The 56,456-nt window shown below is 68.1% G+C and carries 52 protein-coding genes and 1 pseudogene (1 of these 53 cut by a window edge); 27 read left to right on the top strand and 26 right to left on the bottom strand.

Annotation, left to right across the window (positions count from 1 at the left end):
* Nucleotides 1-212 precede the first annotated feature (212 nt).
* Nucleotides 213-1,598, top strand: a complete 1,386-nt coding sequence (locus tag ABZ909_RS36845) for an IS1380 family transposase (protein ID WP_357009515.1) — start codon at nucleotides 213-215, stop codon at nucleotides 1,596-1,598.
* Here ABZ909_RS36845 and ABZ909_RS36840 read toward each other — a convergent pair.
* From ABZ909_RS36840 to ABZ909_RS36825, 4 genes are all read right to left on the bottom strand, one after another.
* Nucleotides 1,527-2,312, bottom strand: coding sequence for a helix-turn-helix domain-containing protein (locus ABZ909_RS36840; protein WP_357009535.1), 786 nt, complete (start codon nucleotides 2,310-2,312; stop codon nucleotides 1,527-1,529). The genes ABZ909_RS36845 and ABZ909_RS36840 overlap by 72 nt on opposite strands.
* A gap of 89 nt (nucleotides 2,313-2,401) precedes the next feature.
* On the bottom strand, nucleotides 2,402-3,199 hold the full coding sequence (locus ABZ909_RS36835) for a TnsA-like heteromeric transposase endonuclease subunit (RefSeq protein ID WP_357009512.1): 798 nt from the start codon (nucleotides 3,197-3,199) through the stop codon (nucleotides 2,402-2,404).
* 126 nt (nucleotides 3,200-3,325) lie between these two features.
* On the bottom strand, nucleotides 3,326-4,741 hold the full coding sequence (locus tag ABZ909_RS36830; RefSeq protein ID WP_357009510.1) for an NlpC/P60 family protein: 1,416 nt from the start codon (nucleotides 4,739-4,741) through the stop codon (nucleotides 3,326-3,328).
* 309 nt (nucleotides 4,742-5,050) lie between these two features.
* Nucleotides 5,051-5,593, bottom strand: a complete 543-nt coding sequence (locus tag ABZ909_RS36825) for a DUF6676 family protein (protein WP_357009507.1) — start codon at nucleotides 5,591-5,593, stop codon at nucleotides 5,051-5,053.
* 249 nt (nucleotides 5,594-5,842) lie between these two features.
* Between ABZ909_RS36825 and acnA the strand changes: the two genes are divergently transcribed.
* Together acnA and ABZ909_RS36815 are read left to right on the top strand one after the other, a co-directional pair.
* Complete coding sequence (gene acnA, locus ABZ909_RS36820) at nucleotides 5,843-8,635, top strand: aconitate hydratase AcnA (RefSeq protein ID WP_357009505.1); 2,793 nt, start codon at nucleotides 5,843-5,845, stop codon at nucleotides 8,633-8,635.
* A gap of 202 nt (nucleotides 8,636-8,837) precedes the next feature.
* Entirely contained in the window at nucleotides 8,838-9,404 is a 567-nt protein-coding gene (locus ABZ909_RS36815; RefSeq protein ID WP_357009503.1) for a helix-turn-helix domain-containing protein, read from the top strand.
* A 43-nt stretch (nucleotides 9,405-9,447) separates the two neighbouring features.
* Here the strand turns inward: ABZ909_RS36815 and ABZ909_RS36810 are convergent, their stop codons facing one another.
* The gene (locus ABZ909_RS36810) at nucleotides 9,448-9,771 is read right to left on the bottom strand and encodes a hypothetical protein (RefSeq protein WP_357009501.1); all 324 of its coding nucleotides are present in this window, start codon (nucleotides 9,769-9,771) and stop codon (nucleotides 9,448-9,450) included.
* Between the two features lie 86 nt (nucleotides 9,772-9,857).
* On the opposite strand from ABZ909_RS36810, the gene ABZ909_RS36805 reads away from it, so the two are divergent.
* Entirely contained in the window at nucleotides 9,858-10,436 is a 579-nt protein-coding gene (locus ABZ909_RS36805) for a TetR family transcriptional regulator (protein ID WP_357009499.1), read from the top strand.
* 42 nt (nucleotides 10,437-10,478) lie between these two features.
* On the opposite strand, the pseudogene ABZ909_RS36800 reads toward ABZ909_RS36805, so the two are convergent.
* A pseudogene (locus ABZ909_RS36800) lies at nucleotides 10,479-10,669 on the bottom strand (SfnB family sulfur acquisition oxidoreductase); the annotation flags it as partial.
* Nucleotides 10,670-10,686: 17 nt separating this feature from the next.
* Nucleotides 10,687-11,193 (bottom strand): MarR family transcriptional regulator, encoded by a 507-nt coding sequence (locus tag ABZ909_RS36795; RefSeq protein WP_357009496.1) that lies wholly within the window; start codon nucleotides 11,191-11,193, stop codon nucleotides 10,687-10,689.
* A 71-nt stretch (nucleotides 11,194-11,264) separates the two neighbouring features.
* On the opposite strand from ABZ909_RS36795, the gene ABZ909_RS36790 reads away from it, so the two are divergent.
* The 4 genes from ABZ909_RS36790 to ABZ909_RS36775 all read left to right on the top strand — a co-directional run bounded on the left by ABZ909_RS36790 (nucleotide 11,265) and on the right by ABZ909_RS36775 (nucleotide 14,137).
* Complete coding sequence (locus ABZ909_RS36790; protein WP_357009493.1) at nucleotides 11,265-11,762, top strand: cupin domain-containing protein; 498 nt, start codon at nucleotides 11,265-11,267, stop codon at nucleotides 11,760-11,762.
* Between the two features lie 330 nt (nucleotides 11,763-12,092).
* Nucleotides 12,093-12,509: an acyl-CoA thioesterase gene (locus tag ABZ909_RS36785; RefSeq protein ID WP_357009490.1), complete on the top strand. Its 417-nt coding sequence runs from the start codon at nucleotides 12,093-12,095 to the stop codon at nucleotides 12,507-12,509.
* A 192-nt stretch (nucleotides 12,510-12,701) separates the two neighbouring features.
* Entirely contained in the window at nucleotides 12,702-13,166 is a 465-nt protein-coding gene (locus ABZ909_RS36780) for a hypothetical protein (RefSeq protein ID WP_357009485.1), read from the top strand.
* An 11-nt stretch (nucleotides 13,167-13,177) separates the two neighbouring features.
* Nucleotides 13,178-14,137, top strand: a complete 960-nt coding sequence (locus tag ABZ909_RS36775) for an MvdC/MvdD family ATP grasp protein (protein WP_357009482.1) — start codon at nucleotides 13,178-13,180, stop codon at nucleotides 14,135-14,137.
* A 156-nt stretch (nucleotides 14,138-14,293) separates the two neighbouring features.
* Here ABZ909_RS36775 and ABZ909_RS36770 read toward each other — a convergent pair whose 3' ends face one another.
* Nucleotides 14,294-14,539, bottom strand: a complete 246-nt coding sequence (locus ABZ909_RS36770) for a helix-turn-helix domain-containing protein (protein ID WP_033087059.1) — start codon at nucleotides 14,537-14,539, stop codon at nucleotides 14,294-14,296.
* A gap of 130 nt (nucleotides 14,540-14,669) precedes the next feature.
* Complete coding sequence (locus ABZ909_RS36765; RefSeq protein ID WP_357009478.1) at nucleotides 14,670-16,301, bottom strand: ABC-F family ATP-binding cassette domain-containing protein; 1,632 nt, start codon at nucleotides 16,299-16,301, stop codon at nucleotides 14,670-14,672.
* A gap of 308 nt (nucleotides 16,302-16,609) precedes the next feature.
* On the opposite strand from ABZ909_RS36765, the gene ABZ909_RS36760 reads away from it, so the two are divergent.
* Nucleotides 16,610-16,978, top strand: a complete 369-nt coding sequence (locus ABZ909_RS36760; protein WP_357009475.1) for a DUF732 domain-containing protein — start codon at nucleotides 16,610-16,612, stop codon at nucleotides 16,976-16,978.
* A 373-nt stretch (nucleotides 16,979-17,351) separates the two neighbouring features.
* The gene (locus ABZ909_RS36755) at nucleotides 17,352-17,978 is read left to right on the top strand and encodes a hypothetical protein (protein WP_357009472.1); all 627 of its coding nucleotides are present in this window, start codon (nucleotides 17,352-17,354) and stop codon (nucleotides 17,976-17,978) included.
* Between the two features lie 236 nt (nucleotides 17,979-18,214).
* Here ABZ909_RS36755 and ABZ909_RS36750 read toward each other — a convergent pair whose 3' ends face one another.
* A complete protein-coding gene (locus ABZ909_RS36750; protein WP_357009469.1) occupies nucleotides 18,215-19,519 on the bottom strand; it encodes a carotenoid oxygenase family protein in 1,305 nt (434 codons plus the stop codon).
* Between the two features lie 119 nt (nucleotides 19,520-19,638).
* Between ABZ909_RS36750 and ABZ909_RS36745 the strand changes: the two genes are divergently transcribed.
* A complete protein-coding gene (locus ABZ909_RS36745) occupies nucleotides 19,639-20,163 on the top strand; it encodes a PadR family transcriptional regulator (RefSeq protein ID WP_357009466.1) in 525 nt (174 codons plus the stop codon).
* A gap of 10 nt (nucleotides 20,164-20,173) precedes the next feature.
* Here the strand turns inward: ABZ909_RS36745 and ABZ909_RS36740 are convergent, their stop codons facing one another.
* The gene (locus tag ABZ909_RS36740; RefSeq protein WP_357009463.1) at nucleotides 20,174-21,199 is read right to left on the bottom strand and encodes an alpha/beta hydrolase family protein; all 1,026 of its coding nucleotides are present in this window, start codon (nucleotides 21,197-21,199) and stop codon (nucleotides 20,174-20,176) included.
* Here ABZ909_RS36740 and ABZ909_RS36735 point away from each other — a divergent pair.
* Nucleotides 21,198-21,461 (top strand): hypothetical protein, encoded by a 264-nt coding sequence (locus ABZ909_RS36735; RefSeq protein WP_357009460.1) that lies wholly within the window; start codon nucleotides 21,198-21,200, stop codon nucleotides 21,459-21,461. The genes ABZ909_RS36740 and ABZ909_RS36735 overlap by 2 nt on opposite strands.
* A gap of 51 nt (nucleotides 21,462-21,512) precedes the next feature.
* Here ABZ909_RS36735 and ABZ909_RS36730 read toward each other — a convergent pair whose 3' ends face one another.
* Nucleotides 21,513-21,920: a hypothetical protein gene (locus tag ABZ909_RS36730; protein WP_357009457.1), complete on the bottom strand. Its 408-nt coding sequence runs from the start codon at nucleotides 21,918-21,920 to the stop codon at nucleotides 21,513-21,515.
* A gap of 267 nt (nucleotides 21,921-22,187) precedes the next feature.
* Between ABZ909_RS36730 and ABZ909_RS36725 the strand changes: the two genes are divergently transcribed.
* Nucleotides 22,188-23,606 carry an amidase gene (locus ABZ909_RS36725; RefSeq protein ID WP_357009454.1) on the top strand — a complete coding sequence of 473 codons (1,419 nt, stop codon included), beginning with the start codon at nucleotides 22,188-22,190 and terminating at the stop codon, nucleotides 23,604-23,606.
* 70 nt (nucleotides 23,607-23,676) lie between these two features.
* On the opposite strand, the gene ABZ909_RS36720 is transcribed toward ABZ909_RS36725, so the two are convergent.
* The 3 genes from ABZ909_RS36720 to ABZ909_RS36710 all read right to left on the bottom strand — a co-directional run bounded on the left by ABZ909_RS36720 (nucleotide 23,677) and on the right by ABZ909_RS36710 (nucleotide 27,806).
* Nucleotides 23,677-24,906, bottom strand: coding sequence for a cytochrome P450 (locus tag ABZ909_RS36720; protein WP_357009451.1), 1,230 nt, complete (start codon nucleotides 24,904-24,906; stop codon nucleotides 23,677-23,679).
* Between the two features lie 10 nt (nucleotides 24,907-24,916).
* Nucleotides 24,917-26,131, bottom strand: coding sequence for a cytochrome P450 (locus tag ABZ909_RS36715; RefSeq protein ID WP_357009449.1), 1,215 nt, complete (start codon nucleotides 26,129-26,131; stop codon nucleotides 24,917-24,919).
* 178 nt (nucleotides 26,132-26,309) lie between these two features.
* Entirely contained in the window at nucleotides 26,310-27,806 is a 1,497-nt protein-coding gene (locus ABZ909_RS36710; protein WP_357009446.1) for a serine/threonine-protein kinase, read from the bottom strand.
* Between the two features lie 252 nt (nucleotides 27,807-28,058).
* Between ABZ909_RS36710 and ABZ909_RS36705 the strand changes: the two genes are divergently transcribed.
* Entirely contained in the window at nucleotides 28,059-28,502 is a 444-nt protein-coding gene (locus tag ABZ909_RS36705) for a hypothetical protein (RefSeq protein WP_357009443.1), read from the top strand.
* Between the two features lie 8 nt (nucleotides 28,503-28,510).
* Here the strand turns inward: ABZ909_RS36705 and ABZ909_RS36700 are convergent, their stop codons facing one another.
* On the bottom strand, nucleotides 28,511-29,230 hold the full coding sequence (locus tag ABZ909_RS36700) for an FCD domain-containing protein (RefSeq protein WP_357009440.1): 720 nt from the start codon (nucleotides 29,228-29,230) through the stop codon (nucleotides 28,511-28,513).
* A 141-nt stretch (nucleotides 29,231-29,371) separates the two neighbouring features.
* Here ABZ909_RS36700 and ABZ909_RS36695 point away from each other — a divergent pair, with 141 nt between their 5' ends.
* The 7 genes from ABZ909_RS36695 (at nucleotide 29,372) to ABZ909_RS36665 (ending at nucleotide 39,858) form a co-directional block, all read left to right on the top strand.
* The gene (locus ABZ909_RS36695) at nucleotides 29,372-30,781 is read left to right on the top strand and encodes a gluconate:H+ symporter (protein ID WP_357009437.1); all 1,410 of its coding nucleotides are present in this window, start codon (nucleotides 29,372-29,374) and stop codon (nucleotides 30,779-30,781) included.
* A gap of 8 nt (nucleotides 30,782-30,789) precedes the next feature.
* Complete coding sequence (locus ABZ909_RS36690) at nucleotides 30,790-31,326, top strand: gluconokinase (RefSeq protein WP_357009434.1); 537 nt, start codon at nucleotides 30,790-30,792, stop codon at nucleotides 31,324-31,326.
* Nucleotides 31,327-31,373: 47 nt separating this feature from the next.
* Nucleotides 31,374-32,318 carry a PHB depolymerase family esterase gene (locus ABZ909_RS36685; protein WP_357009431.1) on the top strand — a complete coding sequence of 315 codons (945 nt, stop codon included), beginning with the start codon at nucleotides 31,374-31,376 and terminating at the stop codon, nucleotides 32,316-32,318.
* A 141-nt stretch (nucleotides 32,319-32,459) separates the two neighbouring features.
* A complete protein-coding gene (locus ABZ909_RS36680; protein ID WP_357009428.1) occupies nucleotides 32,460-36,359 on the top strand; it encodes a Pls/PosA family non-ribosomal peptide synthetase in 3,900 nt (1,299 codons plus the stop codon).
* A complete protein-coding gene (locus ABZ909_RS36675; RefSeq protein ID WP_357009425.1) occupies nucleotides 36,359-37,714 on the top strand; it encodes a M1 family metallopeptidase in 1,356 nt (451 codons plus the stop codon). Before ABZ909_RS36680 ends, ABZ909_RS36675 begins: the two co-directional genes overlap by 1 nt.
* A gap of 128 nt (nucleotides 37,715-37,842) precedes the next feature.
* Nucleotides 37,843-39,483, top strand: coding sequence for a DEAD/DEAH box helicase (locus tag ABZ909_RS36670; RefSeq protein WP_357009423.1), 1,641 nt, complete (start codon nucleotides 37,843-37,845; stop codon nucleotides 39,481-39,483).
* A 210-nt stretch (nucleotides 39,484-39,693) separates the two neighbouring features.
* On the top strand, nucleotides 39,694-39,858 hold the full coding sequence (locus tag ABZ909_RS36665) for a hypothetical protein (protein ID WP_357009420.1): 165 nt from the start codon (nucleotides 39,694-39,696) through the stop codon (nucleotides 39,856-39,858).
* Between the two features lie 3 nt (nucleotides 39,859-39,861).
* On the opposite strand, the gene ABZ909_RS36660 is transcribed toward ABZ909_RS36665, so the two are convergent.
* Nucleotides 39,862-40,719, bottom strand: coding sequence for a phytanoyl-CoA dioxygenase family protein (locus tag ABZ909_RS36660; RefSeq protein ID WP_357009417.1), 858 nt, complete (start codon nucleotides 40,717-40,719; stop codon nucleotides 39,862-39,864).
* A 42-nt stretch (nucleotides 40,720-40,761) separates the two neighbouring features.
* Here ABZ909_RS36660 and ABZ909_RS36655 point away from each other — a divergent pair, with 42 nt between their 5' ends.
* Nucleotides 40,762-41,340, top strand: a complete 579-nt coding sequence (locus ABZ909_RS36655; RefSeq protein ID WP_357009414.1) for a TetR/AcrR family transcriptional regulator — start codon at nucleotides 40,762-40,764, stop codon at nucleotides 41,338-41,340.
* A gap of 50 nt (nucleotides 41,341-41,390) precedes the next feature.
* Nucleotides 41,391-41,792 (top strand): nuclear transport factor 2 family protein, encoded by a 402-nt coding sequence (locus tag ABZ909_RS36650; RefSeq protein WP_357009412.1) that lies wholly within the window; start codon nucleotides 41,391-41,393, stop codon nucleotides 41,790-41,792.
* 408 nt (nucleotides 41,793-42,200) lie between these two features.
* Here the strand turns inward: ABZ909_RS36650 and ABZ909_RS36645 are convergent, their stop codons facing one another.
* Nucleotides 42,201-42,920, bottom strand: coding sequence for a MerR family transcriptional regulator (locus ABZ909_RS36645; RefSeq protein ID WP_357009532.1), 720 nt, complete (start codon nucleotides 42,918-42,920; stop codon nucleotides 42,201-42,203).
* Nucleotides 42,921-43,032: 112 nt separating this feature from the next.
* Between ABZ909_RS36645 and ABZ909_RS36640 the strand changes: the two genes are divergently transcribed.
* Nucleotides 43,033-44,232 (top strand): erythromycin esterase family protein, encoded by a 1,200-nt coding sequence (locus ABZ909_RS36640; protein ID WP_357009408.1) that lies wholly within the window; start codon nucleotides 43,033-43,035, stop codon nucleotides 44,230-44,232.
* Nucleotides 44,233-44,366: 134 nt separating this feature from the next.
* Here the strand turns inward: ABZ909_RS36640 and ABZ909_RS36635 are convergent, their stop codons facing one another.
* From ABZ909_RS36635 to ABZ909_RS36620, 4 genes are all read right to left on the bottom strand, one after another.
* On the bottom strand, nucleotides 44,367-45,473 hold the full coding sequence (locus ABZ909_RS36635) for a PLP-dependent cysteine synthase family protein (protein WP_357009530.1): 1,107 nt from the start codon (nucleotides 45,471-45,473) through the stop codon (nucleotides 44,367-44,369).
* A gap of 197 nt (nucleotides 45,474-45,670) precedes the next feature.
* On the bottom strand, nucleotides 45,671-46,630 hold the full coding sequence (locus ABZ909_RS36630) for a LysR family transcriptional regulator (RefSeq protein WP_357009405.1): 960 nt from the start codon (nucleotides 46,628-46,630) through the stop codon (nucleotides 45,671-45,673).
* A gap of 48 nt (nucleotides 46,631-46,678) precedes the next feature.
* A complete protein-coding gene (locus tag ABZ909_RS36625) occupies nucleotides 46,679-47,338 on the bottom strand; it encodes an arsenate reductase ArsC (protein ID WP_357009402.1) in 660 nt (219 codons plus the stop codon).
* A 260-nt stretch (nucleotides 47,339-47,598) separates the two neighbouring features.
* Nucleotides 47,599-49,809, bottom strand: coding sequence for a hypothetical protein (locus ABZ909_RS36620; RefSeq protein ID WP_357009400.1), 2,211 nt, complete (start codon nucleotides 49,807-49,809; stop codon nucleotides 47,599-47,601).
* 203 nt (nucleotides 49,810-50,012) lie between these two features.
* On the opposite strand from ABZ909_RS36620, the gene ABZ909_RS36615 reads away from it, so the two are divergent.
* Complete coding sequence (locus ABZ909_RS36615; protein WP_357009397.1) at nucleotides 50,013-50,501, top strand: MarR family transcriptional regulator; 489 nt, start codon at nucleotides 50,013-50,015, stop codon at nucleotides 50,499-50,501.
* Here ABZ909_RS36615 and ABZ909_RS36610 read toward each other — a convergent pair.
* Complete coding sequence (locus ABZ909_RS36610; RefSeq protein ID WP_357009394.1) at nucleotides 50,489-50,761, bottom strand: hypothetical protein; 273 nt, start codon at nucleotides 50,759-50,761, stop codon at nucleotides 50,489-50,491. The two genes, ABZ909_RS36615 and ABZ909_RS36610, sit on opposite strands and share 13 nt — an antisense overlap.
* Nucleotides 50,762-50,886: 125 nt before the next feature.
* Between ABZ909_RS36610 and ABZ909_RS36605 the strand changes: the two genes are divergently transcribed.
* Nucleotides 50,887-52,503 (top strand): metallophosphoesterase family protein, encoded by a 1,617-nt coding sequence (locus ABZ909_RS36605; RefSeq protein ID WP_357009392.1) that lies wholly within the window; start codon nucleotides 50,887-50,889, stop codon nucleotides 52,501-52,503.
* Between the two features lie 70 nt (nucleotides 52,504-52,573).
* Here ABZ909_RS36605 and ABZ909_RS36600 read toward each other — a convergent pair whose 3' ends face one another.
* Nucleotides 52,574-53,554, bottom strand: coding sequence for an AraC family transcriptional regulator (locus tag ABZ909_RS36600; RefSeq protein WP_357009389.1), 981 nt, complete (start codon nucleotides 53,552-53,554; stop codon nucleotides 52,574-52,576).
* A 1,209-nt stretch (nucleotides 53,555-54,763) separates the two neighbouring features.
* The gene (locus ABZ909_RS36595) at nucleotides 54,764-54,949 is read right to left on the bottom strand and encodes a hypothetical protein (RefSeq protein ID WP_357009387.1); all 186 of its coding nucleotides are present in this window, start codon (nucleotides 54,947-54,949) and stop codon (nucleotides 54,764-54,766) included.
* A gap of 201 nt (nucleotides 54,950-55,150) precedes the next feature.
* Between ABZ909_RS36595 and ABZ909_RS36590 the strand changes: the two genes are divergently transcribed.
* Nucleotides 55,151-56,179 (top strand): hypothetical protein, encoded by a 1,029-nt coding sequence (locus ABZ909_RS36590; protein WP_357009383.1) that lies wholly within the window; start codon nucleotides 55,151-55,153, stop codon nucleotides 56,177-56,179.
* A gap of 15 nt (nucleotides 56,180-56,194) precedes the next feature.
* On the opposite strand, the gene ABZ909_RS36585 is transcribed toward ABZ909_RS36590, so the two are convergent.
* On the bottom strand, nucleotides 56,195-56,456 hold the 3' portion of the coding sequence (locus ABZ909_RS36585; protein WP_357009527.1) for a response regulator transcription factor. The gene runs 455 nt beyond the window's last position; only the last 262 of its 717 coding nucleotides appear in the window; its start codon lies beyond the right edge, outside the window; the stop codon is at nucleotides 56,195-56,197.

Raw genomic sequence — 56,456 nt, 5'->3', positions numbered from 1 at the left:
ACTCACTTCCTCGGGTTCCTCACACTGGCCGCGGCGCTCACCTGCTACAAGAAGCTCGCGAAAGCGAAACCACCCATGTGAGACACGGTCTTAGCCTGGATCCACCGATGGGCTTGGGCTCGTTGGTGGTGTTTGAATGAAAAAGTGTCCTTCGAGCTGGGATGATTGCTGTTGTCTAGGCAACAATCGCGCAGTTCAGAAGGACACTTCGGGTGCAAGTTTCGCACAGGTTCGCCGTGGAGTCGGCGGTGTTCGACGATGACAATCTTGTGTCGCTGGCCGGGCTGGTGCCGGTGATGCGGTTGGCCGAGCAGACAGGGCTGGTCGAGGCGCTGGCGGAGAAGGTGTCGATCACCGCGCCGCGGATCAAGTCGGGGGCGGTGAACCCGGCGCCGAAGCTGGCCACGTTGATCGCGGGGATGTGTTCGGGCGCGGACAGTATCGACGATGTCGGGGTGCTGCGCAGCGGCGGGATGAAGACGTTGTTCGATGGCGTGTATGCGCCCTCGACGATCGGAACCTTGTTGCGGGAGTTCACCTTCGGACACGCCCGCCAGCTCGAGGCGGTGCTGCGCACGCATTTGGCTCAGCTGTGTGAACGGGTGGAGCTGCTGCCGGGCGCCGCGGTACGGGCGTTCGTCGATATCGACTCGTTGCTGCGCCCGGTGTATGGGTATGCCAAGCAGGGCGCCTCCTACGGACACACCAAGATCGCGGGTAAACGCATTCTCCGCAAAGGACTTTCACCGCTGGTGACCACGATCAGCACTGATCACGCGGCGCCGGTGATTGCCGGGATGCGGTTGCGGGCCGGCAGGGCCGGTTCGGGCAAGGGCGCGGGCCGGATGGTCGCCCAGGCTGTCGCCACCGCGCGGGCGGCCGGGGTCACCGGTGAGGTCCTGGTCCGTGGCGATTCGGCCTACGGAACCCGCTCGGTCGTCGGTGCGTGCCGTCGCGCGGGTGTCGGTTTCTCGCTGGCGTTGACGAAGAACCGTGCCGTGGAGCGGGCGATCGCAGCGATCGGCGAGGATGCGTGGACGCCGGTGAGATATCCAGGCGCGGTCCGCGATCCCGATACCGGCGAGTGGATCTCCGATGCCGAAGTCGCCGAAATCCCTTACACCGCTTTCGCTTCCAAGCCTGACGCGGTCACCGCCCGGCTGATCGTGCGTCGTGTCCGCGACGCAGCCCGCCAGGACGAATTGTTCCCGGTCTGGCGGTATCATCCGTTTTTCACCGACTCGGCCGAGCTCACTGTCGACGCCGATATCACCCACCGCCGCCACGCTGTCATCGAGACCGTGTTCGCCGACCTCATCGACGGACCCCTCGCGCACATGCCGTCGGGACGTTTCGGCGCGAATTCCGCCTGGGTGTTGTGCGCGGCGATCGCGCACAACCTGCTGCGCGCCGCCGGCGCACTCGCCGGCCCTGTCCTGGGCAAGGCTCGCGGCGCCACCCTGCGCCGCAAGATCATCGCTGTTCCCGCCCGTTTCGCCCGCCCGCAGCGCAAGCCCGTGCTGCACCTACCCGCCTACTGGCCCTGGGCCACTGCCTGGCAACGACTCTGGCGGGCCACCACCATCTCGATCACCTGAACAGCCCTCCTCACTCCTACGACCAGGAACAACAGTGGAAAAGCTGGGCAGACCAGCGGCTACCTCACGCTTGAAAAACCGGTTGTCTGCGCGCCGCAGGCGCGCAGACAACCGACAGACCCTGTCGGTGGATCCAGGCTTAGCCAACTCCTCCAACCAGCGATACTCCGTCGCTCTCGACGGACTCGCCACGACTCCAGGCCCGAATGCCGCGTCGAGCCGCTGACGTACTCGAAGAAACACCGCCGACCGCGTTGGAGTCGACGCAGTCACCGACGCTTCAAGCTCCGCGCGAACCGCAGCAACCCAACGTGCATCCACCTGCTCACCACGGTGACGTCGATGACGGAGATCGGCAAGTCCCGCCTCCCCAGAATCTCGGTAGGCCGCCAACCATCGCTTGATTGTGCGCTCCGATACCGACAGCTCTTCGGCTTTGGCACGGCACCGCGCTCCCAATGACAGCGTGGGCGAGTAGGCAGGCTGAGGTTCCCCGTCCACTCCAGCCTGCGCGTACCCGGAGCGATAGCCGGTCAACACCTCCCGAATATGCCCGGCGCGTTCGGTCAGCTGTCTACGTTCGTCCTTCGTCAACTGCTTCAGCGTCAGCGCCGGGTCTTCATCCTGCAGCGGTGGTGCCGACAGGCCCCGGGCCCGCTCGATGAAATCCGCCAGCGCGATACTCTTATATTCGCCGTCGGCGCAGACCACCATCACCTTACGATGATCGAAGTCCAGGATCCTCGCCGCGTTCCCGTCGAGCAATACTGTCGCCCCGGTCATTATCGATAGCGAACGCTCGTTCACTGCCTCGTCTCCTCCGACGCGGATTGGTTCACCGAGACCATCGTGCCGCGACTCAGGACTTTCGACAGATCCGCTAACAGCCATCCTCGCCATAGCAGATGGAGGATCACCGGGCGGATCAGCAGGGTCCGCTCAACGTGGGCCAGTTGATTTTCCAGGTGACTCATAGGTATTGGTGCTTGCGCTGCACGGAGCACAAACGGAACCAGATCTGCGTTCAGCGTGGTTGACCGCCGATACCCGGCAAGGAAACGCAAGTTGGCCAACCTGATCGGATCGTCGCCACTCCAGATTTCGTAGGTGAGACCGAACTTGTCACACAAGTTACGTGTCCACTCAAGTAGCGCGACTATCTCTGGCTTTGCCAGCTCCTCAACGGATTTCACGTCGATCAGCGTCAACCCAGCATCGGCCTGCTCGAGCAGGATGTCAGGAACGTGTCGGTGGCGCACACCCGAATCATCGAACCCCTGCAAACGAAACGGCTGAGATGCGATCTTCACTACACTCGGATTCTGGTCCGCCACAAGGATTCTCATCATCTCCAAGCGGCTTTCGTAGGCCACATGGGCAAGCATGGTCGCCGACCAATACCAACCCGAGTAGTGCTTCCGCCCCTTCCATGATCGAAACTCGCGCACCGGACGGCCACTCAGAACATCATCAAACGGCAAGCGGCGCAGGGTCGTATCCACAAACGATCCATCGCCGCGTCGATAACGGACAGCGACGTCAGATCCACGACTCGATCCGGTCAGGCCAACCCCCTGGTTGCCATGACCCTCAACGGCCATAGCTCAAGGATGACACAAACAGAGTTGACCCGTCCACCAAATTCTCACGAAGATGTCACTGGTGCCAAGCCAATGACAACTACTGAGAATTGTGCCAACTATGTTGAGAATTTAGAGTGCTGCCCGTCAGGAGACGATGCGGACGGCGTAGGGCATGATGCCGTCTTCGCGGACGGCGGCGATGCGGACGACCTCGCCGGATTGGGGGGCCTCGATCATTTTGTTGTTGCCGAGGTAGAGGGCTACGTGCTCGCTGCCGCCGGGGCCCCAGAAGAGCATGTCGCCGCGGGCGCGCTCGGCGACGGGAACCCTTGTGCCCATGGTGTATTGGTAGCCGGAGTAGTGGGGTAGGGAGACGCCGATGCCGGCGAAGGCGTAGATCATCAGGCCGGAGCAGTCGAAGCCGGTCTTGTTGTAGTCGCCGTAACTGTCGGCGGTGCCGCCGTCGCGGATACCGAGGGTGGGGCCGTCCTCGTCGCCGCCGCCCCAAGCGTAGGCGACGCCCAGCTGGGACATGGCACGGTCGACGACGGTCTCGATGAGCTGAGAGCTGGAGCCTGGAGGCCGGCCGGGCTGGATGGAGCGCTTCGGTGGCGGTGAGGTGTCCTGCACGATGTGCGGGTGATGGCCCTTGCCGACCTGACTGGCGCGATCGGCGGCGGCGCGGTCGGCGGCGACACGGGCGGCGGCGGCCGCGGCGGCGGCGCGGGCCGCGGCCTCCTCGGCCTTGCGCTGCTGGTCCCAGGCGAGGAAGGTGTCGCGCTGGCTCTGCAGGCCCGCCACATTGGCGCGGGCCGCGTCCAGCCGCTGCTGGGCCGAATCACGCTGCCCGACAAGGTCGTTGCGGCGGATGCTCTGCTGGTCGAGTTCGGCCTGGGCGGCCGTGACCGCGTTCTGGGCTTCGGCCTTCTTGGCGTCGGCGGCGGCCGCGGCGGCGTCGGCGGCCTGCTGGGCCTGTTTGGCGGCGGAGGTCTTGTTGGCCTGGTCGACCTGGGCGTGGCGCAGGCTGTCGACCACCTGCCGCTGGTTCTTGGAGGCGATGGTCAGCACCTGTGCGCGGTTGAGCGCGATCTCGGGGCTGGGCGCGGCCAGATAGTTGACCAGTGAGGTGGAGCCGGGGCGCATGTAGACCTGGGCGACGTACCTGTCGAAATCCCCGTGCGCGGTATCGACTTTCGCGCCGGCGTCGGCCAGGTCCTGCTGGCACTGGGTGACGGCGCGGGCGGCGGTGTCGGCGTCGTCGCGGGCCATCTGCAGATCCACCAGGGCCTTGTTGACGGCCTCGCGGCGACCGGCGACCGCGTCGTCGAGTTGCTGCAGCTGCTGTTCGGCGACGGCCATCTGATTGATGAGGGCGCCGACCTCGCCGACGCCCGCGTCGACCTGGGCACCCGCGGCATCGAGGTCACTGTCGCTGGGGTTGGGGGGCGGCGGTGGTACCGCCTGCCCGCTGGCCATGGGCAATGCCAGCACGATGAGCGCTACGAGCAACTCCGTAGCGACCCGCACCGAGCGTCCGAGTCGCTTCGCCGGTCGTCGCATCGCACCTCCCAGGAGTCCCATCCGGCACAATGTCCCCAACCGTGCCATCGCGAAACCGTACGGCACGTCAAGGATCCCGCCGCTCAGGCACGCCACAATCACATGCATGGAATTCACTGGTAGCCAAGAAGTTGCAGGTAGGCCCCATAATCACCATGCGTCACAACACATGACACTCGATACGTTTTCGGCGTGTCACCGACGAGCCGGACCTTCCACTACGCCGGCCCACCGCATCCAGGCATGAAAAAAGGGGCCCGGGACGCACCCGAACCCCGAACGGAGACACCGCCTCCCAGCGCGAACGCGCTACCCGACCGGCGCCGGCGCACCCGCCGCACGCTGCCCGCGCCGCACCTTCACCGCGTACAACCCGCCGATCGTCGCGATCAGCACACCCAGGATGACCAGCGTGATCACCGTCCACGAAACCGTCTCCGGCTGCTCGAGCCGATCCACGAAGACTCGCGCGGCCTCGGTGGTGTGGTCGGGGCCGCGGTACTTGGCCCTGTCCTCGGCCCACTCCAGGTGCCCACGGGTGAACTGGTCGCTGTAGGTGCCCACCCAGTCGTCACTGAAGACCACCACGGTGCCGTGGTCGATCTTGCCGACCTCGTTGGCCAGATCGCGCAGGTCCGCCTCGATCCCCGGATTGCCCTGCACCACAATGATGTCGAGCCGAATGCCGTGCTCACGCGCATCGGCGGCGATAGCGGCGAGGGCCTCGTGGTCGCGTCCGGTGGGGGCGGCGACATGGTCATCGGCGAGATCGGCGATGATGGCATTCAGGTCGGTGTTCGGCGGCAGTTCCGCCTTCGAGGGCGTGAAAACCGAGGAGTGCGGAGCGGTCACGAAACGCAGGGTACGGGACGGCTTGTCATATCACCTCACCGCGCCACGCGAGTCACCTCACCGATCGCGCGAATTCACCTCTCGCGCTGGGCGGAATCCCGGGCCCGACGGCCCGATAACCCGCCCCCCGATGTGCTCACAGGACAAGCGTACTGTTAATGTCGGAAAACGGACGAGGCCCGCGCCTCGACGAGCCATCGGCACAGCCCCGCCGGTGGCCCTCCCATTCACAGACGAGTGGAGCTGAACGTGACGAGTATCGATACCTTCGGCGCCAAGGGCACCCTCGAGGTCGGAAGCAACTCGTATGAGATCTTCCGTCTCTCGGCCGTGCCCGGCACCGAGAAGCTGCCCTACGCCCTGAAGGTCCTCGCGGAGAACCTCCTTCGCACCGAGGACGGCGCGAACATCACCGCCGACCACATCCGCGCCATCGCCAACTGGGATCCGTCGGCCGAGCCCGACACCGAGATCCAGTTCACGCCCGCCCGCGTGATCATGCAGGACTTCACCGGTGTCCCCTGTGTGGTCGACCTGGCCACCATGCGTGAGGCCGTCACCGCCCTCGGTGGCGACCCGAACAAGGTCAACCCGCTCTCCCCCGCCGATATGGTCATCGACCACTCGGTCATCCTCGACGTGTTCGGCCGCGCCGACGCCCTCGAGCGCAACGTCGATCTCGAGTACGAGCGCAACTCCGAGCGCTACCAGTTCCTGCGCTGGGGCCAGGGCGCCTTCGACGACTTCCGCGTCGTCCCGCCGGGCATGGGCATCGTGCACCAGGTCAACATCGAGTACCTGGCCCCCACCGTCATGGTCCGCAACGGCCAGGCCTACCCCGACACCTGCGTCGGCACCGACTCGCACACCACCATGGTCAACGGCCTGGGCGTGCTGGGCTGGGGCGTCGGCGGTATCGAGGCCGAGGCCGCCATGCTGGGCCAGCCGGTCTCCATGCTGATCCCGCGGGTCGTCGGCTTCAAGCTGACCGGTGAGATCAAGCCGGGCGTGACCGCCACCGACGTCGTGCTCACCGTCACCGACATGCTGCGCAAGCACGGTGTGGTCGGCAAGTTCGTCGAGTTCTACGGTGCCGGTGTGGCCGAGGTGCCGCTGGCCAACCGCGCCACCCTGGGCAACATGAGCCCCGAATTCGGCTCCACCGCCGCGATCTTCCCGATCGACGAGGAGACCATCAACTACCTGCGCCTGACCGGCCGCACCGACGAGCAGCTCGCGCTCGTCGAGGCGTACGCCAAGGAGCAGGGCATGTGGCACGACGCCGCCAACGAGCCCGCGTACTCGGAATACCTGGAGCTGGACCTGGGCACCGTGGTGCCGTCCATCGCCGGCCCGAAGCGCCCGCAGGACCGGATCCTGTTGTCGGAGAGCAAGACCGCCTTCCGCAAGGACATCCGCAGCTACACCAACGACCCGGTTCCGCACACCGCGCTGGACGAGGCCCTCGAGGAGTCCTTCCCGGCCAGCGATCCGGTCGCCTCCGGCACCGCCACCGACGAGATCGCTGTCCCGAACGCCGCCAACGGCAATGCCGGACGTCCGTCCAAGCCGGTCAAGGTCTCGGATCCGGAGCGCGGTGAGTTCGTGCTGGATCACGGCGCCGTCGTGGTCGCGGGCATCACCTCCTGCACCAACACCTCGAACCCGTCGGTCATGATCGGTGCCGCGCTGCTGGCCCGCAACGCGGTCGAGAAGGGCCTCGCGTCCAAGCCGTGGGTCAAGACCAACATGGCTCCGGGCTCGCAGGTCGTCGCCGACTACTACGAGAAGGCCGGCCTGTGGCCGTACCTGGAGAAGCTGGGCTTCTACGTGGGTGGCTTCGGCTGCACCACCTGCATCGGTAACACCGGCCCGCTGCCGGAGCAGATCTCGGCCGCGATCAACGACAACGACCTCTCGGTCACCGCCGTGCTGTCGGGTAACCGCAACTTCGAGGGTCGTATCTCCCCCGACGTGAAGATGAACTACCTGGCCTCCCCGCCGCTGGTCATCGCGTACGCGCTCGCGGGCACCATGGACTTCGACTTCGAGACCGACGCCCTGGGCAAGGACAACGAGGGCAACGACGTCTTCCTGAAGGACATCTGGCCGGCCCCGCAGGAGATCGACGACACCATCAAGTCGGCGATCAACAAGGAGATGTTCACCAAGTCCTACGCGACCGTCTTCAAGGGCGACGAGCGCTGGCAGGGGCTGAACACCCCCGAGGGCGACACCTTCGCGTGGGACGACAAGTCGACCTACGTCCGCAAGGCGCCGTACTTCGACGGCATGGAGATGGAGCCGGCCCCGGTCGAGGACATCAAGGGTGCGCGTGTGCTGGCGCTGCTGGGCGACTCGGTCACCACCGACCACATCTCCCCCGCCGGTCCGATCAAGCCGGGCACCCCGGCCGCGCAGTACCTCGACGCCAATGGCGTTGCGCGCAAGGACTACAACTCGCTGGGCTCGCGTCGTGGTAACCACGAGGTGATGATCCGCGGCACCTTCGCCAACATCCGGCTGCGCAACCAGCTGCTGGACGACGTCTCGGGTGGCTACACCCGCGACTTCACCCAGGACGGCGGCCCGCAGGCCTTCATCTACGACGCCTCGCAGAACTACCAGGCCGCGGGCATCCCGCTGGTCGTGCTGGGCGGCAAGGAGTACGGCTCGGGTTCCTCGCGTGACTGGGCCGCCAAGGGCACCCGTCTGCTGGGCGTCAAGGCCGTCATCACCGAGTCGTTCGAGCGCATCCACCGCTCGAACCTGATCGGCATGGGCGTTGTGCCGCTGCAGTTCCCGGCCGGCGAGTCCGCCGCGTCGCTGGGCCTGAACGGCACCGAGGTCTTCGACATCGAGGGCATCACCAAGCTGAACGAGGGTGTGACTCCGAAGACCATGAAGGTGACCGCCACCAAGGAGAACGGCGAGAAGGTCGTCTTCGACGCGGTCGTCCGCATCGACACCCCCGGTGAGGCGGACTACTACCGCAACGGCGGCATCCTGCAGTACGTGCTGCGCAACATGATTCGCGGCTAGTCACCGCGATACCGTCTCGGTTTCGAAGGGCTGTTTCGAAACCGAGACGTGGTGGCAGGTGGTGGATCTCGCGATCTTCGCAGGTCCACCGCCCGCCGCGCGGCCCGCTCCCGGGCCGCTTCGCTCGTCGCTCGTGCGGGTTCTTCGAATTGGTCGCAAGATCGACTGAGGAGAACCCGCACAACACGTTTCGGAGGAGCCAGTGCCCAAGGTCAGTGACGACCACCTCGCCGCCCGGCGCAGCCAGATTCTCGACGGAGCCCGCCGCTGCTTCGCCGAGTTCGGCTACGAGGGCGCCACCGTGCGTCGACTGGAGGAAGCGACCGGTCTGTCGCGGGGCGCGATCTTCCACCACTTCCGCGACAAGGACGCCCTGTTCCTGGCCCTGGCCCAAGAGGACGCCGGCCGCATGGCCGAGGTCGCGGCCAATCAGGGTCTGATCCAGGTCATGCGCGATATGCTCGCCCGCCCAGAAGATTTCGACTGGCTGGGCACCCGCCTGGAGATCGCCCGCCGCCTGCGCAACGACCCCGAATTCCGGGCCAACTGGGAAGAACGCTCCGAAGAGCTCACCGCCGCCACCGTCGCCCGCCTCGAACGCCGCAAGGCCGCCGGCGCCCTGCGCGACGATGTCCCCACCGAAGTCCTCCTCGGCTACCTGGACCTGGTCCTCGACGGCCTCATCGCCCGCATCGCCTCCGGCCACGCCAACGACAACCTCGAAGCCGTCCTGGACCTGGTGGAAGCCTCGGTTCGCCGCAGGCAGTGACGAACCCGTTGATCGCCGGGCGCTGAGATCATCCCTCGGTGGGTTATGCCGCGACCTGGCGGGGCGGATTGGGCAGGCCCAGTACTTCATTCAGGCGATAGGCACCACCGCGGCCGTGGAAGACGGCCATGACGAGCGCTCCGGCGCAGATGCCGAGGACGTCCGGCCAGGGGTGTGCGAACAGGTCCGCCGCATAGATCAGCAGGCCGGTGAGGATGAGTCCGAGCCAGCCGGCGAGGGCGTTCCGCAGGGGCGAGTTGCCCAGGACATTCGGGAACTCTTCGCCGACGAGACCTTTGATGAAGTGCGGGAGGGCATTCGCGCCCATGACTCCGGCGAGTGCGGACAGTAGAACCGTGTACCACATGGGGCACCTCTCCAGTTTCAGTCAACAATGGTAGACCGAAAGTACGCTCGCGGGGAGAATCGAGTCAACATCCGTAGACTGAACAAATGGATCCCGTCACCACTCGCGCACAGCAACGTCGGAATACCGAGGACCGGATCCTGGCGGCCGCGGCGCGGCTGTTCGCCGAATCGGGCTACGACCGCACCACTATTCGCGCCGTGGCGGCCGCGGCGGAAACCGATCCCGCGCTGGTGATGCGGTACTTCGGGTCGAAGGAGAATTTGTTCGCACAGGTCGCGGTGGTGGGGAACGCGGAGGCGATCGCGGGAACGCCCGAGCAGGCCGCCGAACTGCTGCTGAATGCACTCGCGGCCAAGCTCACCGAGGAACCGGTGAACGCGCTGGCGGCGATTCGGTCCATGCTCACCCATCCGGACGCCACCGGCGAGGTGCGTGCGGCCATGGCCGCGCAACAGCGCCAGACCGCCGGGCACCTCGCCGCGGACGAGGCCGAGTTGCGCGCCGGGCTGCTCGGCGCGCTCACCGTCGGCGTGGTGATCGGGCGCCATCTGTTGCATCTGGACGGGCTGAGTGACGCACCGCCGGAACGGATTACCGCACTGCTGCGCGCCGCGTTCCACGACATCGCCCACGGCCGCGCCCAGCCCGATCCCCTCGCCTGACCAGCCACTCTGGGGCGCGTCCGGAACCCGGCCCGGTCAGGATCACTGCAGCAGTGGCGCCGTGTCGTGCAGGAGCGCTCGGCCGAGGTGCTGATACTTCCATCGCGCCGGATCATGGAGGGTGTGGTCCGGGCATTGCGCCAGAAATGGTGGAGGTTGAGTTCGGCTGCGGCACCGCGGGTTCCCCCGACCTCGAACACCGACGCGGAGACCTCGTTCGCGTCGCGCTCGGCCCGCAGCGGCGCCCGGGTCAGCCCTCGCGTTCGAGCTCGGTCAGCAGGCGCCGGGTGATGCGATCGAGGTGTACGCGCTCCTGCGCGGAAAGCACGGAGAGGATCCGGGTTTCGTTCTCGAAATGCTCGGTGACGACGATGTCGATGAGGTGCAGGCCGCGATCGGTGAGCGCGACCTTGATCGCGCGCCGGTCGCCCGGGTCGGCGATCCGCCGGACCAGTCCCGCCTTCTCGAGCCGGTCCAGGCGGCCGGTCATCCCGGCCCGCGACATCATGAGGGTGTCCGCGAGGCCGGAGGGATTGAGCTCGTAGGGCTCGCCCGAACGTCGCAGTGTCGCAAGCACATCGAACTCGCCGCGCTGCAATCCGTGTGCCGTGAACACGGATTCGATTCGATCGGCCGCGACCACCGCGAGCCGGCCCAGCCGCCCGATGATTGCCATGGCCTCGCCGTCCAGATCCGGCCGCTCCCGCCGCCACTGCTGCTGGATCACGTCCACGGCGTCGGTCTTCTTCTCACCCATGGACAGCACTCTATTCGATACCATATAGTTCTGTAGCGAATTATCTTCCACCGAATCACCTGGAGTTCGACATGACCACCGCTTCCCGCCCCGCCGCCATCCGCCAGCCGCAGGACGCCGAGATCATCGGCGGCGAGCCCGTCTCGGTGCGGCTGCTCATCGACTCCAATGAGGCGGGCGGGTCGGTGAGCACCGTCGAGGTCACCATGACCCGTGGCGCCGACGGGGCGATGCCGCACTACCACACCCTGTCCGACGAGCTGTTCTACGTGGCCGACGGCGAACTCCAGGTCCTGGCCGGGGACAAGGTCGTGACCGTCGGCGCGGGCGGCGCGATCGTCGTCCCCAAGTTCATGCCGCACGCCTTCGGCGCGGCCCCCGACAGCCCGGCCCGCATCCTCATCGCCCTCATGCCCGGCGTCGAACGCCACGGCTACTTCCGTTTCCTGGAGCGGCTCGCGCACGGCGAGGCCACCCCGGCCGATATCGAAGCCGCCCAGCAGGAGTACGACAACCACTTCATCGACGCACCGCAGTGGTGGGCCGAGCGCAACGCCAACCGCGCTTGATCCGCACTCACCCTCGATACCGTGAAACCCGCACTGCCGCCGGGGAATCCGCCGAACCGAACCGGTGATCGCGCGATTCCGCGGCGGGCCGCGCGGCACACCGGCTACACCGGTCGGTTCCCGGCGCACGGCCACGATCCCGAGCTCGCATTCCGGGCCACCATGACCGATCCGCCCGTCGGCACCGGCACCGACGGTGGGACGGCAACCTGCCGCTATACGCGAGAGCACCGTCCTGACCCCCCAGTAGCCCGGTGGTCGCCGGCGGGGTGTGCCACAGACCACCGGAAACGCGGAATGATCATTGCCGCGAGCCGAGTTGGTAGGTGCATGGCATTCTCTGTCCCCATCACCGTCCGCGGGTACGAACTCGATATCAATGGGCACCTGAATCAGGCCGTTTATCTGCAGTACGCCGAGCACGCGCGCTGGGAGCTGCTGCGGGCGGGCGGGCTGCCGGGCGAGAAGATGGTGGCCGCGGGGATCGGGCCGGTGGTGCTGGAACAGACGGTCAAATACCTGCGCGAACTGCATCTTGGCGACGAGGTCGCGGTGAGCTGCGAATTCGAATGGACCGGCGGCAAGATCTTCCGGATGCGCCAGCAGATTGTGAAACTCGACGGCACGGTGTCGGCGGAGATCGATGTCGTCTCCGGCATTCTCGATCTCGCCGCCCGCAAACTGGTTGTGGATCCCGGCGCGGCCCTGCGGGCGGTGGCCGACTCGCCGGACATCCTCGGTCTCTGATCGGGCGCCGCCCACACCGGCCGGTCGCGGATTCTCAGCGAAAATCTTTCGGCGGGAGCAGTTTCCGAAACCCCGCCGGAGTTTGCCGGAGTAGCTGAAATCTTTCGTTGCGGACCGAATTCGGTACCTCGCGGGATATGATTCAGATCACGCTCGGCCCCGCAGCAAATCCCGAGCAGATCGGAGTTCCGCATGACCGGCGCCCTGCACCGAACAATATCGGCGATCCTCGCCAGCACCTCGCCACCGCTACCCGGCTATCTTGTCGCAGCCACCGAGCGAAGTATCAGCCTGCGGATCGGCGACGGCACCACCTGGACCTTCCATCGGGCCGATGTCCTCGACATCGCCCGGTGGGATGCTGCGACAGCGCAGGGCAGCTGTGAGGGCCGCCCGGTGCTGGTGCGCGTACGGTCCGGCGCCACTGCCGATTTCACGCAGCGCCGTCGTGTCGAGGTCACCGATCGTCCCCTCACCCTGTCGCCGGACCACAGTCCCGCGCGGGGCGACGACGAACTGCGCGAGCTCACCGAAATCTGGGCCCGCGGACTGGATCTCACGACTCGTCCCGGTGCCGGCGGGGCCACCATGACCTGCTGCCAGACCCGGTCGCATCTCGGCAGCGACGACGGCATCGCCTGCGACAGCCTGGACTGACGGAAGCGCGCATGGCCGCCCGCACCATGGGATCGGTGCTCATCGTCACCGAGGCCGAGGACCTCCACGGCGACGCCCTCGCCGCCACCCTGCGCAAACACCACGGGCACAACCCGATTCGCCTCGATATGCGTGACTTCCCGCGCGAGAACGGCACTTTCCGGCTCGGCGGAGACGGCTCCTACCGCAGCCTGTCGCACATCCTCGGGCTCGACGATGTCACCTCGGTATGGTGGCGCCGGCCCCACCCCTGCGCTGTACCGGCCGGTCTGTCCGAGGAGGACGACACCTACCGCCGCGCCGAATGCGACGGATTCCTCCAGGGACTGCTTTGGTCGATCCCGGCCCTGTGGGTCAACGACCCCGGGGCCGACCGCACCGCGAGCCGCAAAGTCGTGCAGCTGGAGACGGCCTACCGCGCCGGCGTCGCGGTCCCGGAGACCCTCGTCACCAATGATCCCGACGAGGCGCGCGCCTTCATCGAATCCCGGCCCGGGCCAGTGGTTTACAAGCGCACCGGCACCGGGCGCGGCGCGTTCACCGAGACCCGGCTGTTCGCCCCGGCGGATTTCGACCGGCTGGCCACGATCCGCAACTCCCCCACCATCTTTCAGGACTACATCCAGGCCGAGAGCGATCTGCGCATCGTCTGGGTGGACGGCATCGAGTGGGTGGTGCGCATCGACTCGCAATCCGGTGTGGGACGGGTGGATTCACGCCTGGACACGTCGGTGGCCTTCACCGCCGATCGCCTGCCCGCCTCGGTGAGCAAATCGCTCACCACGCTCATGGGCGCGCTGGGACTGGCCTTCGGCGTGCTCGACCTGCGGGTGGGTCTCGACGGCGAGTTCTACTTCCTGGAGGTGAACCCCCAGGGGCAGTTTGCCTATCTCGAAATCAAGACCGGTCTGCCGATTTTCCAGAGCCTCGCAAACCTACTGGTCCTCGGCGACGGGACGGTGATCCGCTAGCGGCCGCACGCCATCGCGAATCGTCGAACATCGCACCGCATCGCCCGAATTCGCACGGTATCGCCCGAATTCGCCGCTGGCCGTCCGAAATCGCAAGTCGTCGACCGGCTTTCGCCGGTCGAGAACCCGCAATCCACTCCCGGAAGGGGAAAGACGCTACTTGCCGGCCTTGGCGGCCTTGCGGCGGTTCGCACCGCCCCGGCTGCGGAGTTGCACATGCGACTCCACGAGCACGTTGTGGATGAAGCCGTACGACCGCCCGGTCTCCCGGGCCAGGGACCGGATGCTGGCTCCGGCCTCGTACTGCTTCTTCAACTGGGATTGCAGGCGATCGCGGGATTTCCCGGTGACGCGCGTGCCTTTACCCAATACGGCTTTACCCTGTGCGGGCCTGTCACTCATGGCTTCCTCCGAGTCGCCGTGGGCGCCTCATTCCAGGTTAGAGACTCGGATGCCTGTGATCAACGAAACGCTGTGATGTGAGTCACCGACTTTCGCCGACCACGTGTTTTTCCGTGCGGGAGGCGCATTCTCACGCCAGCTGGATCAGTTCCAGGTAGTCCTGCGACCAGTGATCCTCGGTGCCGTCGGGGAGCATGATGACCCGCTCGGGGTTGAGCGCTTCGGCCGCACCCGGGTCGTGGGTCACCAGCACGACCGCGCCCGCGTAACTGCGCAGCGCGTCGAGGACCTGTTCACGCGAGACGGGGTCCAGGTTGTTCGTAGGTTCGTCCAGCAGAAGGACATTCGCGGCCGAGGAGACCAGACCGGCCAGTGCCAGACGGGTCTTCTCACCACCGGACAGGGTGCCGGCGGGCTGCTCGAGCTGCGGCCCGGAGAACATGAACGCGCCCAGCAGACCGCGCAGATCCTGTTCGCCCGCATCGGGTGCGGCATGGCGGATGTTCTCCCAGACCGTGGCCTGATCGTCCAGAGTGTCGTGCTCCTGGGCAAAATATCCGACCTTCAAGCCGCGTCCGGGCTCGATCTGCCCGGCAGTCAGGGTCTCCACCCCGGCCAGCAGCCGGAGCATGGTGGTCTTGCCCGCACCGTTGAGGCCGAGGATCACCACCCGGCTGCCACGGTCGATGGCCAGGTTCACGCCGGTGAAGATCTCCAGCGACCCGTAGAGCTTGGTCAGGTTCGTGGCCATCAGTGGCGTCTTGCCACAGGGCGCCGGTTCGGGGAACTTGATGCGCGCCACCTTGTCGGCCACCCGGATCTCGTCGGCCTCGGCCAGCATGCGCTCGGCGCGCTTGACCATCTGGTGTGCCGCAGCGGCTTTGGTGGCCTTCGCGCCGAGCTTGGCGGCCTGCTGCTTGAGCGCCGACGCCTTCTTCTCGGCATTCGCGCGCTCACGGACGCGCCGCTGCTCGTCGGTGGCGCGGGCGTCGAGGTACTTCTTCCAGCCCATGCTGTAGATGTCGGCCTCGCCGCGCACGGCGTCGAGGAACCACACCTTGTTGACCACGTCGCCGAGCAGCTCGACATCGTGGGAGATGACGATGAGGCCCCCGTCGTGATTCTGCAGGAAGCTGCGCAGCCAGGTGATGGAGTCGGCGTCGAGGTGGTTGGTGGGCTCGTCCAGCAGCAGCGTGGTGTCGGACTTGCCGCCGCTGCCGTCGGAGGCGCTGAACAGGATGCGTGCCAACTCGATTCGGCGGCGCTGACCACCGGAGAGGGTGCGCAGCTGCTGGTTCAGCACCCGGTCGGGCAGGCCCAGGCTGTGGCAGATGCGGGCGGCCTCGCTCTCGGCCACGTAGCCGCCGAGGGCAGAGAAGCGCTCCTCGAGCCGGCCGTACTTGCGGATGGCCTTCTCGCGTTCGGCGTCGTCGGCGACCTCGGCCATGAGCGCCTGCTGCTTCTCCATATCGCGCAGCAGGGCGTCGAGCCCGCGCGCCGACAGCACGCGATCCTTGGCGAGCACATCGAGGTTGCCCTCGCGCGGATCCTGGGGCAAATAGCCGATTTCGCCAGAACGGATGACCTTGCCCGCGTAGGGTTCGCCCTCACCGGCGAGAATGCGCAGAGTGGTGGTCTTCCCGGCACCATTGCGCCCCACCAGCCCGATCCGATCCCCGGCCTGCACCCGCAGTGCCGACCCCGGCGCCGTCAGCAGGGTGCGGACTCCGGCCCGGACCTCCAGGTCGGTCGCGGTGATCACAAGCGTCTCCTCAGGTACAGGCGGTTGCCGGTAGTTAACTGGACGAGTGTGCGCCATCGCGGCACACAAGAACCACCGATTTTACCGGGGCCAGCTGCCTGGGACCGAATCGAGCACATCTCTCGCTACCGGAGGCCGGGCGCCGGGTAACGGCGGTCACACTCCCGGCGGCCCGCCACGCCCGAAACCGGCGATCAGGAGTGCGGTCGGACATGGGTCCGACCCGGGAGCCGGTCGGCGCGTGGCGGGCAATCCCGACGGGTGCCGCTCGCGAGGCACATCGCCAGGCGGGACAGCGGGTGCGCGCCGTGGCGAATATCGCCGTCCTGAATGCCGTGTTCGGCGGATCGTCCACATCGTCCTCGACGTCGGGGCTCACCACCGAAGCACAGTTCCTGCACGATGCCGCGGCTGCCAAGGTCATTTCGAACGACCCGAATGTGAAGATGGACGTGAACCTCCAGGCAGGTTCCGAATCAACCGCCGCGATTTACCCACTGGCGACCGGTGTCTGCACCGACCTGAACAATGGCGCGAACAAGGCCGACGAGGCCAATGATCTCTATCGGCAAGCGCTGGACGAATCCACGACCACGGGCATTCACCTCTCGCACGACGATGCGGCCAAATTGGTCGGCCTGGCAATAAAGGACATCTGCCCGACGGCCGGAAAATAGTACGGACACACCGGCCGGTTCTTGAATGCTGCGATCTCGGTGGCTGAAGGTGACGGCCGGATCGTCACCGATCCACTGCCACATCGGGATGGCGCCCGGGAGTTCGGCATTGCCGGCGAATGCGGCGGCGTCGAGCTGCTCGGCGTCGAGGCAGATCGGGCACACGTAATAGCGGCCGCCCGCTCGCACAGCTCGGCCGGTCGCGGGCAGCCGTCACACGCGACACCGACCGCGGTGCCCGCGAGCGCGAACCGGACCGCCGCCTTGGTCAAGAGACCGATCGCGGCACCGGCAATTCCGGCTTACATGTTGACATTTGACGTTGATTTGTCACACACTCGCCAGGCTCAACGGTGACGAGGAGGGTTCGGCGATGACCGATCACGCGCGGGCCGCGCTCGAGCTGTTGCGTGACAGCAGTCAGTTCAAGTGGTACGTGATTCCGCTGCTGCTGGTCGTCATCTACGTCTATGCGACCGAGGTCGAACGACGGAATTGGAATGTGCTGTTCGCGGGGCTGGCCCTGTGGGGCATGGACTGGTTCAACGAGATCTGGAACTCGCTGGTCTTCCACGCCACCGGGCGGGCGCCGGTGTGGGGCGCGACCGGGCCCACGGCGTATCAGATCCTCATCGGCCTCAATATCGAGATCTGCTTCATGTTCGCCATCATGGGTGTCGCCGCGGCGAAGATGCTGCCGCCCAAGGAAGTTCGCATCCTGGGCGTGCCCAACCGGCCGGTCCTGATCGCGGCGAACTCTGCGGCCGCGGTCGGCGTGGAGGTGCTGCTGAACAAGGCGGGTGTGCTGACCTGGGATTGGTCCTGGTGGCACGCGGGCTTCCCGTATCTCATCTGGCTGTTCGGATACGTGCCGTTCTTCGTCGCCTGCTTCTACGTCCACGACCTGAAGACGGTGCGGGCGAAAGCCATTGCCGTAGGTGCGATTCTGGGGATCGACGTACTCGCCCTGATCGTCTTCGGCTCGCTCGGATGGTTGTGATGCTCGAACCCGCAGTGCGGCGAGGCGTGCTCGCCACAGCCGCAGGACTCGCATTCCCGATGGCTCCCCCCGCAGATCGCGTCCCCGAACGGTCGACGGCACCGTCGAGATCCCGGACACCCTCGCCGCGCTCTCGGATCGATACGCCGATCCGCGTCACCAGAGCGCCCGAGGTTGTCCTCCAGCGGGCCGGGCCGGGAACCGGCAGGAGGCGGTGGCTCGGCTGCTCCCGCGTCTCAGTGGTCGGGCAGCCAGTTGCCGTGGAAGCCGTACGGGATGCGGCGGGGCAGGTGGATGGCGGCGACCGGTGAGGCCGCCGGGTCGGTGGCGTCGAGGATGACCAGATCGCTGCGATCCTCGGCGGAGTCGTAGACGTAGGTCATGAGATAGCCTGCGCCGCCAGGGGTTTCGTCGGCCGGGGCGAAGGCGGCCTCGGCGGGGAGGCGGCCGGGGCCGAAGGTGTGGGCGGTGCTCGAGCCGGTGTGGAGGTCGTAGCGCAGCAGCGCGCCGGTGCCGCCGTCGGAGACCGACACGTGGCCGTGGCGGGCATTCAGGCCCGCGAGGCGGTCGTCGATGCGCGGGAACTCGGCGACGCGGTCGTCGAGTTGCTCCTCGCGGACCGCCCCGGTGGCGAGGTCGATGGTCCAGCGCCACAGTGTCGCGCCCTCGTCGAAGTCGCGGGATTCGGTGCGCCACATGCTCGGATAGCGCATGGCGTGCAGCACGATCCGGCCGTCCTCCTCGTGCGCGTTGAGGGTGTGGAAGACGTAGCAGGGTTCGATGGCGAACCAGCGCACGTCACCGTGCGGGTCGTCGCGGCGCAGCACGCCGAGGCGCGCCTGGTAGTCGTCGTTCCAACGGAACGGCATGCCGGTACCGGCCATGGCGGTCGGCAGATCGAAAACCACCGGCAGGTCCATGAATACGACGTGGTTCGCGGTGAGCGCGAAGTCGTGGTGCATGGTCGCGGCCGGGACATCGATCCCGCGGCTGACGTCGAGCGTGCCGGCCGCGTCGGCGCGATGATAGGTCAGGTAGGGCTCGGCGAAGTCGTAGCCGAAGAAGTGCAACTCCCCCGTGACCGGGCAGGTCTTCGGGTGCGCGGTCATGGCGGTGGTGAGCTTGCCGTCGAAATCGTGCGGTCCCAGAGTGTCCAGATCGCAGGTCAATTCGTAGGGAAACGAGGATTCCACGAGCGCGAACGTGCGTCCGGCGTGCCGGATGACGTGCGTATTCGCCACGCCCGCAGTGAAATCCCGCCGGCCCTGCGCGTCCATGCCCCGGACCCCGTCGGTGAAGGTGCTGGTGCGTACCCACCGATTGCGATAGGACACCGCGCGCCCGCCTTCGATCCGCACGCCGTGCACCATGCCGTCACCGAGGAACCAGTGTTTGGAGGCCGCCGCGTGCGGGTTGGGACCGTTGCGCAGGTACCAGCCGGTGAGTTCCTCGGGAATCGTTCCGGTGCAGGGTAGGTCGTGGGTGGTGAGCTCGTCGGCGACGGGTGCGTAGTTGCCGGAGAGGTGGGGAGGTGTGGTCATGTTCGATACCTGCCTGCCAGAGGAGCGGAGCTCCTCGATGTCGCGACATTCCAGTTCTGACATGTCCAAGCCTGAGCCTCCAGGCTCGACATGTCAATACTGGAATGTAAGATGTGGGCATGAGTCTCCGGTACGCCCTGCTCGGGCTGCTGTCCGACGGTCCCGCCAGCGGCTACGACCTGCTGCGGACCTTCAAGCACTCGCTGGCCAATGTCTGGCCCGCGACGCAGAGCCAGATCTATACCGAGCTCACCAAACTCGCCGACACCGGACTCATCGCCGTCAGCGACGAAGGACCGCGCGGCCGCAAGGAATACACCATCACCGACCCCGGGCTCGACGACCTGCGCACCTGGCTCACGACCACCCAGCCGAAACAAGTGACGCGCAATGACACGCTGTTGCGCGTGTTCTTCCTCGGCATCCTGCCGCCCGGGCAGGCCCGCGCCTATCTGGCGGGCATCGCGGAACGCGCCGAACATGCCCACGCCGAACTGGGCGAACTCGAGCAGAACATCGACTGGACCGACAGTAACCTGTCGCATTACGGCCACCTCGCGCTGGAATACGGCGCCCGGGCCACCGCCATGAACCGGGACTGGGCCCGATGGGCGCTGGAACAGCTACCGCCGGAACAGGATTGAACGGCCGGCGCTACAAACCGAGCCCGTGGGCCAGCACCGGCCAGGAGGCGGGCAGCTCGTCGTCCCAGTAACCCCAGGAGTGGGTGCCGTAGGGGTGCAGTTCCACGGTCGCCGGGATACCCAGGTCCGCGAGCCGATCGGCCATGGCGTGCGTGCACTGGTCGACGGCGGCCTCGAGGATGCCGCCCACCAGGATCTGGTTCGCGAGACTGTCTCCGGCACCGGCGAAGTGGCGGTCGCCGGCCTTGTCGTGCGGCCCGGGCATGCCATTGCCGCTGGACAGGTACAGGTCGAGCCCGCGCAGTGCCTCGGCGTGCAGGTAGGGGTCGTTGGCCGCCCACATCGGGTCACCGGGCGGGCCGTACATATTGCCGGCGTCGCCGCCGCCGAACCCGACCGTGATCCGGACATACATCTCTCCCACCGGATCGGCGATCCGCGCACAGCCGCTGAAGGCCGCCACCGACCGGTACAGGCCCGGTTTGGCGATCGGCAGCTGCAGGACCGACGTCCCCGACATCGATACTCCGACAAGGCCGTTCACGCCATTCGTGCCCAGCGCGGCATCGATGAGCGGTGGCAGCTCCTCGGTGAGATAGGTCGTCCACTTCATGACGCCCAGCCGCGGGTCCGGCTGCCGCCAGTCCGCGTAATAGGAGGCCGCGCCGCCGATGGGCTGCACGACATTGACGTCCTTGTCGGCCAGGAAGTCGAAGGCATTGGTGCGGCGATCCCAGGAGGCCGCGCCCTTGCCGCCGCTGCCGCCGCTGAGCATGTAGAGCACCGGGCGGGACGCGGACCGGTCGGCGGGCAGCTGCACATCCACCGGAAGGTCGAGGTTCATGGCGGCGGAATGCACGGTGATTTCGAGGTGCCGGTCGTCGACGTGCCGGGTGCCGACAATGGCCGAACCGTCCGGTGCCGCCGGCGCGGTCCCCGGGTCGGCGGGCGTCATCACATTCGGTTGGGCGCGCGCCGCCGGATCGAAGGGCGTCGAGGACAGCGCGACGAGCCCCGCCGCAGCCATTACTGCCATGCAGCACATGATCGAGCGGTATCGCACGTCCGGGTCCTGGTTCTCGCGTGCCGCCGGCGCGCACGACCGGGCGACTGTTCTGCTCGACGGCGACTGCCGTCTGTTCTGCTCGACGGCGACGCCGTCTGTTCTGCTCGACGGCGACGCCGTCTGTTCTGCTCGACGGCGACTGCCGTCTGTTCTGCTCGACGGCGACGGCCGTCCGCGGCCCGACGGGATGCTCGTCGGGCGCGCGGCGGCGAGTCTGGCAGCCGCTTTCTAACGGCAGGTTTCCGAATGTTTTCGGGCAGAAAACAGCTTGCGCACCGAAGGCTCAGCTGAGAGTGAGCAACCTCGCGGTCCCGGAGACGACGGTCTGGCTCTGATCGACCAGCGCGACCCGGACCTGAACGGGGGCACCCGATACCAGCGGCGCCTCCCCCGCCACCGCGGTGAGCGCGATGGTCGCGGCACGCTGGGAGCCGTCGCAGGTGAACGAGTCCTGCGCGCCGGTGGCGGCCGGCCGGTCCGCGTTCGGATCGCCGACCATGGCCAGGATGCCGACGACGCCCGCAGACGCCTCGCAGGTGTAATCGATGTCGATCGACGAGGCTCCCGCCGATTCGACCGTGATGGAGTTGGCGGCCAGCGCGGGCGCCGCGGCGAGCAGCACCCCCGCGCCCAGGGCCGCGACGACAGCGGCGGTGGCGGTCGAGCGGTGCCGATTCCGAATGATGACCATGTTTTCGTTCCTCCTGTGTGACGGATCTGGATCGCTGAACACACGTGGAAAGACGCAGGGCCCAGTATCGCGCCTGAGCTCCATCGTCCAACCCCCGGCCCCCGACTGGCGGGAGAACCGCATCGCGCGACAAGTCCCGCATCCACCCCGCAAACGCGCGGCGGCCATCGAGCCGAGTGTGCGGATGCGCGACAGGGGTCGAGGATTCGGGCTGCGGGCGTCACTATGGGAGCCGAGGCAATCGCATCCGGATCATGAGGAGCGCCGGTGGATTCCGATATCTGTTACGCGTCCGCACGGGAGCTGGCCGGCTGGCTGCGCGCCCGCCAGGTCTCGGCCGTGGAGGTGGTGCGCGCCCACCTGGATCGGATCGAGCGGATCAATCCCAAGGTCAATGCCATCGTCACCCTGGTAGGCGAGCAGGCGCTCGACGCCGCCCGCGCCGCCGACCAGCGGGTGGCCGCCGGGACCGAACCAGGCCCCCTGCACGGAATTCCGATGGCGCACAAGGATACCCACGACACCGCGGGCATCCGTACCACCTACGGCAGCCCGCTGCTGGCGCAGCAGATCCCCGAGCGCGACGAGCTGCTGATCGAGCGGCTGCACGCGGCCGGGGTCATCACCGTGGGCAAGACCAATGTGCCGGAGTTCGGGGCCGGCTCGCACACCGTGAATCCGATCTTCGGTGCCACTCGCAATCCCTACGATCTCGGCAAGTCGGCGGGCGGCAGCAGCGGCGGCGCCGCGGCGGCGCTGGCGTGCGGTCTGCAGCCGCTGGCCGACGGCAGCGATATGGGCGGGTCGCTGCGCAATCCGGCATCGTTCTGCAATGTGGTGGGCTTCCGTCCGTCGCCGGGCCGGGTGCCGACCTGGCCGGATCCGTACGCGTGGGGAACGCTGACGGTGCAGGGGCCGATGGCACGCACGGTGGCCGATGCGGCGCTGCTGCTGTCGGTGCTGGCGGGCCCGGATCCGCGCAGTCCCCTCACGATCACCGAGCCCGGGTCGATCTTCGCCGGATCCCTGGACCGGGACCTGCGCGGGCTGCGGGTGGCGTGGTCGCCGGATCTGGGCGGCGCGGTGCCGGTCGATCGGGCGGTGCGGGAGGTGCTCGAACCGGCGGTCCGGGTGTTCTCCGAGCTCGGTGCGGTCGTGACCGAGGACTGCCCGGATCTGTCGGGGGCAGAACAGGTTTTCCGGACGCTGCGCGCGTGGCTGTTCGCGCTGGCGCTGGAACCGGTACTGGCGCACCGCGATCGGGTCAAGCCGTCACTGGTGTGGAATATCGAGCAGGGGCTGGCGTTGAGCGGGCGCGACATCGCCGAAGCCGAAGTGCTGCATACGATGCTGTTCCATCGGATGCGGGAGTTCTTCGAGCGCTATGACGTGCTGCTGCTGCCGGTGAGCCAGGTACCGCCGTTCGATATTGAGCTCGAGTATCCGGACACGGTGGACGGCGAGCCGATGCACACCTATCTGGATTGGATGCGGTCGGCGTATTTCGTCAGTGCCACCGGGTGTCCGGCCCTGTCGGTGCCCGCCGGATTCACCACCGCCTGGCTGCCGGTGGGCTTGCAGATCGTCGGCCCGCATCGCGCCGACCGCCTGGTCCTGGAGGTCGGGCACGCCTTCGAGCAGGCCACCGGATTCGGCACCGTGCGTCCACCCGTCGCCGCAGGCTGATTCACCCTCGAGGCCCGAGGCGGAGCCGCGTTCGCGGGCCGGGCACGAACCCGGCCCGCGACGGTGGTGACTACTCGCCGCCCAACCGCACCGGCAGGCTGGTGTGCCCGTTGGAGATGAAGCTGCCCAGCGGGGTCAATTCCGTTGCGTCCGTGGCCAGCCGGAGGTTCGGGAAGCGCTCGAACAGGGCGGGCAACGCGATGGCGGCCTCCAGCCGGGCCAGTGGGGCGCCCAGGCAGTGGTGGGCGCCGTGACCGAAGGCGACGTGCTGTTCCTTGGTGTCACGGAGGACGTCGAAGCTGTCGGCGGTCGCACCGTGGACCCGCGGGTCGCGGCTGGCGCCGGCGTAGGAGGCAAGGATGGCCTCGCCCTTGGGGATGGTGAAGCCGTCGATCTCGATGTCCTCCACCGCGTATCGCAGCGGCAGGTGCGCCACCGGCGACTGGTAGCGCAGGGTCTCCTCGATGACGTCGTTCCACGACGCCTGCTCGGCGACGACCGCGGCCAGCTGCTCCGGGTGGGTGAGCAGGGCGACGATGGCCTGGTCGAGCAGATTCACGGTGGTCTCGTGCCCGGCATTGATGACGAGCATGAGGGTTTCGACGAGTTCCTTGTCGGCCAGCTGCGAGCCGTCCTCGTCGTCGCGGGCGGCGATCATGGCGCTGGTGATGTCGTCGCCCGGGTTGTCGCGGCGGTAGGCGACGAGTTCGCCCACCCGCTCGTACATTTCGAGGAAGTTGGCCATGGACTCCTCGGCGGTCAGGGACCCGTCGAAGAAGCCGTCGACGCACTTGTGGATCGCGGCGTCGAGGTGCTCGGGCACCCCCATGAGGCCGCTGATCACGCGGATCGGCACCGGGTAGGCGTAGAGCGAGCGCAGGTCTGCGACCGAGCCCGCCGGGAGCGCGGCCAGCTCGTCGAGCAGCTCGGTGACGATGACCTCGATGCGCTCGCGCATGGCGGTGGTGCGGCGGTGAGTGAAGGCCGGGGACACCAGCTTTCGCAGTCGGCGGTGGTCGGCGCCGTACGCGGTGAACATGTTCTCCACCGCCACCCAGGGCAGCAGCGGCCAGGCCTCGGTGATCTCGCCGTCGATGAACGCGGACCAGTGCTGGCGCGGATCCTTCGAGACGCGGGCATCGGCCAGCAGGGTCTTGAGCACGGCCTGGTCGGTGACCGACCACGCCGTCACGCCGCCGGGCAGCTCGACCAGCGTGATGGGGCCCTGCTCGCGAATCCGGGCGGATTCGCCCTGGATGTCGGTGCCGGTGACATCCAGCACGATCGGGCTCAGGGACATGGAGCGCTCCTTACACCGCGCGCGGCGCGGGACTGATCGGGAATTCGACCGGCAGTGCCACCATGGCGCGGTGGAACGGACCGGGTCGCCAGGAGATGTCGTGTTTCGGGACGGCCAGCGTGAGGTCCGGCACCGCGTCCAGCAGCTCGTCGATGGCGGTCTGCGCGACCAGGTAGGCCACCGATCGGGCGGGGCAGGCGTGCGGGCCCGCGCTCCAGGCCAGGTGCGATCGGTTGCCGGTGCGGTCGCCGCCCGCGATCTCGGGATCGTTGTTGCAGGCGGTGAGGCTGATCAGGACCGGCTGGTGGGCGGGCAGCCAGGTGGTATCGATGAGGATGGGCTGGCGCGGGTAGCTGATGGAGAAGTTGGCCATCGGCGGGTCGTTGAAGAGCACCTCGTCGAGCGCGTCGCGGGTGGAGAGGCTGCCGCCCAGCATGTCTCCGCCGAAACGGTCGTCGGTGAGCATGAGCAGCAGGGTGTTACTGATCAGGTTCTGCATGGGCTCGAGGCCCGCGCCGTAGAAGCTGACCAGCTGGTACAGTATCTCCTCGTCGTTCAGCGCGGCCGGGTGGTGGGCCATGCGCGAGGTGACGTCGTCGCCGGGCTCGGCGCGGCGCATGGCGATGAGCTCCATGAGCGCCTCGGCCAGGGTCTGCATGCCCCAGGCGGCATTCACGGTGTCGAACAGCGCGGCCATGCCGGTGGCCACCCGCTGGCCGATATCCGCTGGGCACCCGACCAATTGGTTGAGCACCTCGAACACCAGCGGCAGCGCGTACTGCGACACCAGGTCGGCGCCGCCCTCGGCGGCCAGGCCCGCGATGAGCCGGCCCGCGATCTCCTCGACCGTGGAATGCACGGCGTGCAGGTCGATCCCGTCGATACCGGCGGTGTAGGTCTGCCGGTAGCGGGTGTGCTCGGCGCCCGCGTTGCGCAGCGCGTTCGGGTACCACTGCATCATCGGCCGGATGGGCGAATCCTCGGGGATGCTCTCCTGCCAGACCCGTGGATCGGCCGGAAAGTGCTCGGGATCATTGAGGATTCGCAGCGCTGTCCGATAGTTCACCACCAGCGTCGCGGGCACCCCGGGCGCCAGTTCGATGGGCACCATGGAGCCGTGCTGCCGGCGCATCTCGCGGTACGCGCGGTGCGGATCGGCCGCGAATTCCGGTGACCCCAACAGAATCCGGAGCTCTTCCACCGCGACCGGCGACCCTCCCCGCACCGGGCATCCCCCGGCCCCCGAGACCCCGCTCCACGATCCTGTCGACTCCAAGTCCGAAACTCCCTACCGACGAACGACTTTCACCGGACCCACCGGGTCGTCCCCGTCGAGTCAACGCTTCGCACCCTAGCAGCCTCGCAGCACACCCACCCCTTTTGTGAAACGGCAACTGCCAGTACTACTCCTCGACGATGGAGGTGATGAGGGTGCGACTGCCGACCGTGCGGGTGGTGACGGTCTGGGTGAAGACGTCCTGAAGTTCGCCGGGACGCTGCTGGGCGACCTTCACCGCCCAGTGGTCGTCGTCGGCGGCGGCGATCCGGCTGACCTGTACGCAATAGCGGGTGCCGACGGGCAGGGAGTCGATGCCGCTCTGGATCTTGGCGGCGTCCGCGACATTCGCCGCGTCCTCGGCCACGAATTCCCGTGCGACGCTGCCGGAGCGGAGTACGTAGTAGGCGTACTCGAAGGCGAGGACGGCGTCGGGGCCGCTGGCGATGCCGCCCGGATCCGTGCCGGTCACCCCGTCGGGGGTGCGGCGGGACTGGCACCCGTCCGCGGCCGCGCCCGCGGACGTACTGATCGAAGTGGGGACGGCGCTCATACTGCGGCGAGTGGGTACTGCCGCCGTCGAGCTGGTCGAGGCCCCGGCCGCGCTGTGCGGGCTGGAATCGGCGAGCGTCGTCAGGATTCCGACCGCCGCGGCCGCGGCGCCGGCCAGCAGCGCCACCGCCAGGAACACCAGCAGGGTGCGCGAGCGGGTCCACTGGCGACTCGGTGGAATCGCCTTGTGGCTGTGCGTCTCCCGAGGCGGCGGCGCCGGTGTCCGGGGCCGCGCGCCGGCGATCGCCTCGCTCACCGCGACCGACAGCTCGGTGCAGGTGGCGAATCGGGCCCGGGGATTCTTCGCCATCGCCCGGGCCAGCACCGGATCCAGGGCGGCGGGCAGCGCCGGATTCCGTTCCCGCAGTGAGGGCACCGGGGCCCGGACGTGCCGGTAGATCAGCCGCGGCAGATCCGAGTCGCCAAACGGCGGTGCACCGGTGAGCATTTCGAACAGCGTGCAGCCGAGGGAGTAGACGTCGGCGCGGCGGTCGACCCGGGCCTCGCCGTGGAAACGCTCCGGCGCGGTGTAGTGGAAACTGGCCACCACCTCGCCGTTCTCGGTGATACCGCGCGCCTCGTGCCGGGACTCGGCGATGCCGAAGTCGGTGAGCAGCGCCCACTCTCGCGGCTGAGCGGTCAGCAGGACATTGGCGGGCTTGACGTCGCGGTGCAGCACGCCCGCCTCGTGCGCGTAGTCCAGGGCGCGGGCCAGGTCAGCGGTAATGGCGGCGGCGCGCTCGGGCTCCAGGGGCCCGTCCAGCAGTTCGGCGGCCAGATCGGAGCCGTCGACGTAGGCCATGGCCAGCCACAAGCGTCCCTGTTCCTCGCCGCGGGCGTAGATGGTGACGATGTTCGGATGCGACAGCCGGGCAATGATGTTCGCCTCCCGCAGGAAACGCTGCCGGGTCTCGTCGTCATCGCTGGCCACGCGATTGAGCAGCTTCAATGCGACGAACCTGGGTAGGTCCCGATCGTGGGCCAGATATACCTCGCCCATCCCACCGGCGCCCAGTAGTCGCTCGACCCGATATCCGGCGAAGACCACGCCGGTTCGGAGCTGCTCAGCCAACCAAATCCTCCCGATCCACGTGCACCGCAGACAATACCGGGCACCCGGGGCCGAGTCCGCCGCCCGCCCCAACCGGTTCCGCGGCCCGGCATCCTGCATGAAACGGGGTCAACGCGGTGTGCGGATTGGATAGGCTGGAGAGGAACGGCTTCCGCGCGCAACGAGGCGAGTCGTCGGGGGTCGTCTCGGGCCGGATGATGGGAGACGGGCTGTGCGGTCGTGGAATTCGACCGGCAGAAAGGACATCCGATAATGAGGATTGTACGGATGCTGGCGGGGGTGATCGCGGCCGCCGGGCTCGCATTGGGCGTCGGCGGGGTGGGCGCGGCCCCGGCGCAGGCGGATTGGCTGCCGCAGTGGGCGCCGTTCGGCGCCACGGTGTTCACCTTCGGGGACGCGAATTTCTGTGCGGGGCAGATCGCGGTGGGTCTGGAGGCCACGCACGGCATGCCCGGCCATGTGACCGCGCACGTGACACCGCTGGGGTATCTGGGTGGGCCGTGCGGCAATCACATCGTGCTGGGCTGGCTGGGGTCCGCGGGCGGCGGATCGCGGGACGTGTATGTCCGCACCGGTGCCGGTCCGGGTGAAACCCAGACGGTCGACCTGTGGGTCGGGATGGGACTGGCCAAGCTGTTCGCCAACAGCTGGCCGCTACAGGGCCCGTGGGCGGAGTGGTATCTGATCGTGCCCTAGCGGCAGCGCTATTCGGGCGTCGTCGGCCGCAGGCAGGCGATCGCGGTGGCGGATTCGGACACGATCTCGCGCATGGCGGATTCGGCGCCGGGTCCGTCACCGGACTGGATCGCGGCGGCGACGGCGGCGTGCAGCTGCAGGGCCTGCGGATTGGCCTGTGCCGGCATGAGCTCGTGTTCGGTTCTGCCGGTGAGGACTTCGCGAATGATCGGGGCGAAGACCTGCAGCAGCGGATTGCCGGACGCGGCCAGCAGGGTGGCGTGGAACGCGATGTCGTGGTCGAGGTAGGCGGCGGTGTTGGCGGCGCGGGCCGTGGCCGACATACCCATGACCGCCGCGGTCAGGGCCGCGCACTGGTCCGGTGTCGCGTGCGTGGCGGCCGCGCGGGCGGCCAGTGGTTCGATGCCGGAACGGAGTTCGGCCAGCCAGCCCAGCTGGGCGAAGCGGTGGGGGCCGGCGAGCTGCCAGCGGATCAGTTTGGGGTCGAGCGCATGCCAGTGCGCGGGGTCCAGGACGGTGATGCCCGCGCGCCGCCGGATGCTGACCATGCCCAGGGATTCCAGCACGCGCACGACCTCGCGGGCGACAGTGCGCGAGACGTCGAAGCGGGTGGCGATCTCGTCGGAGGAGATGCGCGTGCCGGGCGCGATGCCGCCGGAGGCGATGTCGGCGCCGAGCCGATCCAGCACCGATTCGTGCAGGGGCAAGAACTCGGCGCGGTCGACCATGGCTTCAGTGTCACACATCCGAGGCATATCTATCGGCATCCAAGGTTGAATACGTAGTACTTATTTGAGCAGATGCTTGATATAGTCCTCCATATTGGATCCCTGTGCCCTGGATCACTCCACCCGACTCGAAGAAGCGTTATGCCCAACCTCGAACCCCTCGCTATCGCGAACCTGGCCGACGCGGCCACCCGGCATACCGGTAGCGCCCAGCTCATCACCGCGGCCGTGCTCGGTGTCGCGCTCATCGTCGGCCTGATCACCTGGCTGAAAATGCATCCGTTCCTGGCGCTGGCCATCGGCGCGGTCGCGGTCGGGCTCATCGCCCGGCTGGGCGCGGCCGACACCGTGGCCTCCTTCGTCAAGGGCTTCGGCTCGACCATGGGCAGCGTCGGCATCCTGATCGGCTTCGGCGCCATGTTCGGCAAGCTGCTCGCCGATTCCGGCGGCGCGGATCAGGTGGTCGACACCCTGGTGAACCGGGCCGGGCCGCGGGCGCTGCCGTGGGTGATGGGCCTGGTGGGCGCGATCATCGGCCTGCCCATGTTCTTCGAGATCGGCGTGGTGCTACTGATGCCGATCATCCTGTTGGTCGCCAACCGGTCGCGACTTCCCTTGATGGCGGTGGCGATTCCGGCGCTGGCGGGCCTGTCGGCCATGCACGGCCTGGTGCCGCCGCACCCGGGTCCGCTGGTCGCGGTGGCGGCGCTCGAGGCCGATCTCGGACTGACGCTGGGTCTGGGTGTGCTGGTGGCGGTGCCGTCGGTGATCATCGCGGGGCCGCTGTTCGGCAAGCTGGCCGCGCGGTGGGTGAATGTGCCGGTGCCGGAACTGTTCTCGACCGGTGAGCACGCCGGGCAACCCGCCGAGGAGAAGGGGCCGCGGCCGAGCTTCGCCGCCACGCTGGCCACCATCCTGCTGCCGGTCGTACTGATGCTGGGCAGCGCGGTCCTCGACGTGGTCTCGCCGAAGTCCGGGTCCGAGGTGAAGAAGGTCCTGGATGTGCTCGGCACCCCGGTCGTCGCGCTGGGTATCGCGTTGATCGTGGGCATGATCGTGCTCGGCCGTGGCGGCCGCATGACGCGGGACGCCTTGGCGGACACCATGAACAGCGCGCTGCCGCCGGTCGCCGGCATCCTGTTGATCGTCGGCGCGGGCGGCGGCTTCAAACAGGTGCTGGTCGACACCGGCATCGCCGGCACCATTGCCGACGCGATTCGCGACAGTAGCCTGCCGGTGCTGCTGCTGGCCTGGTTCGTGGCCGCGCTGATCCGCGTCGCCACCGGGTCGGCCACCGTCGCGACGGTGACGGCGTCGGGCATTCTCGCTCCGGTCGCGGCCGGGCTCAGCACCTCCCACGTCTCGCTCATGGTGCTGGCGATCGGGTCGGGCTCGCTGTTCCTGTCGCACGTCAATGACGCCGGGTTCTGGATGGTCAAGGAATATCTGCACCTGGACGTCGCGCAGACGCTGAAGTCGTGGAGCCTCATGGAATGCGTGATCTCACTGGCCGGGCTGGCGGGCGTGCTTGCCCTCAGCGCGGTCGTCTAGGAGCAGCGATGGCAACCCCCGCGCGACCGCAGATCACAGTGCTCATGGGCGTCTCCGGATCCGGGAAATCCACGGTCGCCGGCATGCTGGTGAGCAGCCTGGGCTGGGATCTCCTCGAAGGCGACGACCTGCACCCGCCCACCAATATCGCGAAGATGGCCGCGGGCCACGCCCTCACCGACGCCGATCGGGAGCCGTGGCTGGAGGCCATCGCGACCTGGATGTCCGACGAGTTCACGGCGGGCCGCTCGGCGGTCGTGACCTGTTCGGCCTTGAAGCGCTCCTACCGGGACGTGCTGCGCCGCAGCCTCGCCGGGCACCCCGACACGGTGCTGACCTTCCTGCATCTCACGGGATCCCGGGACGAGTTGCAGCGCCGTCTCACCGTGCGCATGGACCATTTCATGCCGCCGGGCCTGCTCGATTCCCAGCTCGGCACCCTGGAGGCGCCGGGTCCCGACGAGCATATTCTCAGCATCGAAATCGGCCCTCCGCCACACGAAGTCGCCGCCACGGCACTGGCCGCCATCCGGGCTCTCAGCTGACACAAAGCTTCAGCTCAGCTTCAGGCTGCGTCTCTACGATCACTCGGGTGAACGCACCGAGATTCGCCGCAGCGATCCTGCTGTCCAGCGCCTTCATGGCCGCCGGGTGCGGGCACCCGCAGGCCCGCGCCGCCGGCGACACCACCGTCACCCTCGAATACGGCGGACTGCAGCGGCAATACATCATCCACTACCCCGCCGACCGACCTCAGGGCCTGCTGCCCGCCGTGCTCGCCTTCCACGGTGGCGGCGGCAATGCCGAGAACATGGCCGGTTCCTTCGGCTTCGACAAGGCCTCCGACGCCGACGGTTTCGTCGCCGTCTACCCGAACGGCTACGAGAAGTCCTGGAACGACGGCCGCGGCGACGACACCAATGCCGGCGCCGCGAATATCGACGATGTGGGTTTCGTTGCGGCCGTGATCGACCGGATCATCGCGAACGACTCCGTCGACCCCGCCCGCGTCTACGCCACCGGCATGTCCAATGGCGGCATGTTCACCGAGGACCTCGGCTGCCGCCTGTCCGGGAAGCTGGCTGCCATCGCCCCGGTAGCGGGCCCGCTCCCCCAGGCCGACGTATCCGACTGTGCCCCAACCCATTCCCTGCCGGTTCTGGAGATCCACGGCACCTCCGACCCGATCGTCCCCTACGCCGGTGGTGTCGTGCGCGTCACCTCCGGCCACCACGGCGCGGGCTCGAGCCCGGTGCTCTCGGTCGACGCCACCCAGCAGCTGTGGCGCGAGAAGAACTCCTGCGACGCGGCCACCACGACCACGCTCCCGCAGCGCACCGACGACGGCACCACCGTGACCGTCCGATCCTCCGACTGCGCGAACGGCGGCAAGGTCCAGCTCTATTCGATCGCCGAGGGCGGTCACACCTGGCCGGACGGCCCGCAGTACCTGCCGCAGCTGATTGTCGGCAAGGTCACCCACCAGTTCGACGCCACCGACGTGACCTGGCAATTCTTCGCACAGTTCCACGCATAGCCGCCAGGTGAACACCGGACGACCAGGACGTACCGGTACCGTGGGCCAATGGCCGCCTCACAGTTTGCCTGTCGGTAACTCTCGTATGAAACAACCAACGCAGAAGCGCCGGATGGTTCCACGAGAGGTGGGCAGCACCTAATGCCGCAACAGCAGGCCGATACCGAGATAGCCGCGAACCCGATGCTGCGGGCCGCCCTCGCACCGCAGGCCCGCACGCTGGTCGATATTCTCGCCGCCACCGCCTCGGCGTACCCCGACGCACCCGCCCTCGACGACGGTGAGGTGGAACTCGGATACGCGGAGCTGCTCACCGAGATCGCGCTCGAGGTCGAGCGCCTGGCCGCGGCCGGGGTGCGGGCAGGCGACCGGGTCGGGGTGCGGATGCCGTCCGGCACGCGCGGGCTGTACATCACGATCCTGGCGGTCCTGCACGCCGGAGCCGCGTACGTGCCGGTGGACGCCGATGATCCCGACGAACGCGCCCGGCTGGTGTTCGGGGAGGCGCGGGTCTCGGCCATCGTGACCACGGCCGGGATCGAATCCACCGGAGTGGCAAGGGAATCCGGCGACCGGGTGACGGCGACCGCCGCGCCCACGCCCGCCGACGACGCGTGGATCATCTTCACCTCCGGGTCCACCGGAACACCGAAAGGCGTTGCGGTGACCCATCGCAACGCCGCGGCGTTCGTGGATGCCGAGGCGCGGCTGTTCCTGCAGAACGCGCCGATCGGGCCCGGGGATCGCGTGCTGGCCGGACTGTCGGTCGCCTTCGACGCCTCGTGCGAGGAGATGTGGCTGGCATGGCGGCATGGCGCCTGCCTGGTCCCGGCCCCGCGCGCGCTGGTGCGGACCGGCGCCGATCTGGGGCCGTGGCTGGTCCGCAGGGAGATCAGCATCGTCTCGACCGTGCCCACGCTGGCGGCCACCTGGCCCGCCGAGGCGCTCGAACCCGTGCGGCTGCTCATCTTCGGCGGTGAGGCGGTGCCGCCCGAGCTGGCCGAACGGCTTGCGGGCAATCAGCATTCCGAGCGCGAGGTGTGGAACACCTACGGCCCCACCGAGGCCACCGTCGTGGCCTGCGCGGCGCTGCTGGACGGCGGCTTCCCCATCCGGATCGGGCTGCCGCTGGACGGCTGGGACCTGACCGTCGTCGACGCGACCGGAGATCCGGTGGGCGAGGGCGAATCCGGTGAGCTGGTCATCGGCGGTGTCGGGCTGGCGCGCTATCTCGATCCGGCCAAGGACGCCGAGAAATACGCGCCGCTGCCGTCGGTCGGCTGGGAACGCGCCTACCGCAGTGGCGATCTGGTGCGCAACGATCGCGAGGGACTGGTCTTCCTGGGCCGGGCCGACGATCAGATCAAACTGGGTGGCCGCCGCATCGAGCTCGGCGAGATCGACAATGCGCTGCAGCATCTGCCGGGTGTGACGGGCGCGGCGGCCGCGATCCGGACCACCAAGGCGGGCAACAAGATCCTGGTCGGCTACCTGACCGGACCTGATGCCGGCTACGACCTCACCGCCGCGAGAAACATTCTCGCCGAACAGCTTCCGGCCCCGCTGGTGCCGCGACTGGCCGTGGTCGGGGAACTGCCGACCCGCACCTCCGGCAAGGTCGACCGCGATGCGCTCCTCTGGCCGCTGCCCAAGGCCATCGCCGCCACCCCCGAGAGCGGTCTGTCCGAGACCGAGCGGTGGGTCGCGGGACTGTGGGATTCGATTCTCGGTGCGGAGGTCACCGACCCGAACGCCGACTTCTTCGATCTGGGCGGCGGCTCGCTCGCGGCCGCCCAGCTGGTGGCGGCGCTGCGGGATCGGCAGCCGCGCATCGCCGTCGCGGACCTCTACGACCATCCGCGGCTGGGCGCCCTGGCCGCTCTGCTGGACGGCTTCGCGCCGACCGCCGCGGTCGAGGAGCGACTGGTCCGGCCGGTCCCCCGGTCGGCGCAGCTGTTCCAGGTGCTGGCAACGATTCCACTCACCACCCTGACCGGCCTGCAATGGCTGACCTGGCTGGCGATCGTCGGCAATGTCGCCGCCTGGTCGGGTTCGCTGCCGTGGCTGCCGCACCTGTCGTGGTGGTGGATGCTGCTGGCGTTCCTGCTCTTCATCTCCCCGCCCGGCCGGATGGCGCTGTGCGTCGCCGGTTCCCGGCTGTTGCTGCGCGGCGTGCGCGCGGGCACCTACCCGCGTGGCGGGCGGGCGCACCTGCGGCTGTGGATGGCCGTGCGACTGTCCGAGGCCAGCGGCGCCGAGAACCTGTCCGGCGCACCGTGGATGGTGCCATTCGCGCGGGCGCTCGGCGCGAAGGTGGGCCGGGGCGTCGACCTGCACACGCTGCCGCCGGTCACCGGCATGCTGGAACTGGGCGACGGCTGCAGCGTCGAACCCGAGGTGGACCTGTCCGGCTTCTGGATCGACGGCGACCTCGTGCACATCGGGCCGATCGAGATCGGGCCGGGCGCGGTGGTCGGCGCCCGCTCGATCCTGCTGCCCGGCACCAGGATCGGCCGCAATGCCGAGATCGCACCCGGCTCCTCGGTATCGGGCAAGGTGAAGGCCGAACAGGAGTGGGCGGGCTCCCCCGCCGTGAAAGTCGGCCGGGCACAGCACCGCTGGCCCGACGAGACGCCCGCGCGGGCCGCGCACTGGGTGGCGATCTTCGGCATCACCTCGATGGTGCTGGCCTCGGTGCCGATCTTTGCGCTGGGCACCGGCGGTCTGCTCATCGCCTGGTGGATTCGTGACACCCGGACGCTGGCAGCCGGATTCGAGCGCGCCTTCGCCGTCCTACCGGTGGCCATGCTGCTGGTGCTGGCCGTGTACGCGGCGGTCACCATCGTGGCCGTGCGGCTGCTCGGCATCGGGCTGACCGAGGGCCATCATCCCGTGCGCAGCCGCCAGGGCTGGCAGGCGTGGGCCACCGAACGGCTGCTCGATTCCGCACGCACCTTCCTGTTCCCGCTCTACGCCAGCCTGCTGACCCCGGTGTGGCTGCGCCTGCTGGGCGCGAAGGTCGGCAAGCGCGTGGAGGTTTCGACCGTCCTGCTGCTGCCGAAGTTCACCGTGGTCGCCGACGGCGCTTTCCTGGCCGACGACACGATGGTCGCCAGTTACGAACTCGGCGGCGGCTGGCTGCGTATCGGCGAGGCCAAGGTCGGCAAGCGCGCCTTCCTCGGCAACTCCGGCATGACCGCGCCCGGGCGGCGGGTGCCCAAGAACGGCCTGGTCGCCGTGCTGTCGGCCGCGCCATCGAAGGCGAAGGCCGGTTCCTCGTGGCTGGGCAGCCCGCCGACCCGCCTGCGCCGCGCCGCCGAATCCGGTGACACCGCACGTACCTTCGATCCGCCGTTCCGTCTGCGAGTGGCCCGCGCGGTGGTGGAAACTTGCCGGTTGATCCCGGTGTTCGTGACCTTCGCCATCGGCCTCGGCGTGCTGTTCGCCCTGGCCTGGCTGGCCCGGGCCCTCGGCCACCTGCCCGCCGCACTGCTCAGCGGTGTGGTGCTGCTGGCGGCGGGCGCGGTGGCCGGTACGGCGTCGGTACTCGCGAAATGGCTGCTGGTTGGCCGGATTCACACCGAGGAGCATCCGCTGTGGAGCTCGTTCGTGTGGCGCAACGAGGTCGCCGACACCTTCGTGGAGCATGTCGCCGCACCGTGGTTCGCGCGCGCCGCGACCGGGACGCCCGTGCTGAATGTCTGGTTGCGTGGACTCGGCGCCACCATCGGCCGCGGGGTATGGTGCGAATCCTATTGGCTTCCGGAGGCTGACCTGGTGACACTCGGTGACGGCGCGACCGTGGAACGCGGCTGCGTGGTGCAGACCCACCTGTTCCACGACCGCATCATGGCCATGGACACCGTCACCCTCGGAGCGGGCGCCACCCTCGGACCGCACTGTGTCGCCCTGCCTGCCAGCGTGATCGGCGCGGGCGCGACCATCGGACCGGCGTCGCTGGTCATGCGCGGCGACAGTGTGCCGCCGTCCACGCGCTGGTGGGGCAACCCCATCGCACCCTGGTCGGAGGGCGACCGCTGATGCCCGACCAGCTCGACCAGCCCATCGACGATTACCTGCCGCAGAACGGGAATCGCGGCTACCGGGTCTCCCGCTACGAGCTCGAGCTGGTGTACAAGGTCACGAGTAACCGGCTGGCCGGGCGTGCAGACATCACGGCGGTCACCACCGGGGTGCGAGATCGGTTCGCGCTGGACCTGTCCCAGGAGCTGGCGGTGTCCAAGGTGTTCGTGAACGGGACCAAGCCCGCCAAGTTCACCCATCAGCGCGGCAAATTGGTGATCACGCCGCGGCAGCGGATTCCGGCGGGCGGGGTGCTGGCGCTCAGTGTGCAGTACGCGGGCCCGCCCCGGCCGGTGCGCGGCCGGTGGGGTGAGGTCGGGTGGGAGGAGCTCACCGAAGGCGCGCTGGTGGCCAGCCAGCCCAATGGCGCGGCCTCCTGGTTCCCGTGTGACGATCACCCGAGTTCCAAGGCCAGCTACCGAATTTCGATCACCACCGACTCGCCGTACTACGCGCAGGCCAATGGCACCCTGGTGCGCAAGCAGACCAAGGCCAGCCAGACCACCTGGGTGTACGAGCAGCCCGAGCCGATGTCCACCTACCTGGCCACCATCCAGATCGGCCACTACCGCAAGCAGCGGGTCGACGCTCCGCGCGGCGCGGTGCCCATGCAGGCGGTGCTGCCGCCGCGGCTGCGCGCCGCCTTCGAGCACGACTTCGCGCGGCAGCCGCGCATGATGGAGGTCTTCGCCGAGAAGTTCGGGCCGTACCCGTTCGAGGCGTACACGGTGGTGGTCACCGATGATGATCTCGAGATTCCCATTGAGGCGCAGGGTATTTCGGTCTTCGGGGCGAATCACTGCGACGGGCGGCGCGGCTACGAGCGGCTGGTCGCGCACGAGCTGGCCCACCAGTGGTTCGGCAACAGCCTGACCATCGCGCGGTGGCGCGACATCTGGCTGCACGAAGGCTTCGCCTGTTACGCGGAGTGGATCTGGTCGGAGGAGGCGGGTGGGCCGAGCGCGGACCAGCTGGCGCGCACCGCGCACCGCAATCTGGCTCGGCTCCCGCAGGACCTCCTGCTCGCCGACCCCGGACCGGACCACATGTTCGACGACCGGGTCTACAAGCGCGGTGCACTGACACTGCATGCGTTGCGGCTCACACTCGGTGATACCACCTTCTTCGATCTCCTGCGCGCATGGACCACGCGGTATCGTCACGCATCGATCACCACCGACGAATTCACCGACCTGGCAGGGCATTACAGCGTGGCCTCGCTGCGCCCGCTCTGGGACGCCTGGCTGTCGACGCGGCCGCTGCCCGCATTGCCGCCCCTCCCCGCATACGGGACGGAAACGCCCACCGGGTAGACTTCGGGCGAACCCAGAAGTTGATCATGGATGTGGCACGGCCACATCGAGCGCCAGACTTCGCTAACTCCTCGCAAAGCAGTGTTTCCGCTGCGCGACCAGCACCTTTCGAAGGCACTGCCACACCGATGAATTCGCCCTCCTTCGCCGCGCTCGGCGTGCGTGAACCGCTTGTCCGCGCGCTCGACGCCGCCGGCATCACCGAGCCGTTCCCAATCCAGGCCGACACCCTGCCCGATTCGCTGGCCGGGCGGGACGTGCTCGGCCGTGGGCGGACCGGCAGCGGGAAGACCCTCGCCTTCTCGATCCCGATGGTGGATCGGCTGGGCGCGCGCGGCGGACGGTGTGCGCCGAATCACCCGGCCGGGCTGGTGCTCGCGCCGACCCGGGAACTGGCGACCCAGATCGCGGCCACCCTGGAACCACTGGCGGCCGCCTACCGCATGTCGGTGACCACCATCTTCGGCGGCGTCTCGCAGCATCGTCAGGTACAGGCGCTGAAGCGGGGCGTGGACATCGTCATCGCCTGCCCCGGCCGCCTCGAGGATCTCATGCGCCAGGACCTGATCAGCCTGGACTCGGTCCAGATCACCATCATCGACGAGGCCGACCACATGGCCGATCTGGGCTTCCTGCCCGGCGTCACCCGCATCCTGGCCGCCACGCCCGAAGATGGTCAGCGCCTGCTGTTCTCGGCCACCCTGGACAACGGCGTCAACAAGCTGGTCAAGAGGTTCCTGCCGGATGCCGTGAAACATGCTGTGGACGAAGCGAATTCGCCGGTCGCCGCCATGACCCACCATGTGTTCGAGGTGCCGACCACGGAGGCCAAGCGCGCGGTCGTGCACCGCCTGGCCTCCGGGTCCGAACGCCGAATCCTGTTCACCCGCACCAAACATCAGGCCCGCAAGCTGGCCCGCCAGCTCACCACCGCCGGCATCCCCGCCGTCGACCTGCACGGCAATCTCACCCAGCCGGCCCGCGACCGCAACCTCGCCGCCTTCGCCTCGGGCACCGCCAAGGTCCTGGTCGCCACCGATGTCGCGGCCCGCGGCGTCCACGTCGACGGCGTCGAACTCGTGGTCCACGTGGATCCGCCCGCCGAGCACAAGGCCTACCTGCACCGCTCCGGCCGCACCGCCCGCGCCGGCAACCACGGCGACGTCATCACCCTGGTCCTGCCCGATCAGCGCACCGACCTCGCCGCCCTCATGCGCAAGGCCAAGATCACTGCCACCCCGCAATCGGTCACCCCCGACTCCCCGGCGGTCACGCAGCTGATCGGCGAGGTGGCCCCGCTGGTCTCCCTCCCAGCGGTCGATGCCGCCGCACAGCACCGTGTGGACACTGCCGCCGCCCCCGCACGGGGATCCCGCTCGCCGAAGAAGCGGACCCGCCCGGCAGCGACCGACACGAAGCAGACCGCACCTCGGAACCGCCGCAGGCAGGACTCCCAGCACACCGACGATGCGCGCACCCACGACCGCCCCGCGGCCCGGAAGCCCGACACCGCCACCGACGGCCGGCCCACCCGCCGCACCGGAGGCCGCGCCGGCGGAAAGCCTCGCACCTCGGCCACCGCGAACGGCCACAACCCGCGCGCCGGCGGCGCACGTGACGAGAACCAGGGCAGCCGCACCCGGACCGAGCGCCGCGGCACGGCCGATCCGCGGCAGGGTGGCCGGGCCGAACCGCGTACCCGAGGCGCCTCCGGCCGGACCGCATCCCCGCGCACCGACGGCGCCCCGCGGCGTCGTCGGGGCAACTGACACCCTCGACGTCCGACGCCGCGGCCACTTCAGCGGAGCGCCCGCGGCGGATCGACGCTCGGAAGAGTGCGTCCAGAATGTGACAATTGCCCGTATCTAGCGGGCGTGGATTTTTCTACAGTTATTGGATAGCAAGCGGCTACCCGCTCTTACCTCGTGAATTCTCAGCTGTCGTCTCGGGCGCTTTTACAGGGGTCAGGAGAGGAAGTCATGAAGACCGACGGCCCACTGAGCGAGCGGGTCATCGTCAAGTTCGAGCGGGTCGAGAACCGGTATCGGGTCTCGGTGACGCCGATCGACCGGCTGCAGTGGCGGGTGGGGTACGCGCCGGATATGAAAGCGGCCGTGCAGCTGGCCCGCGAACTGGCTGACTGAGCACTACAGGGCGGGTGCCCCGGGTTCCAGGAGCCGCTTGGGATGCATGCCGTCGACCTGTCCGATGAACGGCGGGTGGATGCTGTAGCCGAGCATTCGGCGAATGTCCTCGGACACCGCGCGGACCGTATCGCGGGTCATGGAGAGCGTGAACGCTTCCTGGGGGCGCAGCCACGGTTCGCAGTATTGCGCGGTGAGGGCGAGGCGAGGATTCGCGGAGCGATTCGCGCCGCCGCCGTGCCACAGGGTGCCGACGAAGAATACGCAGCTACCTGCCGGCATCACCACCGGTTCACGACGGTCGGATTCCCCGGGCAGGCGATCGTCCCACAGGTGACTGCCCGGAATGATGTCGGTCGCGCCGTTCTCGGCGGTGAAGTCGTCGATGGCCCAGATAGTGGCCGCCCCCAACGCCTTTCGCGGCCGCGGCAGCGGGTAGAAGCCGTCGTCAGTGTGCAGCATCTGCGCCTGCTCGCCGGGCAGGATATTGATCACCTGCAGCATCGACAGCAGATAGTTCGGCATGAACAACCGATCCAGCAGGGCCAGCACCCGCGGGTGGTCGGCGATGCGGTCGCAGGCACGGGTCTTGTTCAGCACGCTGTAGATGCGCTGGGTCGAGTGCCCCTCGAAGTTGTTCCGGCCGATCCGATCCAGCAGTGGCACAACACTTTCCCGGATCTCGTCGAGCTCGGCCGGAGTCAGCATATCGTGCAGGATCACGTAGCCGTCCCGCTCGACCGCGGCCAGATCCGCCTCGGCCACCGACGGATCCACGCTCGCGCCGCTGCTCTCGGTGCGCCGGTAGGTTCCGGCCAGATCGCCGTCCAGATCGCGTAGCGATGTCACCTTCGCGCTCATCCCGCCATCCTTTACATAACTGAGTTCTGTTATTGTTCGACTGTGGCACGAGCACCGATCGGACGTCAACAACTACTGGACGCCGCCCGCGACGAACTGGTCCACGCCAACGGCACCCTCGAGCTGAGCGCGCTGACCCGCCGCACCGGCCTGAGCACCGGCGCGCTGTACCACCACTTCGGCTCCAAAGTCGGTCTGCTGGCGGCCATCTGGGACGACTTCTACGAGGGCCTGAGCCGGGCCATCGCCGACGACCGGCTTCCGGCCGACTGCGACTGGGCCACCCGCGAGCGCGCCCGCACCCACTGTTTCGTGGCCTTCCACTTCGAGCATCCGCTCGCGGCGCTGCTGCTCAACCGTGCGGCGCCCGATCCGGGCCTCACCGAGATCGAGGCCGTCTACATCCGCAATCTCGGCGACGCGGCCGCCGCGAACATCCGCCGCGGGCAGGCCACCGGTGAGATCCCCGCCGATCTCGACTCCGACAGCGCGGGCGCGTATGTCATCGGCGGCCTGCGCCACGGCATCGGCCAGCAGCTGCGCGTCCACCCCCGCCCGGCCGTCGACCTTGCCGCCGAACGCCTTTGGCGTTTCACCGCCGCGTCGCTGTCCCTGTCCTGATCCGCAAAAGAACTGGCGATCGCGCCCGCGGCCGCGTATCACTGCGTGCTATGTCGATCTCCACGGCCGACCGGCTGGCCATTCACGAATTGCTCGCCCTGCACGGACATCTCAGCGATGCCGGCGCCTTCGACCGCTTCGGGGAGGTCTTCACCGAGGACATCGCCTACGACCTGACCGCCTACGGCGCGGGCGTGGTCACCGGCCGGGACGCCCTGCGCGATATGGCGCTTCGACTGGGCGACGGCAACCCGCTGGGGCATCACGTCACCAATATCGTGGTCTCGCCCACCACATCCGATACCGTGCAGGCCCTGTCGAAGGGCCTCGCGGTCGCGACCGACGGCACCGCCGGCAGTGTCACCTACGAGGACCTCGTCGTCCGCACCGATTCCGGCTGGCGCATCAGTCATCGCCGCGTGGTCCCGCGCCGGCAACCCCTCCAGCCCTGACACCCCGGCAAACCCGGGGCGCTCGCTCCTCGAACCGCTTGGGATGTTTGCGGTTCGGTCGCGCGCGAATTCGCCGGAGTGGAGGAATCCCCCGCATGTCGAGCGGTCCGATGCCCTATCCGAGCGCGACCGGATCGCCCGCAATCTGCACGCACCGGGGTCCATTGGACCGCGCCCTGCTGTGACCTGTCGTCCGGGCGAGCGGATGCCCCCGTTGAGCAGACGTCTGATAGCACCGGGGGTGCGTCAACGGGGGCGTGGGGTCACTGCTGTGGATCCGTCCGATCGACCACCTCCTTTCCGCTCCACCGGACGATGCGCCCGTGCTCCGATCAGTGCCGTCGAGCATGCCGCGCGCCGCGGGATTCCATCACGGCCGAAAGTCCCTGTCCCCCGGGAACATGGCCATCACCGATCCCGAATCGCCTCAGGGTCGCGCTGATCGAGCAGTGTGAGGTAGGAGTCGAGTTGGGCTGCGCCGGTGAGGAGGTCGCGGCTGCGGGTGGTCAGGCGTTCTTGCCAGGTGTCGAGAAAGACGGTCAGGGCTGCTGTTCCCCCTGCTGTTCGGAGTGCGTCGAGGAATTGGGTGATCTGGGACAGCCGGTAGTTGCCGCGACGCAGTTGGCGGGCGATGTCGGCGTCGCGAACGCAGTCCGGGCCGTAGTGGCGGTAGCCGGTGGCGCGGTCGCGGTCGGGATGCAGAATGCCTTCGGTTTCCCAGGTGCGCAGGGTCGCCGGGTGCACATCGAGGCGGCGGGCGAGTTCGCCCACGGTCAGCGGCCTGCCCGTGGTACCCGGCGGGATCGGGACGGACAGGCTGTGCAGGGCCCTCGCGACTTCGGCGCGGGTGGCACGTTCGGTGCGCAGGGCGAGGTGGGTGGCGTCGATGAGCCGGTAGGCGGCTTCGGTGTCTCGGCGGTTGATCGCGCGCATGATGTCGGTGGCCGGCTGATGGCCGTGGCCACGACGTAGCGCCAGGAAGGCGCGCAGGGCCTGTGCGTGCAGGGGCGTGTAGAGCCGGTAGCCCGTGTCGCTGCGTTCGGTGGGCGGGAGAACGCCCGCCTCGTCGTAATTCCGGATGGCCTGTGCGGACAATCCGTGCTCCCGCGCGAGATCGATGGGTCGCAGATCGCACCTCCGATTGAGGGTTTGGACACATCATTACAGGTCACATTCGGCAAAGTCTCACACGAACCTTCAACGATAGTGTCGAAGGTAGTTCCTTCTGGAAGGGGTCTCCATGTCCACTGCCACCGCTTTGCTGGCCATCGGCCGCCCGATCGACGGGCCGGAAAACCTGGGCCTCGCCCTCGATGACCTGCTCGCCACCCACACCGAGCCGCCCGCCCTGCTCGCGCTCGGCGAGCCGACACATGGCATCGCCGCATTCCCGCTGCTGCGCAACGACATTCTCCGTCACCTCGTCGAACGGGGTTACCGGTCAATCATTTTGGAGACCGACCACTTCGCCGCGTCCATTGTCGACGACTATGTGTGCGGTGCGGCCACGGAGATCGACACCGTCCTCACCAGCGGGTTCAGCCACGGTTTCGGCGCGGTACCGGGCAATCGCGAACTCGTCGAATGGCTCCGTGCGCACAATGCCGCCCGCGCGCCGGAGGATCGGGTGCATTTCCACGGCTTCGACGCCCCGGTGGAGTACGCCGGCGCCCCCGGCCCACGCCACGCCCTCTCCCGGGCCGCCGACTGCCTCCCCGCCGCCCTGCGCCCCGAATCAGCCCGCAACCTCGACGAATTGGCCGGTGACGATGCCGACTGGACCAACCCGGCCGCCATGTACGACCCCGCGGCATCCATCGGCAACTCGCCCCGAGCGCACACCCTCCGCCTCCTCGCCGACGACCTCCTCAGCGCGCTGCACCGCGCCTCCCCCGGCCTGCGCCCCACCGATCCCGTCGCCTACGACCGCGCCGTGTCCCACGCCCGCACCGCCCGGGGCCTGCTCCGTTACCACGCCGCCATGGCCACCGACACCCCCGACCGCATCGATACCGTTCTCAGCCTCCGCGCCGAAATGATGGCCGACAACCTCCTCGCCGTAGTCGCCCGGGAGCAACACCGGGGCCCTTCCCTGGTCTTCGCCCACAACGCCCACCTGAACCCCGCCCACGACGATGCCGAGAACTGGGCGAACGCCGGAGCGCTCGTCCACCCGACCCTGGCGGACCGCTACCTGTTCGTGGCAACCGACGCGAGCCCCACCCCCGACCCGGACACCCTCCAGCACGCACTGGCAGCAGCGACGCCCCACCGCTCCCTCTTCCCGGCACCGTCCCTGCGCGCCGCACTCCCCGCATCGACCGGCACGAGCAAACCGATTGTGCCCGGCCACATTCCGCTTACCCCCGCCGACCTCCCGGGCACCGATGCCGTCATCTTCCTCACCGACACCGACGGCAAACGCCAGCAATACTGGTGATGCCCGACTCGGCGGATACGGCGTCAGAGACGGCGGTCCCCGGGACCGATGCCCACCGGCCAGCTGGTCCACGTCACAGGTATCCGACGGATACGGCGAACCCGACATCGGTTATCCGCGAAGTTGCCGACCTGCTATCCGGCGGAGAGCTCACCTGTGCGTAGAAAGTGTTCCAGCCGAACGGAATACGGGGTCGAGTCGATGCCCTGTTCGGCAAGCCAGGCGTCACTGTAGTACTTGTCGAGGTATCGTTCGCCCGGGTCGCAGAGCAGAGTGACGACGCTGCCCTTCTCGCCGCGGGCAAGCATGCCGGAGATGACGCCGAAGGCGGCCCAGACGCCGGTGCCGGTGGAGGCGCCGCAGCGGCGGCCGAGGAGGCGTTCGAGGAGGTGGATGGTGGCCACCGAGGCGGCGTCGGGGACGCGCATCATGCGGTCGATGGCGTGCGGGAGGAAGCTGGGCTCGACGCGCTGGCGGCCGATGCCCTCGATGCGGGATCCCTTGTCGGAGGTGATGTTCCGGTCCAGGGTGCGCCAGGCTTCCAGGAACGCCGAGTTTTCGGGGTCGGCGACGCAGATGCCGGTGTCGCGCTGGGTGTAGTGGACGTAGCGGGCCAGGGTGGCGGAGGTGCCGCCGGTGCCCGCGGTGGCGACGATCCAGCTCGGCTCGGGGTAACGCTCCTGTTCGAGCTGGCGGAAGATCGATTCGGCGATATTGTTGTTGCCCCGCCAGTCGGTGGCGCGCTCGGCGTAGGTGAACTGGTCCATGTAGTGCCCGCCCTGTTCCCGGGCCAGCCGGGCCGCGACCTCGTACACCTCGCTGGGGTCGTCGACGAGATGGCAGGCGCCGCCGTGGAATTCGATGAGGTCGATCTTGGACTGCACGGTGGAGCGCGCCATGACGGCGATGAACGGCACGCCGATCAGCTTGGCGAAGTACGCCTCCGACACCGCGGTGGATCCACTGGACGCCTCCACCACCGGGCGGCCGGGCCGCAGCCAGCCGTTGCACAGCGCGTACAGGAACAGCGACCGCGCCAGCCGATGCTTGAGACTGCCGGTGGGATGGGTGGATTCGTCCTTGAGGTAGAGGTCGATGCCCCATTCCGGCGGTAGCGGGATGGTGAGCAGGTGGGTGTCGGCGGAGCGGTTGCCGTCGGCCTGCACCGTGCGTACGGCCTCGCGCAGCCAGCTCCGATACTCCGGGTCGGAGCGGTCGATGTCGGTCTCGCCGACGAGCATGTTGTCCTGGGTCACAGCCATCTCGGTGTCCTTCCGGTTCAGGCCCGCGAAGCGGAGCAGGGCACCTCCGACGCTAGCCGGAAAACCCGGTTTCCCAGTGTGACCTGGGGCGATATTTCCCAACCAGCTGTAATAGGGGGTGAAAGCACCGCTAATGGCCCGGTACGGAAACGCCTTCGCCGAGGCGACCATCGGGGCTAGTGCGAGACGGCGGCCTCCACCAGCCGCGCGGACTCCTGCAGTTCGTCGATGACCGCGCGCACCGCCGGAACCGCCCCGAGTTTGGGCAGGGTGACCGCCAGCACCCGCCGCTCCATGGCGGGTTCCACCGGCAGCGAGCGCACGGCCCCCGGCGCCGGCACACCGGACAGCGCGAGTTCGGTGGCGAGCGCGACCCCCAGCCCCTCGGCCACCAAGCCGGCGACCGCGCCCGGATTCTCGGTGGCATAGGCGATGTCCGGATGGAAACCCGCGTCCGCGCAGGCGTCGACGAGATGTCCCCGGCACTGCGGGCAGCCCGCGATCCAGGTCTCCTTCGCCAGTTCCGACAGCTGCATCGGGGTGGTCCGCGCGGTCCCCGCCAAGCGGTGCCCGACCGGCAGCAGCGCCCGCAGCCGATCGGTGAGCAGGGTGCGCGCATTCAGCTCGGAGAGGTCGGGACTGGCTGCGTCACAGGAGCTTTCGCTGTCCGGCACCTTGCCGTGCGGATAGTCGAAGACGATCGCGATCTCGCACTCCCCCGCCCGCAGCATGGCCACCGATTCCGGCGGCTCGGCCTCGATCAGGGCCACCTTCAGCCGGGGTTCCGCGGCCTGGACGCGCGCAATGGTCTTGGGCACCAGGAGATTGCACGCGCTCGGAAACGCCGCCAGCCGCACCGTCCCGGCCCGCAATTCGGTGAGCGCCCGGATCTCGGCCTCGGCCGCGTCGAGACTGCCGAGCACGGTCGCGGCGTGCCGAGTCAGTGCCGCACCGGCTTCGGTGAGCTGCAGCTGATGGCCCGACCGGGTCACCAGCGGGGTGCCGAGCACGCGTTCCATGGCCTTGATCTGCTGGCTGATCGCGGGCTGGGTGTAGCCGAGCTGCCGGGCGGCGGCGGAGTAGGACCCGGTCCGCGCGACCGCCCCGAAGATCTTCAGCTGCCTGATCTCCAGCATGGTCCCCATCCTAGGCACACCGGGTCGGGGGGCCGGGAAAAGCGAGGGTCAGCCCGTCAGCCCGAGGTTGGCGACCAGGCGGCGAACCCGGAGTTCGATCGCGTCGCGAATGCCCCGAATCTCCTCGATGCCCTCACCGGCCGGATCGGGCAGCGGCCACTGCTCGAAGCGGTGCCCGGCGATGATCGGAGCGGTGTCACCGCATCCCATGTCGATGACCACGTCGGCGGCCCGCATCAGCTCATCGGCCCACGGCTTCGGGAATTCGTCGGCGATGTCCACCCCGCGCTCGGCCATGACCGCCACCACGAGGGGATTGACCGCCGTGTCCGGCGCCGAGCCGCACGACCACGCCGAGGCCCGCGCCCCGGCCAGCCGGTTGAAGAATCCGAGCGCCATCTGCGAGCGTCCGGCATTGTGCGTGCACACGAACAACACGGCCGGACCGGTGCGGACGGCGCGTCCCTCGGCGCGGGCCAGGGCCGTCAACCGTTCCCGCGCGGACCGCTCGGCGAACGCGGCCAGCCGGGCGTGGTCGATGCCGATGGCCTCGAGGTGCGCGTAGGAGCTGTCGAGGATGCGTGCGACGGTGGCGGCGTCCACCACCGAGCCGAATTCCTCCGTCAGCCGTTCCGAGGCCTCGTCCAGGATCATCCGGTCCGTATCAGGAGCGGTGGAAGGCAGGGCGGCGCCGGATGTCTCGTTCACGATCGCTCCCTCTGCACGTCGGTCAGCCTATCCCCGTCCCCCGGTCGCCGCTGGACCACGAAACGCCACCAGCTCGCGATGATAGGCAATCGCTACCGGTAGGCAACCATCAAACCCCGGCCAGGCACCGCTCGTCGAACGGCTTCGCGCACAGCGAACATTCGGACACAAGGGGCGAATGTGATCACGGCCATGCCCTGGGCATCGAGGCGGAACCGATCACACCCGAGCGCCCGCCACGCGGGCCACATCCCGGCCGATCAGACCAGGACCGGTGTCAGCGGCTCGGTGAGCGGGTCGAAATCGTCTGCGGGCAGTCCGATTTCGAGATCGTCGTCGTCTCGGCGCTCGCGGCGGTACAGCCAGTGCAGCAGGGCCAGTCCCAGGAATCCGGCGAGTGCGGTGGCGATGCCGATCTTCCAGCCCGGTGGACGCCAGGCGACCACCAGGTCGGCGTTCCGGGTGCCCTGCGGGATATCCACGGCCACAAAGGTATTCGCGACCGTATGGAAGCCGATGTCCCGGCCGTCGAGCGTGACGCGGTAGCCGGGCCACGCCAGGCGCGCGAAGACCAGGCGGCCGCCGTCGGGCGAGGTGACGCGCAGATGGCTGCTGACACTGTCGCGCCCGATCTGGGTGGCGGTGACGTCGCGCGCGTCGGAGGGGCCGGGTGTGGTGGAGATCGGGCCGTTCTCGCGTTCGAGCACCCAGATGTAGCGCTCGTGGCCGGGACAGTCCACCCACTTCCAGCCCGGCGGCGCGGGGTGCTCGCCCGCATCGGGGTACTGGGCGCGTTGCAGCACAACGCGATCCACCTTCATCAGGTCGACATACGGTCGCCCCGTGGTGGGTTCGATGGCGAAGGCCGCGCCGAACGCGGCCGGGCAGGTGCTCCCGTCCCAGCCCATGCACAGCAGCCTGCTGAACTCCCGGTACCCGATCGGCGTGTAGGCGTTCACATAATTCAGGCGCAGGTTCTTGGCGTAGTTGCCGAATGCCAGGGAACTCCAGGCCGCGGCGGCGCTCTGCTCGCCCGGCGGCACCAGGGCCCGGTCGGCGAGTTGCAGGGTGACGCCGTCGAAATGCGGGAAGGCCGCGGTCATCTGCGATCGCCGCTCAGGAAAGTGATAGGACATGGGCGTCGGCGCTTGCCACCGCACCTGGCCGTAGGCGATGGGGAACATGGCCACGATCGCCAGCGCACAGGCCGCCGCCGGACCGCGGGCGCGGATCAGCCACACGAACGCGGCGGTCAGGACGGCCACCGCCGCGACCGCGATCAGATGCCGGACCACCAGATGCGGTGCGGCACAGAACGATCGGACGAACAGCAGCCCGAGCAGCACCGCCGCCGCCACCCCACGGCGCCGGACCCCGAAACGTCCGTGGCGGCTCAGCCACAGGCACACCAGCACCAGCAACCCGACCGCCAGCATGGGCAGGACCCGCGCGGGCCAGCGCAACGGGCCGATCCGCCCGGGCCCGGCGGTCCACATCAGGAAGATGACCGCGAACAACACCGGTCCGGTGTATTCGCGCGCCGACCGCCGCACCGCACCCCAATCGATGAAGGCCAGCAGTGGAATCAGGAACCACGCGATGTAGACCATCGGGATCGGCTGCACGTATCCCCACCAGCCGGTGAACGCCGGGACCGTACTGGGCAGGCTGGCATTCAGCGACTCCGACCACGGCACCGTCAGGAAGTCCTCGGACAGAATGCGTTCGTTGCCGCGCCAGGTGACCGGTGAGGACAGCATTCCCGGCAGATACGTCTCGAGCCCCACCGCCCCCGCGCACGCCGCCACCGCCAGCAGCCGCAGCGCGGGCCGCCAGATGCGCTGCCGCACCACCTCACCGACCGCCACCGCGCCGATCATCAGCGCGGATTGGACTGCGGGAAAGACATATTGGACCGAGATGGCGAGGTACAGATACCCGAACACCGGTATCGGCCCGGTGGTCCAGCGCCGCTCGTCTGCCGGCGTACGAGTGTACCGGACGGCGGAGGCCCATGCGTGCAGCATCCACGCGGTACCGGTGAGCGAGGTCGCCCAGCTGGATTCGTCGAAGAACAGGAACCAGCCCGACAGCGGAAAGGCGATGGCCGCCAGCGCCGCCCACGATCCGCGCGCTCCGTAGGCGAGGCACACCCGGAACACGCCGAGCGCCGCGATGATCGAGAAGATCAGCTTCACGATCGTCACGTAGAGCGCCAGATTGTCCACCGTCGGCGCGAACCAGTCGACCAGCAACTGCGGCGGGTTGTAGAGCCCCGCCTCCTCCATGGAGTAGTTGCCCGACATCCATTCCCACGGCACCAGTGCCGGGAAGCGCCCGTCGTGCAGGTGCCGTCCCAGCATCACCCACATCGGGGCGTACTGCGATTCGGTGTCATCGGTATAGAAGTGGCGGGGATTGGCCAGCAGCACCGACGCATACCCCGCGACCACGCCGATCACGGTGACCATTCCCCACCGGCACCCGTCGGTTCGCAGACGGAGTGCAGCACGATCTCCCACGATTCGAAGACCCTACCCGATACAAGCAGTATGCAACAGTTGCTATATGCGTGAGTTCGATTCCATCACGAAGCCGATGCCGGTGCACACGCCCACGATGCGACCGGCAGGATAGGAACAATCAGGCAGCGGCAGCAGGTGTGGAGGTAGTGGTGGCGGCGAAGGATGCGGTGGCCGCGGAGTCGGTGGACGAGATCACCGATGCCCTGCTGGGCGCGTCGCGATTGCTCGTCGCGCTCTCGGCGCGTTCGCTGGCACTGGTCGACGACTCCATCACCATCCCGCAGTTCCGCACCCTGATGATCCTCTCGACCCGCGGGCCGTCCAAGGTCGTCACGCTGGCCACCGCACTGGATGTGCAGCCCTCGACCGCGGCCCGCATGGTGGACCGGCTGGTCGGCGCGGGCCTGGTGGACCGCAAACCGAATCCGGACTCCCGCCGCGAGCTCATCATCGAATTGACCGGGCACGGACGCGAAGTCGTCGACGCAGTGACCGCGCACCGCCGCCGCGAGCTCGCCGCCGTGGTGGAACAGATGCCGAAGGCCGACCGTTCCGGCCTGATTCACGCCTTGACGGCCTTCACCCACGCGGGCGGCGAGACCCCGGCCGACCTCGATATCGACAGCTACCAACTCTGATCCGGCGCCGTGGAATTCTCTTCGGCCGCACGGAATCTCACCCCGGCAGGCAAGGGTCGTCCCGCGGCGTCGGCGAAGCTGCCGCCGCTCAGCACGGGGACCGCTGCGCTGCTGTCGATCTCGACCGCGACGGCCACATCGTCGCCGAAGCCGATCGCGGCCAGCTCCCGTCCGGAGGCACAGTCACCGATCAGCGCGGGTACGTCGGGGATGCCCGAGTAGCCGGCCCGCGCCGCCATCGACTCGGGCAGCTCCGACATTCCGATTCCCCTCTCCGCGTATGCCGTCCACATGATTTTCGCTGTGCGTCAACCACGATTTCCGGCCAGCAGGAGTGGGCATTGTCGCATGGCAGGGCATTCCGGGCGCGATTAGCTTGCGGGGCATGGCAGAGGAGAGCAGTGGTCCGGGAGCGGGTCGGGGAATCAGCCGGCGAGGGTTGTTCACGGCGACGGCGGGCGCCGCGGCGGCGGGGATCGCGGCGGGGGCGGCGGGCACGGTGGCGTTGCGGTCCGAGGGCGGGAACGGAGCGGCCGAATTGTGGCGGAAGCCAACGGATTCGGAGGCTCCCGCAGTGCGCGGGGTGCATCTGCAGTATGGCGCGGACGCGGCGCGGGAGGCGGTGGTGTCGTGGCATACGATGGTTTCGGTCACCACACCCCGGGTGCGGTACGGGACACCGGAGGGCGGGCTCGGCGCCAGTGTCGCGGCGCAGACGCGCACCTACCGGGATGCCAAGTCCGGCATCGAGGTTCAGGTGCACCATGCCCGGCTGACTGGGCTCACACCCGACACCACCTATATCTATGCCGCCGCGCACAACGGCGCCACACCAGAGCTGGGCACCCTGCGCACCGCCCCGGCGGGCCGGGCGAAGTTCCGGTTCACCAGCTTCGGCGATCAGGGCACGCCGATGCTCGGCAAAACCGTTGCCGCCCCGCCCAATCCACTGCTGAAGGGACTTCTCGTCGCGCAGAGCGACAATCTCGGCACCCAGGTGGCCGGTGACATCACCGATGCGGTGGAGCGGATGGAACCCCTGTTCAACCTCGTAAACGGCGACCTCTGCTACGCCGCCCTGGCACAGGACCGGGTGCGGACCTGGAACGACTGGTTCACCAGTAATGGCCGCTCCGCACGGAATCGGCCGTGGATGCCCGCGCCCGGAAATCACGAGAACGAACTCGGCAACGGCCCGATCGGATACGACGCCTTCCGAACCTATTTCACCGTCCCCGATTCCGGCGCGGAGCGGCAGTTCACCGGCCTCTGGTACGCCTTCACCGTCGCCGGCGCGCGCATCATCGCCCTGGCCAATGACGACGTCTGCTATCAGGACGGCGGCGACACCTATGTCCGCGGCTATTCCTCGGGCGCCCAGCAGCGCTGGCTGGAAGAGCAATTGCGCAGTGCGCGCGCCGATCGCGAGATCGACTGGGTCATCGTGGTCATGCACCAGACCGCCTTCTCGACCGCCATCTCCGACTTCAACGGCGCCGATCTCGGCATCCGCGAGAACTGGCTGCCCCTCTTCGATCGATTCCAGGTCGACCTGGTGCTCTGCGGGCATGAACACCACTACGAACGCACCTATCCCGTGCGCGGCACCAGCGGCCCGGGCGCACTGACCCCGGCCCCCACCGACACCGGCCACGGCCCGTACGACACCTCGAAAGGTACCGTGCACCTGGTGATCGGCGGTGGCGGCACCTCGGCCCCCAGCACCGGCATGCTCTCTCCCGACCCACACTGCAATGTCATCACCGGTCTCGGCGAAGTCGGCCCGCTGCTGGGGAAGCGCCTCCCCACCACAGTCCCTGAGCCCGCGCCCTGGTCCGCCTTCCGGGATATGACCAATCCCTACGGCTTCTGCTGCTTCGACGTCGACCCCGGCAGTCCTGGCGGCCATACGACCATCACCGCCACCTATTACGCCCTGGTAGGTCCCCGTAGTGAACCCACCCCGGTCGACACCTTCACCCTCACCCGACCGCGTCCCTGACCACGAACCGGACTCGGGGAAAGGAGATTCGAGCTCAGGCACGGTAACCGCCCCTCAACCCTGTTGTGGCTCAACGTGTCCGGTTGCGGTGCCCGAGCTGATCGCGGAATTGGCCTGGGGTGAGGCCGGTTTCCTCGCGGAACGCCCGATAGAAGTGGCGGTCCGTCGCGAAACCGGAGGCGGCTGCGACGGCGGCCAGGGATCGGGAGGGGTCGGCGCGGATGAGGCGGCGGGCATGGGCGATCCGGGTCCGGCGGACGATCGCGCCCGGCTCGCCGAAGCCCTCGCAGACCCGGTACAGCGTGCGCCGCGAGATCAGGCAGGCGTGCGCGATCTCGTCGACCGTGAGGTCGGGGCTCGTGAAGTTCTTGCGGATGTAGGCCAGCACCTGCTGCCGCGTGTAGAGCGAATCCGATGGGCCGGGCGAGCTTTCGCCATTCGCCAGCAGCAGCGCAGACGCCATCATGCCGGCGGCGTCACTGCCGAAGACGGTGACCGCCTGGGCGATATCGTCGGGCGGTAGGTCGGCCAGATTGCGGAAGAAGCCGGCGACCACGCCCAGCGCCCCCGTGGTGGGGACGGCAGTGGCGGTGGGTAGCTGGTCGCGGGTGAGGCCGGAGTGCTCGAGCACCAGCTGCAGCGGGGCGCGCACCAGCGTCGACAGGCAATTGTCGGTGGTGCGGCTCTCCAACGGCACGCCGCTGTCGAAGAACGAGATGGTGCCGGGCTTGCATTCGGCCGTCTGGCCGCGCTGCTCGGTCCAATTAGTTCCTTCGAGCACGATATTCACCAGCAAGAACTCACTGGTCGACTGCGCCACCATCTTCTTTGTCCGCAATGCCCTTTGCGCGCTGGCCTGCATGCGCGACACCGCGAATCCGTCGAATTGAGTTGTGGTGACTTGTCCGTGCCAGTGACCTGTGCGCAATGGCTCGATCACCGATGGTGCGACCGCATCCGCCATCAGGGCTTCCCACTGCTCGAACGCCTGACGTGGCGAAAGGGTCGAGGACGACGAGATCTCGACAGCGCCGAAAACGGCTTGCTCCACGTCGGTAATCTTCCCACCACATATCTCTCAGCAACCACGTTTCGACCGAGTTCCGTCCGTGGTCGGTGACCAAGGTCCCCACTATGGCCTCACCGCAGCGGTGAACCACTCATGAGCGGGGCGGTCAATGTATACGGACCATCGATTCTAAGCGGCGATCCAAGATCTTTGTAGTGCCACAATGGGGTTCGCGTCGAATCGGCCGTCCCGGCGTCATAGCAATCGGCAAGAAATGTGAGACCGGCGCAATGCGAGGACCACCGACGCTCGGCCGAGGGGTTCACACAGGCGCACAGCACGTGCACGACGCACGCCGTCTCCTCTGCGGTGGGATGCCACACGCCCAGGATCCGCCCGGCCGCTGGGTCGCGAGCAACCAAGCCCTCGCCCGGGCTACCGCCGGCAAGGCATCGGCGGAGAATTCCGATTCGATCGCGCGAATCAGCGCCATGGCCGCAGCGGCGGTCGGCGGATACGGGGAGGCGGCCATCCGGTCGTCCCAACGACCGTCCAGTTCTGGGGTTTCGACGAGGATGCGTACCGCGGCGACCTGTCTGTCACAGTACGAATCGCGCCCCGCCCGCGCCACTGCGTCGACGAGATACGCGGTGACAAGCGGCGATGCCACGCCGGAGAAGCGCAGCAGGCAGCGTGGATCCACTCGATCGTCCGAGGAGTCCAGGGTGAAGGCGGCCTTCGCCGTGTCGTCCGCGTCCGGGGCGGGCCGGGCGTGAATGCCATGCCGTCCGCACCGAGGGCCGACCCAACGAGGCGCTCGGCGATGCGGTGAGCCCGGGCGGTAACGGGAAGCCGAGGCGTGCGAAAAGCGCCGCCGCCGTGGCCCGTTCGAAATTGACCGCGGGCGCGAGTACGGGCCACAGACCCTGCCGGCGCACGCCCTCACGGCGGAGATACCGCTCGGCTCCGGCGAATTCGGCGCCGCGTGCGGGCCGACAGTCCATCCCCGGGGCGGGGCATCGAGCAGTTCGAGGGGACTTCGCGCCCGTCGGCGCGATCACCGACCGCGGCGCGAGCCCGCAAGCGTACGCGGTGTTCGGCATTGGCCTGCTGGAACATTCGGGCCTCGCACAGGGGCGAGCGGTAGTGTTCGTGGTCGGCACCGGACGTCTTCGCGAGTCGTTCCAGCAGTGAATCGTGCACTCGATCGTCTTCAGACTGGGCAGTCGTTCTGCGTGCGCGCCAACGCATTCAGCCCGGCCGCACCAGCGTCGCGGACAGCACGCGAAGTGTTTGCCACAGCCGTGCGACCACGCCGGCCGTGGCGTAGGGCGACCCACTGATCGCGCCTTCGGGATCCTCGTCGACGGCCTTGATCAACTGCCACAACGACATCAGGGCGTGCTTGCGGACCGCGGCGGTGGATTCCTCGTTCACGATGACTCACAGGGGTTTGCAGACCAGACGGGAACCCCTTCACCCGCACCTCCGGCAGCCCGTGAGCGGCCCGTCCGCAGACCCGGCGAAATTGGTTGCCGCCCTGCGGATCTTGCGAATCCGCGAATATTCCCCGAAACGTCGGCTACCCTGATCGCCGGAAGGATCCCGCCTCCGCCCGAGTGAACCCGAGTGTTACCGATGAACGAACACGACTTGCGGCACCTGGAGATCCCTCTTCCGTTCCCGGCGCAGCGGCATTCGATGAGCGACCGAGCGCAGGAAAGAGTTCAGATCTGGGCACAGCGGTTCGGATTACTCCAGAACGAAGTGGCGGCTCGCAAGTTCGAGTCGCTCGGCTACGCGCGATTCTCGGCGTACTGGTGCTCCACCGCGTCCTTCGCCGACATGCTCCTGGTCGCCGAATGGATCACCGTATTCTTCGTCTTCGACGATCTGCAGGATCTGGCCATCGCCACGGGCCGGCTCGACGACTACGACCGCCTCCGGCGAGCCGCCTTGCAGGTGGTGCACGAGCGCGGGGCCGCGGGGCCGGTGCCACCCGTCATCGCAGCTCTGTCCAATCTCTGCACTCGCACCTTCCCACGTGGTTCCGAGACCTGGGCGCGCCGATTCGCGTTGAATCTGGAATTGTGGCTGGTCGGTCACGCGCGCGAGAATGCATTTCGCCAGGCGGGCAAGTCGCCGAGTCCGGAAGAATATCCGCGACTACGCCGGGACGCGTGCACGGTATTGCCGACGGTGGATTTGGCGGAGGTGATCGAGCACACCGAAATGCCCGACGCCCTGTATTACGGTCCCGCGTATCAGGAGATCATCGCCACCACCGCCGATATCATGTGCCTGACCAATGATCTGCATTCGCTGGCAATCGAAACCGATTCCGAGGACACCATCAATCTGGTGACGACTCTGCAGCATCATCTGGGAATGGATCTGCCGCAGGCGGTCACGGAAGTCCGCCGTTTGATAGACGTCCGGATCGCCGACAATCAGGCGGCGGCCCAGGCGATTACGGCCGAAATGGATGCGTTGCGGCTACCGCCGAAAATCCGCAATGGCGTCCGCCGGTGCATTCGCGACTGCCAGTCCGCCATGGCCGGAATGGAACTGTGGGATCGCACCGACACCGTGCGGTTCACACCGGACGCGGATCTGCGTGATGCCCGGAACATCGACTACGGCAATGGTTTCCTCGATCGGGTGTGATCGCCGGAGTCCGCGCTAGGCGGATTCCCGGAGGGTGTAGCCGACGCCGCGCACGGTGTGGATGAGCGGCGGGTGGCCGGTGTCGAGCTTGCGGCGCAGCTGGCTGACGAAGGTCTCCACCACCCGGTCGGCGCGGCCCTCCTCGGCCTGCCAGACGCGATCGAGGATCTGGCGCTTGCTCACCACCTTGCCCGCATTGAGCATCAGGTAGTGCAGCAGCTTGAATTCCGTGGCGGACAGCCAAATCTGTTCACCGGCGCGGAACACCAGGTGCGTG

The organism is Nocardia sp. NPDC046763, from assembly GCF_040645495.1.
GTDB lineage: Bacteria > Actinomycetota > Actinomycetes > Mycobacteriales > Mycobacteriaceae > Nocardia.
The sequence above is the reverse complement of the archived record's forward strand: the minus strand, read 5'-3'. Positions and strand labels throughout refer to the sequence as shown.

Excerpts from the sequence above, each read along its gene's own strand:
- ABZ909_RS36660 (WP_357009417.1), bottom strand. The coding sequence starts at position 40,719 with ATGAGCGCGAAGGTGACATCGCTACGCGATCTGGACGGCGATCTGGCC.
- ABZ909_RS36750 (WP_357009469.1), bottom strand. The coding sequence starts at position 19,519 with ATGACCACACCTCCCCACCTCTCCGGCAACTACGCACCCGTCGCCGAC.
- ABZ909_RS36775 (WP_357009482.1), top strand. The coding sequence starts at position 13,178 with ATGGCCGCCCGCACCATGGGATCGGTGCTCATCGTCACCGAGGCCGAG.
- ABZ909_RS36780 (WP_357009485.1), top strand. The coding sequence starts at position 12,702 with ATGACCGGCGCCCTGCACCGAACAATATCGGCGATCCTCGCCAGCACC.
- ABZ909_RS36830 (WP_357009510.1), bottom strand. The coding sequence starts at position 4,741 with ATGCGACGACCGGCGAAGCGACTCGGACGCTCGGTGCGGGTCGCTACG.
- ABZ909_RS36755 (WP_357009472.1), top strand. The coding sequence starts at position 17,352 with ATGACCGATCACGCGCGGGCCGCGCTCGAGCTGTTGCGTGACAGCAGT.
- ABZ909_RS36805 (WP_357009499.1), top strand. The coding sequence starts at position 9,858 with ATGGATCCCGTCACCACTCGCGCACAGCAACGTCGGAATACCGAGGAC.
- ABZ909_RS36730 (WP_357009457.1), bottom strand. The coding sequence starts at position 21,920 with ATGGTCATCATTCGGAATCGGCACCGCTCGACCGCCACCGCCGCTGTC.
- ABZ909_RS36785 (WP_357009490.1), top strand. The coding sequence starts at position 12,093 with ATGGCATTCTCTGTCCCCATCACCGTCCGCGGGTACGAACTCGATATC.
- ABZ909_RS36640 (WP_357009408.1), top strand. The coding sequence starts at position 43,033 with ATGTCCACTGCCACCGCTTTGCTGGCCATCGGCCGCCCGATCGACGGG.
- ABZ909_RS36610 (WP_357009394.1), bottom strand. The coding sequence starts at position 50,761 with ATGTCGGAGCTGCCCGAGTCGATGGCGGCGCGGGCCGGCTACTCGGGC.
- ABZ909_RS36720 (WP_357009451.1), bottom strand. The coding sequence starts at position 24,906 with ATGTCCCTGAGCCCGATCGTGCTGGATGTCACCGGCACCGACATCCAG.
- ABZ909_RS36630 (WP_357009405.1), bottom strand. The coding sequence starts at position 46,630 with ATGCTGGAGATCAGGCAGCTGAAGATCTTCGGGGCGGTCGCGCGGACC.
- ABZ909_RS36745 (WP_357009466.1), top strand. The coding sequence starts at position 19,639 with ATGAGTCTCCGGTACGCCCTGCTCGGGCTGCTGTCCGACGGTCCCGCC.
- ABZ909_RS36790 (WP_357009493.1), top strand. The coding sequence starts at position 11,265 with ATGACCACCGCTTCCCGCCCCGCCGCCATCCGCCAGCCGCAGGACGCC.
- ABZ909_RS36835 (WP_357009512.1), bottom strand. The coding sequence starts at position 3,199 with ATGGCCGTTGAGGGTCATGGCAACCAGGGGGTTGGCCTGACCGGATCG.
- ABZ909_RS36840 (WP_357009535.1), bottom strand. The coding sequence starts at position 2,312 with ATGGTGGTCTGCGCCGACGGCGAATATAAGAGTATCGCGCTGGCGGAT.
- ABZ909_RS36605 (WP_357009392.1), top strand. The coding sequence starts at position 50,887 with ATGGCAGAGGAGAGCAGTGGTCCGGGAGCGGGTCGGGGAATCAGCCGG.
- ABZ909_RS36810 (WP_357009501.1), bottom strand. The coding sequence starts at position 9,771 with ATGTGGTACACGGTTCTACTGTCCGCACTCGCCGGAGTCATGGGCGCG.
- ABZ909_RS36680 (WP_357009428.1), top strand. The coding sequence starts at position 32,460 with ATGCCGCAACAGCAGGCCGATACCGAGATAGCCGCGAACCCGATGCTG.
- ABZ909_RS36620 (WP_357009400.1), bottom strand. The coding sequence starts at position 49,809 with ATGGTCACCGTGATCGGCGTGGTCGCGGGGTATGCGTCGGTGCTGCTG.
- ABZ909_RS36590 (WP_357009383.1), top strand. The coding sequence starts at position 55,151 with ATGAACGAACACGACTTGCGGCACCTGGAGATCCCTCTTCCGTTCCCG.
- ABZ909_RS36695 (WP_357009437.1), top strand. The coding sequence starts at position 29,372 with ATGCCCAACCTCGAACCCCTCGCTATCGCGAACCTGGCCGACGCGGCC.
- ABZ909_RS36705 (WP_357009443.1), top strand. The coding sequence starts at position 28,059 with ATGAGGATTGTACGGATGCTGGCGGGGGTGATCGCGGCCGCCGGGCTC.
- ABZ909_RS36665 (WP_357009420.1), top strand. The coding sequence starts at position 39,694 with ATGAAGACCGACGGCCCACTGAGCGAGCGGGTCATCGTCAAGTTCGAG.
- ABZ909_RS36770 (WP_033087059.1), bottom strand. The coding sequence starts at position 14,539 with ATGAGTGACAGGCCCGCACAGGGTAAAGCCGTATTGGGTAAAGGCACG.
- ABZ909_RS36740 (WP_357009463.1), bottom strand. The coding sequence starts at position 21,199 with ATGGCAGTAATGGCTGCGGCGGGGCTCGTCGCGCTGTCCTCGACGCCC.
- ABZ909_RS36635 (WP_357009530.1), bottom strand. The coding sequence starts at position 45,473 with ATGCTCGTCGGCGAGACCGACATCGACCGCTCCGACCCGGAGTATCGG.
- ABZ909_RS36795 (WP_357009496.1), bottom strand. The coding sequence starts at position 11,193 with ATGGGTGAGAAGAAGACCGACGCCGTGGACGTGATCCAGCAGCAGTGG.
- ABZ909_RS36670 (WP_357009423.1), top strand. The coding sequence starts at position 37,843 with ATGAATTCGCCCTCCTTCGCCGCGCTCGGCGTGCGTGAACCGCTTGTC.
- ABZ909_RS36675 (WP_357009425.1), top strand. The coding sequence starts at position 36,359 with ATGCCCGACCAGCTCGACCAGCCCATCGACGATTACCTGCCGCAGAAC.
- ABZ909_RS36735 (WP_357009460.1), top strand. The coding sequence starts at position 21,198 with ATGCAGCACATGATCGAGCGGTATCGCACGTCCGGGTCCTGGTTCTCG.
- ABZ909_RS36700 (WP_357009440.1), bottom strand. The coding sequence starts at position 29,230 with ATGGTCGACCGCGCCGAGTTCTTGCCCCTGCACGAATCGGTGCTGGAT.
- ABZ909_RS36650 (WP_357009412.1), top strand. The coding sequence starts at position 41,391 with ATGTCGATCTCCACGGCCGACCGGCTGGCCATTCACGAATTGCTCGCC.
- ABZ909_RS36690 (WP_357009434.1), top strand. The coding sequence starts at position 30,790 with ATGGCAACCCCCGCGCGACCGCAGATCACAGTGCTCATGGGCGTCTCC.